The organism is Streptomyces caeruleatus, from assembly GCF_001514235.1.
Classification (GTDB): domain Bacteria; phylum Actinomycetota; class Actinomycetes; order Streptomycetales; family Streptomycetaceae; genus Streptomyces; species Streptomyces caeruleatus.
This window is the reverse complement of record NZ_KQ948932.1, coordinates 254201-301522: the sequence shown is the minus strand read 5'-3', so window position 1 is coordinate 301522 and position 47322 is coordinate 254201. Positions and strand designations below refer to the sequence as shown.

The 47322-nt window shown below is 70.3% G+C and carries 43 protein-coding genes, 7 pseudogenes and 1 riboswitch (1 of these 51 running past the window's edge); of the genes and pseudogenes, 26 read left to right on the top strand and 24 right to left on the bottom strand.

Annotated features, from left to right (window positions below; genetic code table 11):
* Positions 1–217 precede the first annotated feature (217 nt).
* Together AQJ67_RS27150 and AQJ67_RS27145 are read right to left on the bottom strand one after the other, a co-directional pair.
* Positions 218–1030: a hypothetical protein gene (locus tag AQJ67_RS27150; RefSeq protein ID WP_159058833.1), complete on the bottom strand. Its 813-nt coding sequence runs from the start codon at positions 1028–1030 to the stop codon at positions 218–220.
* Positions 1031–1280: 250 nt separating this feature from the next.
* Positions 1281–1898, bottom strand: a complete 618-nt coding sequence (locus AQJ67_RS27145; protein WP_079056198.1) for an RNA polymerase sigma factor — start codon at positions 1896–1898, stop codon at positions 1281–1283.
* A gap of 254 nt (positions 1899–2152) precedes the next feature.
* Between AQJ67_RS27145 and AQJ67_RS27140 the strand changes: the two genes are divergently transcribed.
* Positions 2153–3043, top strand: a complete 891-nt coding sequence (locus AQJ67_RS27140; RefSeq protein WP_062721906.1) for a septum formation family protein — start codon at positions 2153–2155, stop codon at positions 3041–3043.
* Positions 3044–3137: 94 nt separating this feature from the next.
* Here AQJ67_RS27140 and AQJ67_RS27135 read toward each other — a convergent pair whose 3' ends face one another.
* Positions 3138–3533, bottom strand: a complete 396-nt coding sequence (locus tag AQJ67_RS27135; RefSeq protein ID WP_079056197.1) for a hypothetical protein — start codon at positions 3531–3533, stop codon at positions 3138–3140.
* Between the two features lie 172 nt (positions 3534–3705).
* Between AQJ67_RS27135 and AQJ67_RS27130 the strand changes: the two genes are divergently transcribed.
* Positions 3706–4194, top strand: a complete 489-nt coding sequence (locus AQJ67_RS27130; protein ID WP_341846168.1) for a DUF1877 family protein — start codon at positions 3706–3708, stop codon at positions 4192–4194.
* A 25-nt stretch (positions 4195–4219) separates the two neighbouring features.
* On the opposite strand, the gene AQJ67_RS27125 is transcribed toward AQJ67_RS27130, so the two are convergent.
* From AQJ67_RS27125 to AQJ67_RS27115, 3 genes are all read right to left on the bottom strand, one after another.
* Positions 4220–4834, bottom strand: coding sequence for a hypothetical protein (locus AQJ67_RS27125; RefSeq protein ID WP_062721903.1), 615 nt, complete (start codon positions 4832–4834; stop codon positions 4220–4222).
* A gap of 117 nt (positions 4835–4951) precedes the next feature.
* Positions 4952–5455 (bottom strand): hypothetical protein, encoded by a 504-nt coding sequence (locus AQJ67_RS27120; RefSeq protein WP_062721902.1) that lies wholly within the window; start codon positions 5453–5455, stop codon positions 4952–4954.
* 89 nt (positions 5456–5544) lie between these two features.
* Positions 5545–7158: a beta-N-acetylhexosaminidase gene (locus tag AQJ67_RS27115; protein WP_062722070.1), complete on the bottom strand. Its 1614-nt coding sequence runs from the start codon at positions 7156–7158 to the stop codon at positions 5545–5547.
* A 215-nt stretch (positions 7159–7373) separates the two neighbouring features.
* On the opposite strand from AQJ67_RS27115, the gene AQJ67_RS27110 reads away from it, so the two are divergent.
* The 11 genes from AQJ67_RS27110 to AQJ67_RS27060 all read left to right on the top strand — a co-directional run bounded on the left by AQJ67_RS27110 (position 7374) and on the right by AQJ67_RS27060 (position 16319).
* Positions 7374–7913 (top strand): 2-oxo-4-hydroxy-4-carboxy-5-ureidoimidazoline decarboxylase, encoded by a 540-nt coding sequence (locus AQJ67_RS27110; protein WP_062721901.1) that lies wholly within the window; start codon positions 7374–7376, stop codon positions 7911–7913.
* A 250-nt stretch (positions 7914–8163) separates the two neighbouring features.
* Positions 8164–8544 carry a succinate dehydrogenase, cytochrome b556 subunit gene (sdhC, locus tag AQJ67_RS27105; protein ID WP_079056196.1) on the top strand — a complete coding sequence of 127 codons (381 nt, stop codon included), beginning with the start codon at positions 8164–8166 and terminating at the stop codon, positions 8542–8544.
* A gap of 5 nt (positions 8545–8549) precedes the next feature.
* Positions 8550–9032, top strand: coding sequence for a succinate dehydrogenase hydrophobic membrane anchor subunit (locus tag AQJ67_RS27100; RefSeq protein WP_062721899.1), 483 nt, complete (start codon positions 8550–8552; stop codon positions 9030–9032).
* A gap of 22 nt (positions 9033–9054) precedes the next feature.
* Positions 9055–10809, top strand: coding sequence for a succinate dehydrogenase flavoprotein subunit (sdhA, locus tag AQJ67_RS27095; protein WP_062721898.1), 1755 nt, complete (start codon positions 9055–9057; stop codon positions 10807–10809).
* The gene (locus tag AQJ67_RS27090) at positions 10809–11570 is read left to right on the top strand and encodes a succinate dehydrogenase iron-sulfur subunit (RefSeq protein ID WP_062721897.1); all 762 of its coding nucleotides are present in this window, start codon (positions 10809–10811) and stop codon (positions 11568–11570) included. The genes sdhA and AQJ67_RS27090 overlap by 1 nt, the downstream gene beginning before the upstream one ends.
* Positions 11571–11731: 161 nt before the next feature.
* A complete protein-coding gene (locus AQJ67_RS27085; protein WP_062721896.1) occupies positions 11732–12514 on the top strand; it encodes a LamG domain-containing protein in 783 nt (260 codons plus the stop codon).
* A 126-nt stretch (positions 12515–12640) separates the two neighbouring features.
* A complete protein-coding gene (locus AQJ67_RS27080) occupies positions 12641–13051 on the top strand; it encodes a VOC family protein (RefSeq protein WP_062721895.1) in 411 nt (136 codons plus the stop codon).
* Between the two features lie 119 nt (positions 13052–13170).
* A complete protein-coding gene (locus tag AQJ67_RS27075) occupies positions 13171–13578 on the top strand; it encodes a hypothetical protein (RefSeq protein WP_062721894.1) in 408 nt (135 codons plus the stop codon).
* A gap of 37 nt (positions 13579–13615) precedes the next feature.
* Complete coding sequence (locus tag AQJ67_RS27070) at positions 13616–14194, top strand: thiol-disulfide oxidoreductase DCC family protein (protein ID WP_062722069.1); 579 nt, start codon at positions 13616–13618, stop codon at positions 14192–14194.
* A 219-nt stretch (positions 14195–14413) separates the two neighbouring features.
* Positions 14414–15460, top strand: coding sequence for a trypsin-like serine peptidase (locus tag AQJ67_RS27065; RefSeq protein WP_062721893.1), 1047 nt, complete (start codon positions 14414–14416; stop codon positions 15458–15460).
* A 37-nt stretch (positions 15461–15497) separates the two neighbouring features.
* Entirely contained in the window at positions 15498–16319 is an 822-nt protein-coding gene (locus tag AQJ67_RS27060; protein WP_062721892.1) for a TetR/AcrR family transcriptional regulator, read from the top strand.
* A gap of 17 nt (positions 16320–16336) precedes the next feature.
* Here the strand turns inward: AQJ67_RS27060 and AQJ67_RS27055 are convergent.
* A pseudogene (locus AQJ67_RS27055) lies at positions 16337–18156 on the bottom strand (MMPL family transporter); the annotation flags it as partial.
* Positions 18157–18160: 4 nt separating this feature from the next.
* Here AQJ67_RS27055 and AQJ67_RS45650 point away from each other — a divergent pair.
* Positions 18161–19103, top strand: a pseudogene (locus tag AQJ67_RS45650) (sensor histidine kinase); the annotation flags it as partial.
* Here the strand turns inward: AQJ67_RS45650 and AQJ67_RS27045 are convergent.
* From AQJ67_RS27045 to AQJ67_RS49600, 4 genes and pseudogenes are all read right to left on the bottom strand, one after another.
* Complete coding sequence (locus AQJ67_RS27045) at positions 19090–20646, bottom strand: ABC transporter substrate-binding protein (RefSeq protein WP_062721890.1); 1557 nt, start codon at positions 20644–20646, stop codon at positions 19090–19092. The pseudogene AQJ67_RS45650 and the gene AQJ67_RS27045 sit on opposite strands and share 14 nt — an antisense overlap.
* A 267-nt stretch (positions 20647–20913) precedes the next feature.
* A complete protein-coding gene (locus AQJ67_RS27040) occupies positions 20914–22572 on the bottom strand; it encodes a metallophosphoesterase (protein ID WP_425264183.1) in 1659 nt (552 codons plus the stop codon).
* 123 nt (positions 22573–22695) lie between these two features.
* Positions 22696–22776: pseudogene (locus AQJ67_RS50780) on the bottom strand (SCO4848 family membrane protein); the annotation flags it as partial.
* A 190-nt stretch (positions 22777–22966) separates the two neighbouring features.
* Positions 22967–23172, bottom strand: a pseudogene (locus AQJ67_RS49600) (aldo/keto reductase); the annotation flags it as partial.
* On the opposite strand from AQJ67_RS49600, the pseudogene AQJ67_RS49595 reads away from it, so the two are divergent.
* The 5 genes and pseudogenes from AQJ67_RS49595 to AQJ67_RS27015 all read left to right on the top strand — a co-directional run.
* A pseudogene (locus tag AQJ67_RS49595) lies at positions 23137–23773 on the top strand (4-alpha-glucanotransferase); the annotation flags it as partial. The pseudogenes AQJ67_RS49600 and AQJ67_RS49595 overlap by 36 nt on opposite strands.
* Positions 23774–24053: 280 nt before the next feature.
* Entirely contained in the window at positions 24054–26480 is a 2427-nt protein-coding gene (locus AQJ67_RS27030; RefSeq protein ID WP_244190612.1) for an ATP-binding SpoIIE family protein phosphatase, read from the top strand.
* 601 nt (positions 26481–27081) lie between these two features.
* Positions 27082–27324, top strand: a complete 243-nt coding sequence (locus AQJ67_RS27025) for an SCO4848 family membrane protein (RefSeq protein ID WP_062721886.1) — start codon at positions 27082–27084, stop codon at positions 27322–27324.
* Between the two features lie 857 nt (positions 27325–28181).
* Positions 28182–29015, top strand: a complete 834-nt coding sequence (locus AQJ67_RS27020; RefSeq protein WP_062721885.1) for a helix-turn-helix domain-containing protein — start codon at positions 28182–28184, stop codon at positions 29013–29015.
* Complete coding sequence (locus tag AQJ67_RS27015; protein ID WP_244190611.1) at positions 29012–29203, top strand: DUF397 domain-containing protein; 192 nt, start codon at positions 29012–29014, stop codon at positions 29201–29203. The genes AQJ67_RS27020 and AQJ67_RS27015 overlap by 4 nt, the downstream gene beginning before the upstream one ends.
* A gap of 93 nt (positions 29204–29296) precedes the next feature.
* Here AQJ67_RS27015 and AQJ67_RS49590 read toward each other — a convergent pair whose 3' ends face one another.
* The 3 genes and pseudogenes from AQJ67_RS49590 to AQJ67_RS50775 form a co-directional block, all read right to left on the bottom strand.
* The gene (locus AQJ67_RS49590) at positions 29297–29977 is read right to left on the bottom strand and encodes a hypothetical protein (RefSeq protein ID WP_244190610.1); all 681 of its coding nucleotides are present in this window, start codon (positions 29975–29977) and stop codon (positions 29297–29299) included.
* A 340-nt stretch (positions 29978–30317) separates the two neighbouring features.
* On the bottom strand, positions 30318–30845 hold the full coding sequence (locus AQJ67_RS49585; RefSeq protein WP_244190609.1) for a recombinase family protein: 528 nt from the start codon (positions 30843–30845) through the stop codon (positions 30318–30320).
* Positions 30846–30990: 145 nt separating this feature from the next.
* Positions 30991–31077, bottom strand: a pseudogene (locus AQJ67_RS50775) (SCO4848 family membrane protein); the annotation flags it as partial.
* A gap of 91 nt (positions 31078–31168) precedes the next feature.
* Here AQJ67_RS50775 and AQJ67_RS27005 point away from each other — a divergent pair.
* Positions 31169–32455, top strand: coding sequence for a D-alanyl-D-alanine carboxypeptidase family protein (locus tag AQJ67_RS27005; RefSeq protein ID WP_062721884.1), 1287 nt, complete (start codon positions 31169–31171; stop codon positions 32453–32455).
* Here AQJ67_RS27005 and AQJ67_RS27000 read toward each other — a convergent pair.
* The 4 genes from AQJ67_RS27000 to AQJ67_RS26985 are packed head-to-tail and all read right to left on the bottom strand — an operon-like array spanning position 32403 to position 35374.
* The gene (locus AQJ67_RS27000) at positions 32403–33395 is read right to left on the bottom strand and encodes a YihY/virulence factor BrkB family protein (RefSeq protein ID WP_062721883.1); all 993 of its coding nucleotides are present in this window, start codon (positions 33393–33395) and stop codon (positions 32403–32405) included. The genes AQJ67_RS27005 and AQJ67_RS27000 overlap by 53 nt on opposite strands.
* Complete coding sequence (locus AQJ67_RS26995; RefSeq protein ID WP_062721882.1) at positions 33383–33859, bottom strand: GtrA family protein; 477 nt, start codon at positions 33857–33859, stop codon at positions 33383–33385. Before AQJ67_RS26995 ends, AQJ67_RS27000 begins: the two co-directional genes overlap by 13 nt.
* Positions 33853–34845 carry a decaprenyl-phosphate phosphoribosyltransferase gene (locus AQJ67_RS26990; protein ID WP_208615050.1) on the bottom strand — a complete coding sequence of 331 codons (993 nt, stop codon included), beginning with the start codon at positions 34843–34845 and terminating at the stop codon, positions 33853–33855. Before AQJ67_RS26990 ends, AQJ67_RS26995 begins: the two co-directional genes overlap by 7 nt.
* Positions 34838–35374, bottom strand: a complete 537-nt coding sequence (locus AQJ67_RS26985; protein ID WP_062721881.1) for a phosphatase PAP2 family protein — start codon at positions 35372–35374, stop codon at positions 34838–34840. Before AQJ67_RS26985 ends, AQJ67_RS26990 begins: the two co-directional genes overlap by 8 nt.
* A 133-nt stretch (positions 35375–35507) precedes the next feature.
* Here AQJ67_RS26985 and dprE1 point away from each other — a divergent pair, with 133 nt between their 5' ends.
* Together dprE1 and dprE2 are read left to right on the top strand one after the other, a co-directional pair.
* A complete protein-coding gene (dprE1, locus tag AQJ67_RS26980) occupies positions 35508–36863 on the top strand; it encodes a decaprenylphosphoryl-beta-D-ribose oxidase (RefSeq protein WP_062721880.1) in 1356 nt (451 codons plus the stop codon).
* A gap of 26 nt (positions 36864–36889) precedes the next feature.
* Entirely contained in the window at positions 36890–37645 is a 756-nt protein-coding gene (gene dprE2 / locus AQJ67_RS26975) for a decaprenylphospho-beta-D-erythro-pentofuranosid-2-ulose 2-reductase (protein WP_062721879.1), read from the top strand.
* Between the two features lie 363 nt (positions 37646–38008).
* On the opposite strand, the gene AQJ67_RS26970 is transcribed toward dprE2, so the two are convergent.
* Both AQJ67_RS26970 and trpS read right to left on the bottom strand, forming a co-directional pair.
* Positions 38009–38587: a 2'-5' RNA ligase family protein gene (locus AQJ67_RS26970; RefSeq protein ID WP_062721878.1), complete on the bottom strand. Its 579-nt coding sequence runs from the start codon at positions 38585–38587 to the stop codon at positions 38009–38011.
* A gap of 215 nt (positions 38588–38802) precedes the next feature.
* Positions 38803–39816: a tryptophan--tRNA ligase gene (gene trpS / locus AQJ67_RS26965; RefSeq protein ID WP_062722066.1), complete on the bottom strand. Its 1014-nt coding sequence runs from the start codon at positions 39814–39816 to the stop codon at positions 38803–38805.
* Between the two features lie 89 nt (positions 39817–39905).
* Between trpS and AQJ67_RS26960 the strand changes: the two genes are divergently transcribed.
* Complete coding sequence (locus AQJ67_RS26960; RefSeq protein WP_079056194.1) at positions 39906–40469, top strand: RNA polymerase sigma factor; 564 nt, start codon at positions 39906–39908, stop codon at positions 40467–40469.
* Positions 40406–40893: pseudogene (locus tag AQJ67_RS26955) on the top strand (hypothetical protein); the annotation flags it as partial. The gene AQJ67_RS26960 and the pseudogene AQJ67_RS26955, both read left to right, overlap by 64 nt.
* A gap of 25 nt (positions 40894–40918) precedes the next feature.
* Here AQJ67_RS26955 and AQJ67_RS26950 read toward each other — a convergent pair.
* The gene (locus tag AQJ67_RS26950; protein WP_062721876.1) at positions 40919–42367 is read right to left on the bottom strand and encodes a glycine hydroxymethyltransferase; all 1449 of its coding nucleotides are present in this window, start codon (positions 42365–42367) and stop codon (positions 40919–40921) included.
* A gap of 31 nt (positions 42368–42398) precedes the next feature.
* A riboswitch (ZMP/ZTP riboswitch) is annotated at positions 42399–42504 on the bottom strand.
* A gap of 162 nt (positions 42505–42666) precedes the next feature.
* Between AQJ67_RS26950 and rocD the strand changes: the two genes are divergently transcribed.
* The gene (rocD, locus tag AQJ67_RS26945; protein ID WP_062721875.1) at positions 42667–43881 is read left to right on the top strand and encodes an ornithine--oxo-acid transaminase; all 1215 of its coding nucleotides are present in this window, start codon (positions 42667–42669) and stop codon (positions 43879–43881) included.
* 53 nt (positions 43882–43934) lie between these two features.
* Here the strand turns inward: rocD and AQJ67_RS26940 are convergent, their stop codons facing one another.
* A complete protein-coding gene (locus AQJ67_RS26940) occupies positions 43935–45122 on the bottom strand; it encodes a glutathionylspermidine synthase family protein (RefSeq protein WP_062721874.1) in 1188 nt (395 codons plus the stop codon).
* A gap of 12 nt (positions 45123–45134) precedes the next feature.
* Positions 45135–45488: a hypothetical protein gene (locus AQJ67_RS26935; RefSeq protein ID WP_062722065.1), complete on the bottom strand. Its 354-nt coding sequence runs from the start codon at positions 45486–45488 to the stop codon at positions 45135–45137.
* Between the two features lie 202 nt (positions 45489–45690).
* On the opposite strand from AQJ67_RS26935, the gene AQJ67_RS26930 reads away from it, so the two are divergent.
* Entirely contained in the window at positions 45691–46521 is an 831-nt protein-coding gene (locus AQJ67_RS26930; protein WP_062722064.1) for a DMT family protein, read from the top strand.
* A gap of 173 nt (positions 46522–46694) precedes the next feature.
* Here AQJ67_RS26930 and pdxR read toward each other — a convergent pair whose 3' ends face one another.
* Positions 46695–47322, bottom strand: the end of a protein-coding gene (gene pdxR, locus AQJ67_RS26925; protein ID WP_062721873.1) for a MocR-like pyridoxine biosynthesis transcription factor PdxR. 770 nt of this gene lie beyond the right edge of the window; the window shows 628 of its 1398 coding nt (coding positions 771–1398); the start codon falls outside the window, past its right edge; the stop codon is at positions 46695–46697.

Here is a 47322-nt window from a genome sequence, read left to right as displayed (position 1 = left end):
CCGCGACGGCTCTGACGAGGCCTGGACTCACCGGTCAGCGGGGGACCCGAAGCCACGCGGTCGCGTCCTGGGAAGGACGGCCGGCTTCGAGGGGCGCGCTGCTGAGCAGGACCTCGCCCTCGGGAAGGACCACGGGCTCGGCTCACCGGCGAGGCGCCTGGTGGAGGGGGCGGGGTCTCCCACGGGAATCGGTGCGCTGAGCCGTCAATGGGCCAGCTCAGTCCTTCTTCTCGGCCTTCTCTGTCTTCTCGGCGCTCCCGCCGGACGTGTTCTTCCCGCTCGAACCCTGGCCGTTGCCGGTGGCACCGCCCCCGGCCGTCTTCGTGGGCCCCGTCTTCGTCGGCTCGGACTTGGTCGGATCGGACTTGCTCGGCTCGGTCTTCGTCGGCCCGTTCTTCGCCGCCCGCGCCAGTTGCTCGGCGCAGTACGCGGCCACCCGGTCCTCGCCGCCCGCCGCCGTGACGAGCCGTTGCCAGGCGGTGGAGTCCAGGGCCTTGCCGTTGCCCTCGACCTGGTCGTAGGCGCGGCACTTGGCCTCGGTGTCCTGGGCGGTGGCGGGGTGGCCGGGCCGTCCGCCGCGGGTGCCGGACACCGCGGCGGACGGCTCGGCGGACGGCCGGTCGGGGGCACCGGCCGTCGGGGTGGAGCCGACCTTGTCGTCGGCGGGGTCGTCGGACGAGCCGATCGCGGCGACCGCGACGCCGCCCAGAGCGAGGCTGGCGACGAAGAGGGAGAGCGTGGTCTTCACCGACAGGGCCAGTCGCCGTTGCGCGCGGGGCCGCCAGTCGTCCCGGCGCCGGCTGCGCGCCCGATGCGCCCCGGCGGCGCGGGCGGCCCGGTACGCGGCCACGGCACGCTGCTCGCCGTCGAGGTCCGCGCGGTGTCCGCGCAGTACGGCGGCGGAGAGCAGCGCCTCCAGCGCGGCGTCGTCGAGCGTCATGTGCGGGCCGGCCGCCCGGCCGGGGACGAGGCCGTCAGGGTGCGCACGCCGACGGCCGGTGGTTCCACCGCCGCTCTGCTGTTCACCCATGTCCGTTTCCTGTTCCTGTCCGACCTGGCCTGTAAGCGGTCCGCGTGACTCGCGCGTCGCACGTGATCCACGTAATCCACGTGGATCTACGTGATCTACGTGATCTACGCGTCCTTCATGACAGCTGTGACGCCCGAGCTTCGTAGAGCCTGTACGTCCCTCACGCCCCGTACGACTCACCGAGCACCCACCGCTTCGCCTCATCGAGGCGCCGGTGTGCCGCTCCGGTCGCCGCCGTCACAGTCACTGTTCATTTCGATTCCCCCAGCGTCCTGGGGCCGTCATCCGTCACACCTGGGGCGCCGAGCTGCTGGGCCAGACGCTTCAGACCCCGGTACGCGGCCGTCCGCACCGCGCCCGGGCGCTTGCCGAGGACGCGGGCGGCGGCGGGGCCGTCGAGACCGACGACGACCCGCAGCAGCACCGCCTCGGCCTGGTCCCGCGGCAGCCCGCCGACCAGCGCCAGGGCGCGTTCCGTGGAGATCGACTCCAGCGCCTGGTCGTACGTGCTGTGCGGGCCCGGCAGGTCCAGTACGTCGCTCTCCAGCGCCGACGCCCGGGGCCGTACCTTCTGCCGGCGCAGATGGTCCAGGGCCCGGTGCCTGGCTATGGTCGCGGTCCAGCCCCGGAACCCGGCGCCGTCGCCCTTGAACCGGCCGAGGTCGCGGGCGATCTCCAGCCAGGCGTCGGACGCCACGTCCTCCGCGTCGTCCCCGACCAGACCGCGCAGATACCCGAGCAGTCCCGGCTGCACCAGGCGGTACGCGACCGCGAAGGCGGCCTCGTCACCTTCCTGAGCCCGCGCGACGGCCGCGCTCAACTCCCCGTCGTGCGCGCGCACGCGGCGGGGTTCCCCTCCCTGGCCCAAGAACTGTCCTCGTCCGTACCGGTTCGCGGCGCATCCGCACCTCGCGATGCGGCCACCCTTTCGCACGCCCCTCCACGGTCAACAGCGCCCGGCCTCACAGAAGTGTCACAGCGCGGCCGGGATACAACCCTTGCGGTTCATCGGGAGTCACACAGACGCCGCGAGGAGCCAAGGGCCTTGGCACAGCGCCCGCCCCGGAATGGCATACGATGCGCGCGACCCTCATAAAGATCACATAAGAGGATGTACACGTCATGTCGATGCCTCGACCTTCCCGTCCCCTTCGCGGCATAACCGCCGCCGTCGCCCTGCTCGCGCTCGGCGCGGCCGGATGCTCGGACGTCTCGGACGCCGTGGACAGCGCCAAGGACGGCGCCAAGAAGGTGGCCCGCCAGCGCTCGGTGTTCTCGCTGGCCGTCGGGGACTGCTACAACCCCAACACCAAGGGCGAGGGCGAGGAGGTCCTCGTCGAGATCGTGCCGTGCACGGAGGCGCACGCGGGTCAGGTCGTCGCCGACTTCAAGATCGACGAGGGCAGCTCGTACCCCGGCGACGACGCGATCACGGCCATCGCCGACAAGCGGTGCCCGGTCGAGGCGGGGAAGTTCGCCCCGGACACCTGGGCGCTCCCCAAGGGTGTCTCGATCTTCTACTACACCCCGACCAAGGAGAGCTGGGCGACCGGCGACCGCGCCGTCACCTGCACCTACAACAAGGAGTCGGGCAATTTCACCGGCACCCTGAAGGCCGACGCCAACGCGCTGAAGCCGGCGCAGAGCACGTACCTGCAGGGTTCGAACGCCGTCTACGACGCGCTGTGGACGAACCAGTCCGAGAAGGACACCGTCGAGGAGGACCTGCCCGGCTACAAGGCGCAGGCCAAGGCCGTCGCGGCCGCCCTCGACGCGCACCTCAAGGGCCTGAAGGGCATCGAGGGCACGGAGGTCGGCAAGCTCCGTGAGCAGCTGACGAAGACGGCCGCGCACTGGAAGACGGCCGCGAACGCCGCCGACGCCGACGCGTTCTACATCGCCTACGACCCGGCCTTCACCGGCATCGACCCGAACAAGACGGTCGCCGCCCGCAAGGAGCTGGGCCTGGCCACCACCGTCCCGGCCGACGACGCCGAGGTCTGGGCGAGCTGACGCCGTAACCGCCGAGGCGTCCGCCCGGAGCGGCTGACCCGGCCGGGACCCCGCCCATTCACGGGGTCCCGGCCGGGTCATGTCCGACGGTCGCCTACCCCCGCGACCAGCCGCTCGTCGCGTCCCGGCACAGCAACCGCAGCGACCCGTCGCCCGCGAAACACCGCCGGGCCTCGTCGATCGGATCCCACAGCCGCCCGTCGGGGGTCCTGATCCAGTGGTCGCCGCCCGACGCCCACCACTCGGCGCCCGTCTGACGGGCGATCACCTCACCGGCGTACGCGCCGAGACCGCGCAGGGTGTTCTCCACGGCGGGGTACGGGGTCCGTTCGCGACGCAGTTCCTCGATCATCCGGTCGACCCGCCACAGGCTCTGCGCCGAGTAGTCGAGTCGCAGCCGCGCTCCCTCGCGCATCGTCGCCACCGCGTCCGCCGCCCACCGCACCGGCTTGCTCGCGGCTGAGGGCCTGGTCTCCGCTTGAGTCGTCACATCCTGGAGAGCGTGGTCCGACTGCGTTTCGTCACGCGGATCCGGGGGCTGCCCGGGACCGGTGCAGGACCGCCCCACGTCCGCCCCATGACAGTCACAGGACTCCCCCAGGCATCAGGTTTACGCGGGAGTGACGCTTCGCCGCTCCCGTGCGCTCCAGTCACTGATGAGCATGTACTTCCATCTCCGAGCGGTGCCGCCCTCGGCACTGCGCAACAGCGCGACCTGGTTCCAGCGTCTGTTCGAGGACGACTGGGACACCGTGCGGGAGCGGATCGGCCGGCATCGCGAGGAGGTGCTCGACCGGCGGTACGGCGACGTCGAGCTGCTCTACTCCGGCATCCCCCCGAACCACGCCCCGGACGGCCCCCGCACCCATGTGGTCCTAGGCGGCCGCCCGGTCTTCCACCCGGAGACGGCCCTGCCGCCGTTCCTGCTGCTCACCGCGGCCCAGGTGACCGGGGTCGCCGGATACCTCAAGGCGGCCGACTTCGACGACCTGTGGCGCCACGCACGCACGAAGCTGCTGCGGCCGTACGCCGCGACGGACGCGGAGACCGAGGTGCGCGGCCTCTTCGCGGCCACCCACCGGGACCTGACCGCGTTCTACGCCCAGACGGCCGAGTACGGCGACGCGGTGGTGAAGTGGCTGCTGATCTGAGGGCCCGGACCTCGGGGCCTGCCCGTCAGCCCCTGCCCCGGGCCCGGCGCGACACCACCGCCCGCAGCACCCGACGCCCCTCCGTCGACACTTCCAGCGCCCGGCGCAGTCCGCCCGCGCCATGCCCGGCGAGGATCTCCAGGACGCTGATCTGACGCCGCAGTTCGGCGGCGACGAGCGGGGACATGCCCGCCGTACGCCCCTCCACCGCGGGGGCCCCTTCCGCACGTGCCGAGCTGAGCTCCTCGGGCAGCGCGCCGGCCGAGGACGCGTCGTCCTCCGCGGGGTCGAGCAGCCGGTGTATCTGGAGCGAGGCGACGGAGCAGGCGTCGGCCCAGATCCGCGCCTCGGCGGCGGACCGCACGGCCGGGGCGGCGGCCAGCATCCGCCGGGCGAGCAGGGCGGCCTCGTCCTCGACGTCCTCGTCGTCCACGATCTCGGCGACGCCGAGCTTCCCGCGTACCTGCTCCAGCAGTTCGCCCCACGCGGCCGGCTCGCCGCCCGCCGCGAGGTTCGCCCAGAGCGGCCGCAGGACCTCGTCGTCACCGCCCAGCAGGGGCACACACCGATCCAAACAAGCCAACCCGCTGGCGGCCAGTCCGCGTTCGTCGGCCTGAGCGATCAGTTCCACCAGGCTCATCCACGCCTCCCTAAGCGGGTCAGTCATGAGGGTCGGGGTCCCCGCACAGGCCCCTGGCGGGCCCCTTCCTTAACGGAGCCCACACCTCCCCTTACTGCGTGCAACGGCCCCCGAGTGTCACAGGGGTACGACACCGAGCCGGTCGAGCAGCCGAAAGAAGAGGTTTTCGGCCAAAGGATCCGCTTCAGAGGTGAGTACGTCGATCACCGACTCGGCGTTCACCTCGTGCCCCGCCTCGGCGGCCCAGGAGACGGCCCGTTCGGCGGCGTCGGAAGGTTCGAGGAAGTAGTCCTCCAGCGTGAGCCCCTCGTCGGCGGCGCCCAGGTACCCGGCCATCGCACCCCGTGCCAGACAGGTCGTCCACGCCCCGCTCTCGGGCGCCGCCGCCTCCACCACCACCGAGGCGCTGTCCATGACGTATCCGAAGAGCGCGGGCGCCCCGGTCTCACCGGCCAGGGCGTTCATGCTCCCGACGTCGCCGTCCCCGCTCGGGTACTCCCACACCTGCCAGCCGCCCGGCGCCTCCTCGCGCAGGGTCATCCCCTCGGCGCCGGCCAGCGCGTCCAGCTCCGCCAGCGGCCGCTCCCCGCGGCCCACGACGAAGTACCCCCAGTAGCCCATGTGCCATTCCCCCTGGCTCTTCGGTACAGCTCGGGCCGAATACACCACAGTCGCACGGGAGTTCGCAGCCGTATCGGCCAATCCACGGCTCAGTCCAGCCGGTCCGCCAGCGCCTTGAACTCGGCCCAGGACAGCTTTGGCTCACCCGCGTCCCACAGCTTCTGCACGGTCGCCCGCAGCGGCATCCGGATGCCGTCCGCGACCTGGGCCTGCGTCTGTGAGTTCGCCAGGTCGCACCACACCGCGAACGACCCGCCCAGGATCTGGTCGTCGTACGTGGCCGGCACGGCCGTCGTCCCGCGCAGCACCCGCGGCGTCCACTGCTCGTAGATGCGCTCACCGGTCGGATAGACGAAGGTCTGCGGCTCGCCGAGCACGTAGTAGAGGAACTCGTCGTTGTAGTTGATGACCTTCCGCCCCTCCCGCAGGTACTCCAGCGGCACCCGCGCCCCGATCTCCTTGCCCGTCCAGTACGCCACCTGGATGTCCTTGTCGGGCTGGACCGAGGTGTTCCGGAAGAACCCGTCGTTCCAGGCCCGTGGCGTGCGGTCGTGGGCGCGGACGGTGGCGGCGCGGTCGTTGAGCCATCCGGTGGCGAGGTCGGCGACGGTGCCTTGGGAGCCGTAGGCCTCCCGTGCGGCGGTGGCGAGCTGCGGATAGGACGCCTCGGGATTCGAGACGACCAGCGCCTGGTACTCGTCGCCGCCGAGGTGCCACTGGTTCCCGGGGAAGAGTCCCGCGTACTCGTTCAGCAGGTCGTCGACGATCTCGGCGGACTCGGGCTTGGAGATGTCCACGGCACCTCGGGTCGCGACCCCGTTCACGTTGCGCAACTGCAGATCCGGGTGCGCGGCGATGACGGCGCCCAGATGCCCGGGCGAGTCGATCTCGGGCACCACGGTGATGTGCCGGCTCTCGGCCAGCTCGACGATCTTCTTGACCTGCGCCTTGGTGAGGTGCTGCTGGGAGACGATCTCCGGATGCGAGGTGGACTCGATCCGGAACCCCTGGTCGTCGGAGAAGTGCAGCCCCAGCTGGTTGAACTTCAGGTCCCCCAGCTCCCGCACCCGGTCCTCGATCCAGTCCGCGGTGAAGTACTTGCGCGCGATGTCGAGCATGAACCCGCGCACCGGCTTGGCCGGCGCGTCCCGCACGACGCCCTCCGGCGCCGTACCCCCGTCGTGGACCTCCTGCTTCAGCGTCCGGGTCCCGTAGAAGACCCCCGCCTCGCCGGGCCCGGAAATGGTCACCCGTCCACCGCTCACGGTCATCGAGTACGACTCCGGATCCGCGCCCTCGTCGCCCTTCAGCGTCAGCCGCACGTCGCCGGCCCGCACGTCGTCCTTCTCACCGGCGTACGTCAGCCCCAGCTCACCGGCGATGAGCCGCCCCTCGTCGGCGAGCCCCTTGTCGTTCACGACGACCCGCTCCCCCTTGACGGGACGCCAGCCCGGCCCGCGCGCGGCGGTGTGCGAGGTGACCGCCGGGATGGTCCGCGGGGCCGTCGAGAGCGGATACGACCGAGTGGGTGACGGTGTGGGAGTGGGCGCCTGTCTCGGTGCGGAGGGAGAGGCGGCCTCGGACAGGCCCGGCGCCGACCGCCGCTGCTCCGATCCGGCCGACGCCCCGTTGTCACCGGTGGCCAGGAGGCCGAGGCTCACCCCGGCCGCGACCGTCACGACGACCACGGCGACGATCAGCACCCACGTCTGCTTCAGCGCCCTCTTGGCCGGGGCCCGGCGCCTGTGCTTGTGCTGGCTCACATCGCCAACCTAGGCCCTGAGAGCCCGGCCCGCCGTCCAGGGAACGTTCCGAAACTCTCCCGTTCGACTGAAATTCGGGCATCCGTCGGACACGTCACGTCCACACTCGATAACGTGGCGCCACTCCTGCCCCAAGAATCCCCTGTCGAAACCACGTGACGCCCACACACCTTCCTGGCCGAGTCGCCATACCGCCGCTGCCCGAGCAGACCCGAACTCCACCGTCCCCCACAGCGCTGGAGTCCTTCAACACGGCCCCCGCCGACCAGGTCCGACAGACCCTCCTGACCTGCCTGCACAGCCCCCGCTGGGCCGACCGCCTCACCGACCACCGCCCTTACCCCGACCTCGACTCCCTGCTGGCCGCGTCCGACGAGGCGGCCTACGACCTGACGCCGGGTGACCTGACGCAGGCACTGGCAGGAGAAACGTTGCCGGTACTGCCGAAGGGCGCGTACGGGGCGGCGCATACGGCGATAAGCGCCGCGAACGCCGCATACGAGGCGAAGTTCGGCCACGCGTTCGTCATCTGCCTGGACGGCCTCGCACCGAACGAGGCCCTGGACCACTTCCTGGCAGGAATCCGGTCACGTTTGACGAACGATCCGGAGGAGGAACGAGTGGTGGCGGCAGAGGAACTCCGCCGCCTGGCAAGAGCACGGTTGGTGGAGAACCTCAGGGGCGCGGGGCTGTAATCGATTTGCGGCTACCGCCGCGTGGGCGCGACCAGCCCAAACGGCGCAGCACCCGGCAGATAACCCACCAGAGCACCCCCTTAGCCGCCAATCCCCCATCCGCGTGCCACTTTGATCACATACCCAGCCCCCCGCTAAGCGCCGCAGGCAACCGTGGATACGATGCTGAGGGCCGGTGGACCGTACCCGGCCGGGCCCGACCGACAGCACAAGCCGGCTGGCCCCAATCCCCGCTCCCGGAGGAACTTCCGTGCCGGCTGGAACGCTGTACCGCGGCCGGGAAGGAATGTGGTCCTGGGTGGCTCATCGAGTCACCGGCGTCCTCATTTTCTTCTTCCTGTTCGTTCACGTGCTGGACACCGCTCTCGTCCGTGTCTCTCCCGAGGACTACGACAAGGTCGTAGCCACGTACAAGACGCCGATCGTCGCGCTGCTGGAGTACGGCCTCGTCGCCGCCATTCTCTTCCACGCGCTCAACGGCCTGCGCGTCATCGCCGTCGACTTCTGGTCGAAGGGCCCGCGCTACCAGAAGCAGATGCTCTGGTCCGTCGTCGGCCTCTGGCTGGTGCTGATGCTCGGGGCGATCTACCCCGTTCTCGGCCACGCCGCTCAGGAACTGTTCGGGAGCTGACGCGTATGTCCACCACTGAGAAGACCGCCACCGGTATCGGCCCTGTCGAGGGCGAGTCCCTCTACAACGTCGACAACCCGGCCCCCTACATCGAGGCGCCGCGCAAGCGCACCAAGAAGACCCCGAAGTCCACGCGGGGCAACTTCGAGATGGCCGCCTGGCTGTTCATGCGCCTGTCCGGCGTCGTGCTGGTCGTCCTGGTCATCGGCCACCTGCTGATCCAGCTGGTGCTGGACGGCGGCGTGTCGAAGATCGGCTTCGCGTTCGTGGCCGGCCGCTGGGCCTCGCCGTTCTGGCAGGTCTGGGACCTGCTGATGCTGTGGCTCGCCATGCTGCACGGCGCCAACGGCCTGCGCACGGTCATCAACGACTACGCGGAGCGCGCGAACACCCGTCTGTGGCTGAAGGGCCTGCTCTACACCGCCACGGTGTTCACCATTCTGCTGGGCACGCTGGTGATCTTCACCTTCGACCCGAACATCCGCTAGGCACGGGGCTGAGGCAACCACCATGAAGATCCACAAGTACGACACCGTCATCGTCGGCGCCGGTGGCGCCGGTATGCGCGCGGCCATCGAGTCCACGAAGCGCAGCCGTACCGCCGTGCTGACGAAGCTGTACCCCACCCGCTCCCACACGGGCGCCGCGCAGGGCGGCATGGCCGCGGCGCTCGCCAACGTGGAGGAGGACAACTGGGAGTGGCACACCTTCGACACGGTCAAGGGCGGTGACTACCTGGTCGACCAGGACGCCGCCGAGATCCTGGCGAAGGAGGCCATCGACTCCGTCCTCGACCTGGAGAAGATGGGCCTGCCGTTCAACCGCACCCCGAACGGCACCATCGACCAGCGCCGCTTCGGCGGTCACAGCCGTAACCACGGCGAGGCCCCGGTGCGCCGGTCCTGCTACGCGGCGGACCGCACCGGCCACATGATCCTCCAGACGCTGTACCAGAACTGCGTCAAGCACGGCGTGGAGTTCTTCAACGAGTTCTACGTCCTGGACCAGCTGATCACCGAGGTCGACGGCGTCAAGAAGTCGGCGGGCGTGGTCGCGTACGAACTCGCCACCGGTGAGATCCACGTCTTCCAGGCGAAGGCCGTCATCTACGCCTCCGGCGGCACCGGCAAGTTCTTCAAGGTGACGTCCAACGCGCACACGCTGACGGGTGACGGCCAGGCGGCCGTGTACCGCCGGGGTCTGCCGCTGGAGGACATGGAGTTCTTCCAGTTCCACCCGACCGGCATCTGGCGCATGGGCATCCTGCTGACGGAGGGCGCCCGCGGTGAGGGCGGCATCCTCCGCAACAAGGACGGCGAGCGCTTCATGGAGAAGTACGCGCCGGTCATGAAGGACCTCGCGTCCCGTGACGTCGTCTCGCGCTCCATCTACACGGAGATCCGTGAGGGCCGCGGCTGCGGTCCCGAGGGCGACCACGTCTACCTCGACCTCACGCACCTTCCGCCGGAGCAGCTGGACGCCAAGCTGCCCGACATCACGGAGTTCGCGCGGACGTACCTCGGTATCGAGCCGTACACGGACCCGATCCCGATCCAGCCCACCGCGCACTACGCCATGGGCGGCATCCCGACGAACGTCGAAGGTGAGGTCCTCAGCGACAACACCACCGTCGTCCCGGGCCTGTACGCGGCCGGCGAGGTCGCCTGTGTGTCCGTGCACGGCGCCAACCGCCTCGGCACCAACTCGCTGCTGGACATCAACGTGTTCGGCAAGCGGGCCGGCATCGCGGCCGCGGAGTACAGCCAGAAGGCGGACTACGTGGAGCTGCCGGAGAACCCGGCGGAGCTGGTGATCGAGCAGGTCGAGCGGCTGCGCACCTCCACCGGCACCGAGCGGGTGGCGACCCTGCGCAAGGAGCTCCAGGAGACCATGGACGCCAACGTCATGGTGTTCCGCACGGAGCAGACCATCAAGACGGCGGTCGAGAAGATCGCGGAGCTGCGCGAGCGCTACCGGAACGTCTCGATCCAGGACAAGGGCAAGCGGTTCAACACGGACCTGCTGGAGGCCATCGAGCTGGGCAACCTGCTCGACCTGGCCGAGGTCATGGCCGTGTCCGCGCTGGCCCGCAAGGAGTCCCGCGGCGGTCACTACCGCGAGGACTACCCGAACCGCGACGACGTCAACTTCATGCGCCACACCATGGCGTACCGCGAGGTCGGCGACGACGGCACGGAGTCCATTCGTCTCGACTACAAGCCGGTCGTCCAGACCCGCTACCAGCCGATGGAGCGTAAGTACTGATGGCTACCCCCGTTATGGACAAGGTGGAGGCCGAGTCCGCCGCGTCTCCCTACATCACGGTCACCTTCCGGGTCCGCCGCTTCAACCCGGAGATCTCGGCCGAGGCCACCTGGGAAGACTTCCAGCTGGAGATCGACCCGAAGGAGCGCGTCCTCGACGGCCTCCACAAGATCAAGTGGGACCTGGACGGCACGCTGACCTTCCGTCGCTCGTGCGCCCACGGCATCTGCGGCTCGGACGCGATGCGGATCAACGGCAAGAACCGCCTCGCCTGCAAGACGCTGATCAAGGACATCAACCCCGAGAAGCCGATCACGGTCGAGCCCATCAAGGGCCTCACGGTCCTGAAGGACCTCGTGGTCGACATGGAGCCGTTCTTCCAGGCGTACCGCGACGTCATGCCCTTCCTCATCACGAAGGACACGAACGAGCCGACGCGTGAGCGTTTCCAGACGGCCGAGGACCGCGAGCGCTTCGACGACACGACGAAGTGCATCCTGTGCGCCGCCTGCACCTCCTCGTGCCCGGTGTTCTGGAACGACGGCCAGTACTTCGGCCCGGCGGCCATCGTCAACGCGCACCGCTTCATCTTCGACTCGCGTGACGAGGCCGGCGAGCAGCGGCTGGAGATCCTGAACGACAAGGACGGCGTCTGGCGCTGCCGCACGACCTTCAACTGCACGGACGCCTGCCCGCGCGGTATCGAGGTCACGAAGGCCATCGCCGAGGTGAAGAAGGCGCTGATCACGCGCCGCTTCTGAGGTCGCCTCAGGTACGGTCCGCCGTACTACGGCTCTGTGGGCCCCGTCTCCCGGTTCGGTACCGGGGGCGGGGCTCTCGCCTTTCCCGGCGTTCGGACATCCCAACGGCTGTGGCTGGAAGGGCTGTTGAGGTAGTTGAGAGTTCAATACAGACTGCCCTCATGGCACTCCTGAGAAAGGCGGCCGCCGCCCTGTCGGCCACGGCCGCCGTCCTGCTCGCGATACCCCCCACTGCCTCCGCGTCCCCCGTCCCGCGTCCGACCCTCGCCCACGAGAACTTCGACCGGCTCCCCCTGGGCCCGGTGTCGCAGGGGCGCGGCTGGACGACCGACGTCTCCGGCGGCACCCTGACCGTCGTCCCCAGCACCACGGGCCGCCCCGGCCGCGAACTGCGCATCCGCACCGAGGGCAACGGCCGGGCCTTCCTGGTCCTCCCCGACCTTTCCGCCCCCGGCAACAGCTACTGGGCCCGCCTGCGGCTGCGCGTCGACGCCTTTCCCACCGCTCCCGACTGGGCGCACTGGACCCTCGCCGAGGCGTCCGGCTCGGACTCCCCCTCCCTCGTGCGCCCCTTGGGCGGCCAGTACGCCCCGACCGACGACGGCAACTTCTGGGGCGTCGGCTCCGACCTCGGCCCCACGGGCGACTGGACGTCCTGGAAGACCTCCGCACCGGCCGAGGCCGGCACGTGGAGTTGCGTGGAATTCCACCTGGACGCCACCGACAACCGCGTCGCGGTCTACTTCGACGGCGTCGAGCAGCCCGACCTGACCGTCTCCACGCACCAGCACGGCGGCACATCGGATCCCTTCACCTTCCCTTCCTTCGACCAGCTGAAGCTGGGCTGGCAGCTGTACCAGGCCGACCCGACTCCCGCGGCGTACGACGTCCGGATGGACGACATCGCGGTGAGCACGCGGCGGGTCGGCGGCTGCGCGTCCTGACATCCCCCGGGGCCCGTTCTCCCCCACGGTCTCGGGGTGCGGGGCAGGAGGATCCCATGACGACGACAGTACGATCCGCCACTGACAATCACCGGATCCGGTCGATCATCGCCTTACTCTGACGGTATGTCAGATGACGAGTCGTACGAACTGCTCGGGTTCGACCACGTGCTGCTGCCGGTCGGCGACCTCGGCGAGGCCGTCCGTTTCTACGAGCGCGCCGGGTTCACGGTCGGGTTCCGGCTCGACGAGGCCGGGATCGCGCTGCTGAAGGTCGGGGGCGAGACGCCCGGCATCCTGCTGCGCGCCGAGGACGCGATGGGACACCGGTCGCCGCCCTGGCCCTCCCCTCGCGTATGGCTGGAGGTGCCGGACGCGCGGAGGGCGGCGCGGGCGCTGCGCGACGCGGGCATCGAGCCGCTCGACGAGCCCTTCTCCGGCGCCACCGGCTGGACCGTCGAGATCGCCGACCCCTGGGGCAACGTCACCGGGTTCACGGACTACTCCAAGCGGCCGGAGCTCGGGCGCAGACCCTGACGCCCCATCGGCGGGAGGCGTGACGGAGGCCTCACCGACGTTGAGTTGAACATGTTCAAAGACAGGGTCTACAGTCTCCCTTGTCAGCGTTTTGAACGCGTTCAAGAAGAGGGGGCGTCATGGACCGCACGGTCATCGCCTACGTCATCTACCTGGCCGTCAGCATCGCCCTGACCGTCTGGGTGGCCCGCACGCTCAGCCGCAACGGGCGGATCTTCCTCGCCGACGTGCTGCGCGGGAACGAGAAGCTCGCCGACGCCGTCAACCATCTGCTCGTGGTCGGCTTCTACCTCGTCAACCTCGGCTTCGTCGCGCTGTATCTGCGCGACGACGACACCGTCCTCGACACGCGCGGGATCTTCGAGACCCTGTCGACCAAGCTCGGCGTGGTGCTCCTCGTGCTCGGCGTGATGCACCTGGGCAACGTCTACGTGCTCAACAAGATCCGGCGGCGCGGCGTGATGGAGCGCGAGCAGGTACCGCCGGTCGCACCGCAGGGCTGGGTCACACCGTCGGCCGGGGCGTGAGCGGGTGTCCGGCACGACTGCGGGCGGGGCGGCCGGTGTGACGGCCGGGGCAGGGAGTGGCAAGGCGGCCGGCGTCGCGGTCCGCCGGCTCACCGTCCTCTACGACGCCCAGTGCTCCCTGTGCGCATTCCTGCGGGACTGGCTCGTACGGCAGCCGCAGTTGGTGCCGCTGGAGCTGGTCCCGGCCGGGTCCGACGAGGCCCGGCGGCGCCACCCCGAACTCGACCACGCTGCCACCCTCGACGAGATCACCGTCGTAGGTGACGCGGGGCAGGTCTACCGGGGCGGGGCCGCCTGGATCGTCACGCTGTGGGCGCTGCGCGAGCACCGGGGACTCGCGCATCGCCTCAGCACCCCGGCCGGGGCGCGGCTCGCCAAGGGAGCCGTGCTCGCCGCCGCCAAGTGGCGCGGGGCGCAGTGGAGCGGGGCGCGACAGGGCGGGGCGCGACTCGACGGGGCGCGACAGGGCGGGGCGCGACAGGGCAGGGCCCAGTGGAGCGGGGCGCAGTGGGGCGGGCGGGCCTATCGGCGCGGGGACGGGTGGTCGTACGACCCGAGTGGGGGCTGGACGTACAACGCGCCGGGCTGCGAGGGCGGTTCCTGCGCCGCGGGGTGAGGCCGTTGTCGAGCGGCCGTCAGGTCCCGGCCGAGGTGCCCAACTCGTCCTGAACGGCTCGCTTTCGCACCTCGTTTTGGCATGCGCCCTTCCAAAAAGGCGCTCGGGTTGGCACTCTGCCTCCCGGTTCTCCACTCCGCACTCGCATCGACCGTCTGTCGTCCGCCGGGCGGCGCCGACCCGGTGGCGCCCGGTCCCCCCATCGCAGAAGGAGTACGCGTGAGAGGCATACCCGGCGTCACCCGCATACCCCGCCCCCTCCTCGGCGCCCTGGTCGGCGTCACCGCGCTGCTCACCGCGGGCGCCCTCGCCACCCCGGCGAGCGCCGCGCCGAGGACCGACAGCTCGACCGGCGTCAGGTCGGTCTCGGCCGGCGCTCAGCAGCAGGCCCGTGAGTTCTGGACCCCTGAACGGATGCGCGCGGCGACCCCGCTCGACCTGGTCACCGTCGACGGCCACTACGACGGCGGATCGGCTCCCCTCAAGGGCGTCGCGACCGAGGTCGCGCCCAGCGCCCCGGCCGGCGGAGTGGCCGGAGCCGTGGGGGCGGTCGGCAAGGGCGTCTCCGACGTCGGCCTGATGGCCTTCCCGAACGGCGGCGGTCAGTGGAGCGGCGGCGGTGCGGTCGTCTCCACGGCCGGCCGCGTCTTCTTCACCTACCAGGGCCGTACGGCGTCCTGTTCCGGCAACGCCGTCACCAGTTCCAACAAGAGCACCGTCATCACGGCGGGCCACTGCGTGAAGCTGGAGGGCGCCTGGCACACCGACTGGGTCTTCGTGCCCGGCTACCACGACGGACAGGCCCCCTACGGTCGCTGGACCGCGTCGAAGACCCTGTCCACCCCGCAGTGGACGGCGAGCGAGGACATTAACTACGACGTCGGCGCGGCGGTCGTCGCCCCGCTGGACGGCAAACTGCTGACGGACGTGGTCGGCGGGCAGGGGCTGGCCTTCAACACCGGCTACAACCTGCGTATGTACTCCTTCGGCTTCCCGGCCGCCGCCCCGTACGACGGCGAGAAGTTCATCTACTGCTCCGGGACCACCAACCGGGACTTCCTGCTGTCCGACGACCACGGCATGAACTGCAACATGACGGGCGGCTCCAGCGGCGGCCCGTGGTTCACGCAGTTCGACGAGGCCACCGGCAAGGGCTTGCTGTCCTCGGTGAACAGCTTCAAGTACAACTTCCTGCCGAACCGGATGTACGGCCCGTACTTCGGCGCCGACGCCCAGAACCTGTACCAGACGGCACAGACCTCCTGACCGTCGGCCGAATCACCACTCGTTAGGCTCTCGTTCCGTGCCCTCGAAGAACGACAGCCCTGAGCAGGGCGACGCGCCCAGCAAGTCCGAGCAGACCCGCGCGCTGATCCTGGAGACCGCCATGCGGCTCTTCCAGGAGCGCGGCTACGACAAGACGACGATGCGGGCCATCGCCCAGGAGGCCGGGGTCTCCGTAGGAAACGCGTACTACTACTTCGAGGGCAAGGAACACCTGATCCAGGGCTTCTACGACCGGATCGCCGCCGAGCACCAGGCGGCGATCCGGGACGTCCTGGCCCGCGAGACCGACCTGGAGGCACGTCTCGCGGGCGTGCTGAAGGTGTGGCTGGACATCGCGACGCCGTACCACGAGTTCGCCGTGCAGTTCTTCAAGAACGCCGCCGACCCCGACAGCCCGCTCAGCCCCTTCTCCGCGGAGTCCGAGCACGCGCGCGTGGAGGCCATCAACGTCCATCGCCAGGTGCTGGCTGGGGCGACGAGGACGAAGGTGCCCGAGGAGCTCCGGGACGTGCTGCCGGAGTTGATGTGGCTCTCCCAGATGGGGCTCGTCCTGTACTGGATCTTCGACCGCACCGAGGGCCGCGAGCGCAGCTACCGGCTGGCCGAGCGGGGTGCCCGACTGACCGCGCGGGGTGTCGCCCTGGCGCGGTTCCGGGTGCTGCGGCCGCTGGTGCGCGAGGTGCACGAGCTGTTCACGGACTTCCTGCCTGGGATGACGAACGCGTTGCCGGATCCGGCGAAGGAGAAGGCGGGCAGGAAGGCGAGCAGGAAAGCAGACGGGAAGACGGGCGCTCAGGGGGACGAACAAGGGGCGCCCGCTCAGGACGAGCGCCCCTGAAATGCCTCCAGTGACCGTCAGTTGACGGCGTCCACCTCACCGTCGGCCAGCTCGACGTCGTACACGAGCGGACCGTCCGTCACGACCACCTGGGCCGCCCGGGACCCGTACGACTGCGCGGTCGCCGCCAGCAGATACGTACCCGGCGCCGGTACCGAGACGATGTACGAGCCGTCGGCCAGGGACGTCACCCCGTCGAGCCGGCGGCCGCCCTTCGTCAGCAGCGTCACCGCCGCGCCGTCGACCGGATCGCCGTCGGCGGTGCGGATGTACCCGTGGACGACCGACGCGCGGCCCGCCAGGACCGGCTCCTCGTCGGCCGCCGTCGCCTCCTGCCTTGGCTCGACCGCGAGATGCGGCAGCCGCTTCTCCAGCCAGTCCGGCAGCCACCAGTTCGACCGGCCCAGCATGTGCATCGCGGCCGGCACCAGCGCCGTACGCAGGATGAACGCGTCCAGGGCGACGGCCGCCGCGAGGCCGATGCCCGCCATCGCGCCCTCCATGTCGCCGCTCAGCACGAACGCGCTGAACACACAGATCATGATCAGAGCCGCCGAGTTGATGACCCGGCTGGTCTCCGCGAGGCCCACGCGCACCGCGCGCGCGTTGTCCTTCGTGTGGACCCACTCCTCGTGCATCCGGCTCACCAGGAACACCTGGTAGTCCATGGAGAGGCCGAGCAGCAGGGACAGCAGGGACAGCAGGGACAGCATGATGACCGGCAGGAACGACGTGATCGGCCCCTCCTTGCCGATCCCGAGCAGTTCGGTGCCCCAGCCCCACTGGAAGACCGCCACCAGGACGCCGAAGGACGCGGCGGCCGCGATGAGGTTCATCAGGGCCGCCGTCAGCGGCACCACGAGCGAGCGGAACGCCACCAGCAGAAGCAGGAAGCCGAGCGCGGTGATCGTCGCCACGAAGTACGGGAGCCGGTCGCCGGTCACCGACGCGAAGTCCTTGAAGACCGCCGTCACCCCGCCGACATGGGCCTCGGCGCCCGACTGCGGGATCACGTCGTCGCGCAGATGGTCGATCAGCCGGTCGGTCTCCTCGGACTGGGGCGACGTCGTCGGTACGACCTGGATGACCGTGACGCCGTTCGCCGACGGGACGGCGGGACGGCGGCCACCTGGGCGACGCCCTCGGTGGCGCGGATGCCGTCGACCAGACCCGCGGGGGCGTCGCCGTCGACGACGACCTGGAGCGGGCCGTTGACGCCGGGCCCGAAGCCCTCGGCGAGCAGGTCGTAGGCCTGCCGGGTGGTGGTCGACTCCTGGTGGTTGCCCTGGTCGGTGGCGCCGAGACGCAGCGACAGCACGGGGATCGCGAGAGCCGCCATGACGACGAGGGCCAGCGCCGCGATCGGCCGCGGGCGCCTCTGGACGTACGCCGACCAGCGCGCCGCCGGTCCGCTCACCTCCGCCGGCTCCGGTTCGGCCGCCGCGAGCCGGCGCCGCTGCCGGCGGCTGAGCACCCGCATGCCGAGCAGGCCGAGGAGCGCGGGCAGCAGGGTGATCGCGGCCAGCACGCTCAGGACGACGGTGAGCGAGGTCGCGACGACGACGCCGTCCAGGAACCGCATGTTCATCACCAGCATTCCGGCGAGCGCGATGCAGACCGTGCCGCCCGCGAACAGCACCGCGCGCCCCGAGGTGTTGAGGGCCGTCACGGCCGCCTCCTCGGGCCGCATCCCGCGCAGGATGCCGCGCCGGTGCCGGGTCACGATGAACAGGGCGTAGTCGAAGCCGACGCCGAGGCCGAGGCCGATCAACGAGCCGAGCAGCGGGGCCACTTCGGGCACGTCCGTGACATGGCTCATCAGCATGGTCGCGATCAAGGGCCTGCACGAGGGCATGGGCAAGGCGCTGCGGATGGACCTGGCCGTCGGGACGCTGCTGCTGGCGCTGCTCGGCTGTCTGACGATGTTCAGCGTGCGCCGCCGGATGCGGCCGCTGGAGGACATGGTGGAGACCTCGTCGGCCATCGCCGAGGGCGATCTGACCCGGCGCGTCCCCTCCAGCCGCGACCCGACCCTGGAGGTCGAACAGCTCCGGGTCGCCCTCAACTCCATGCTCCACCAGGTGGAATCGGCGTACCGCACGCGCGAGCGCAGCACCGCCCAGCTGCGCCGCTACGTCGGTGACGCCTCGCACGAGCTGCGCACACCGCTGTCCGCGATACGCGGGTACCTCCAGCTGTACGACAAGGGGATGCTGACGGAACCCGCCGAGCGCAAGCGCGCCTGGGACCGGATGAACGGCGAGGTGGACCGCATGGGACGCCTCGTCGACGAGCTGCTCACCCTCGCCCGGCTCGACCAGCGGCCCGAAGTGCGGTTCCGCGACGTCGACCTGAGCCGTCTGGTGCGCGAGGCGGCCGAGGATCTGCGGGTCCAGCAGCCCGAGCGGCCGATCACGGTCGGCGCCGACGGCGCGCTGCTCGTGCACGCGACGAGTCGGGGCTGCGTCAGGTGCTGGGCAATCTGCTCAGCAACGTCCGCACGCACACGCCCGCCGACGTGCCGGTGCGGCTGGGCGTGGAGCGGGCGGACGGTGTCGTCCGGCGGTGTGTCGAGGACGAGGGTCCGGGGCTGTGCGAGGAGGACGCGGCGCGCGTCTTCGACCGGTTCTTCCGGGCCGGCGGGGGGCGCGGGCAGCGGGCTGGGCATGGCGATCGTGCAGGGGGTGGTGGAGGCCCATGGCGGGGAGGTGGCGGTGGACTCTGCGCCGGGTGAGGGTCTGAGGGTGACGGGTGACCCTGCCGACCGACGTCAGATCCAGGTGAGGCGCCAGAGCCGGAAGACCCCGGTGCCGTCCGAGAGGTACTGTCCGCCGCCGACCTCCTCGCTGGCGACCACGTACTCCTTGGCCTGCCACAGCGGGACGGCCGGGACGTCGCGGGCGACGGCCTCCTGAAGCAGACGGAAGTCCTTCGTGGCCTCACTGCGGTCGGCGTACTGCTGGCTGTCCGTGATCAGCCGGTCCACGGTCTTGTCGCTGTACCCGGTGTTCATGGTGCCGTCGGTGCCGACGAGCGGGCCGCCGTAGGTGTCCGGGTCGGGGAAGTCGGCGACCCAGCCGACGGCGTACGCGTCGAGCTTGCCGCTCGCCCAGCGCTTCTGGAAGTCGGTCCACTCGTAGCCCTTGACCGTCACCTTGAACAGGCCGGTCGCCTCCAGTTGCCGCTTGATCTCCGCGGCCTCCTCGGCTCCGGCGCCGCGGCCGGCGCCATAGCCGTAGGTGAAGCGGACGGGCAGGCTCACGCCCGCCTCGCTGAGCAGGACGCGCGCCTTGGCGGGGTTCAGCTTGGGGTAGGTGTCGAAGAACGACGTGGTGTGACCGGTGATGCCCGTCGGGATCAGCGAGAACAGCGGGTCCACGGTCCCCTTGTACACCGTGGCCGCCAGCCGTTCGCGGTCGATCAGCCAGGCCAAGGCCTGCCGGACCCGGACGTCGTGCAGCGGCGAACCCTTGCGGGTGTTGAAGTAGAGGTTGCGGATCTCGGAGCTGTCGGCCTCGGAGACGCGCTGGCCCGGGTCGGCGGCGTTCAGTCCGGCGAGTACCTCGGGCGGCAGCGTGCGCGTGGCGACGTCGATCCGCTTCGCCTTCCAGGCGCTGTCGAGGGCGTCCCCGTCGGCGAAGTAGCGCAGTTCGACGGGGCGGCCGGTGCCTTTGAGGGCGCCCTTGTACCGCGTGTTCGGGGCGAGGACGGCCTCCTTCTCCTTCGTGTACGCGGTCAGGGTGTACGGGCCGGTGCCGTCGACAGCGTTGTCGGTACGCAGCGCGTCGGCCGGATACTTCTCGCGGTCCACGATGGCGCCCGCCCCGGTGGCCACCTTGAGCGGGAACGTGGCGTCGGGCGACGACAGCCGGAAGGTGACCGTGCGGCCGCTCGCGCTCATCGAGGCGAGGGTGCTCAGCAGGGAGGACGGGCCGACGTCCGACTTGATCCGCTTGACGCGGTCGAAGGAGTACTTGACGTCCTGCGCGGTCATGGCCCGCCCGCTCGGGAAGGTGAGGTCCTCGCGCAGCTCACAGCGGTACGTCTTCAGGTCGGTGCCGTCGAAACCGCAGCTCTGCGCCGCGTCCGGCTCGGGTGCGACGCCACCTGGCTCGAAGGTCAGCAGTGACTGGTAGACGTTGTTGAACAGCGCCCAGGAGCCGGCGTCATAGGCGCCGGCCGGATCGAGCGACGTGACGGCGTCCGTGGTGCCGACCGTGATGGTCCTGTTCTCGTCCTGCTGCGACGGCAGCAACTGCCAGCCGCCCACGCCCACGGCCGCCAGCACGAGCAGCGTCGCGAGAATCCGCATGCGAATCGAACGCATGGGTGTGCCCTCTCCCCGGCCCTTCACGGGCCCCCACATGAGCAGTGAATAGGTGAATATCCGCCACTCCCCTAAGTGGCGGGCACACCTAATCACACCCGTTTCACCAGGGGGAAGGGCTTTCTGGCGACATGGGAAAGAACTTACCTACGGGCGTTTCCGGCAGGTTTCACAGGCCGTTCACAGTCACGGAACGGTCGGGCCGGCGGGGCCGGCGGGGCCGGTGGGGCCGTCGAGCGGGTGAGGCCGTCGAGCGGGTGAGGCCGGTCAGGCCTGACGGGACGCCAGCTCGATGACCGTGATGTCCGACGGGGCGCCCACGCGCGTGGGCGGGCCCCAGGCGCCGGCGCCCCGGCTGACGTACAGCTGGGTGTCGCCGTAGCGGTCCAGTCCGGCCAGGGTCGGGTTGGCCATGCCCGCGACGAGGTTGCCCGGCCAGAGCTGGCCGCCGTGGGTGTGGCCGGAGAGCTGGAGGTCGACGCCGTGGTCGACGGCGTCATGGATCTGCACCGGCTGGTGGGCGAGGAGCACACACACGCGTGCCTTGTCCCGGTCGCCGAGGGCCTTGGCGAAGTCGGGGCCCTGGCCCTCGCTTTCGCCCGCGATGTCGTTGACACCGGCCAGGTCGAAGTGGGCCAGTTCGGTCCGGGCGTTCTCCAACGGGCGCAGGCCCAGGCGGCGTACCTCGTCGACCCACTGCTCGGCGCCGGAGAAGTACTCGTGGTTGCCGGTGACGAAGAACGCGCCGTGTCTCGCCCGGAGCTGGGCGAGCGGGGCCGCCGCCGGGCCGAGGTCCTTCACGCTGCCGTCCACCAGGTCGCCGACGACCGCGATCAGGTCGGGCTGGGTGCCGTTGATGGTGTCGACGACCTTCTGCGCGAAGCCGCGGCCCAGGACCGGGCCCAGGTGGATGTCGCTGACGACCGCGATCCGGTAACCGTGCGCCGCGCGCGGGAGCTTGGCCAGCGGGACGGTGACCCGCTTGACCTTGGGGCCTCTGACGACGCCGTAGGTGCCGTAGCCGACGGTGCCCACGGCTGCCGCGGCGGCAGCCCCGGCGACGAACCGGGAGACGAAGAGGCGACGGGTGGGGGTGGCCAGGGGGCGGGGCGGGTCGGCGGGGCCGGATGCCGGGGTGGGGTCGGGCGGGGATGCCGGGGACGGGTCGGTTGTGGGGGCCGGGGACGGGGCGGTCCCGGGGGCCGGGGACGGGTCGGTCCCGGGGGCCGGGGGCGGGTCGGCGGTGAGGGCCGAGGCCGAGCCGGTCGGGGATGTCGGCGCTGTGCCGGTCGCGGTCGCGGAGGCCGCTGTCGAGGCGGTCGCGGAGGCCGACGTGGAGCCGGTGGCGGTCGCGGAGGCCGACGTGGAGCCGGTGGCGGTGGCGGTCGCGGGCGCGGAGGCCGACGTAGAGCCGGTGGCGGTCGCGGGCGCGGGCGCGGGCGCGGAGGCCGACGTAGAGCCGGTGGCGGTCGCGGTCGCGGGCGCGGAGGCCGACGTAGAGCCGGTGCCGGTCGCGGAAACCGCTGTCGAGCCCGTGGCAGGCGCGGAAACCGCTGTCGAGCCGGTGGCGGGCGACGAGATCGGGCCGGCCGCTGAGGCCGACGCCGGAAGGGGCGTGGATGGCGTGCCGTCCGCCGGTGCCGGGTCCGGCGCGGTCTCCCCCGCACGCGCCCGCCGCTCGAGCCACCGCCGCAGCAGCGGCCGTACGACCTCACCCGCGAGCACGCCCAGCATGAGGTACATCGACAGGGCCAGCCACAGGAAGCCCGGCCAGGCCAGAACCTGCTGGAGCCAGAAGGGCGCGCCCGAGCGCTCGGCGACGAGGGCACCGACCGTCAGGGCCCAGCCGCCGGCGATCACCACCACGCCCGCGCGGCGCACGAACCCGGGGCCGCGGGTCGTGTCGCGGAACAGGCGGCGCCACATCCACCAGTTGCCCGCCACCAGGACGGAGACCACGAGCAGTGCGACAAGCGCGAAGACGATGACCACGCCGACGTTCCCTTTCCCTTGCGTGCCGAGTGAACGTCCCAGGTCCTGGCCGAGTTCCTATGACGTCCGGCGCAGTGCGCGCACTCCACGCAACCCGATGACCCCGACGACCGTCCCCAATACGAAGGAGACGACGGCGGGCGCCCGCGGCCCGCACCGCGATCGGGGGATTCGCCAGGGAGCGAGTCAAGCGAGGGAAGGCGTACGTCAACGTCATCGCGCGCGATGAGGCCGGCTCGCCGCTGACGCCTCATAGGGGTGTCACTGACGGGGCCAAGTGGCTTGAGTTGCAGGAGCGCCGGAACAAGCGCAACAAGACGAACAGGCAGCGGGTGGGCAGCCAGGCCAGGGCGGCCTCGCCGGGCTTCAGGCCGTGCTTGGCGAGCAGGTCCTCGTAGGCCTGGATCTTCGCGTGCACCTCGGGGCCGGACATGGCGCCCGCGGCCCGCCCCTCGCTGCGCCGGCCGCCTTTGATCTCTCGCTGACCAGGCCGATGGTGCCGCCGCGGCGGGCCGCGACCTCGTTGGCCTGGGCACCATGGAACCGGGCGTGCGCGAGGCGCCGCGCAAGCGCGGGGTGCTGGCACATCCGTCCTGTGGTTCGAACGGGACTGGGACGGCGACGCACGCCCCCTGCCCCGACCGCTGGCGCGCCGACTGCCTCGCCACCGCCACCACCACGACCTGCCGTCCACCGCGGCCCGCCCGACCGGTGAACGCGTCGAACTCCGCGACCGGCTCGGCCCGCCGGCCCGCCCCCTGGAGGAGGAACGGGCCGAGGCCGCCGCCGACACGGTGGAGTGGCTGGACCTGCCTCCCCACGGCTCGGGCTGCTCGCGGGCTCGGCCGGGGGAGGCGACCGCACCCTCGTAGGAGGCGGAGGTACAGGTCGTCCACCGCTTCCTGCGGCGCACCCCCGCTCGCATGATCGGCGTCTGCTCCCGGACGGCGGCGGCGACCGCCGCCCGCAGAACCTCCCCGGCACCTGGGACCAGTACCCGAACTGGCGCCTGCCGATCGCAGACGGCGCGGGCCAGCCCGTGACCCTGGAGGGACTCGCGCCCTCGTCGCGCCTGCACGGCCTGATCGACGTATGGAAGGAGGCACCCAGAGCTCCTAGGTGTAGTGCCCTGTGAGACACCTCAGGCCGTCCCGCCTTCGGACTGCTCACCCGTCCAGCCGCTTCCTGGTGACCGAGGGCGACTCCGCCGTCCGGCGCGGTGCGCAGGCACCTTCCAGGACACCGGTGGTGTCGTGACTGGCGCACGGCGCACTCCAGGCAGCATCCGCTATGCCTGACCCAAAAAGACGGGATAATACAGAAATGCTCTCGTCTATCCGTGTATGAGTCTTGGCGCCTGCTGAGGAGCTGCGGAGATCTCCTCAGGAGCGAGATGAACAACCATGGAGGGATACATGGCCGCCGACCAGCTGCCAGGGGGATCCGAGGGCGTTCTCGACGAGGCGCTGAGTGCGAATGCCACCATCGACGAGCACGGCGTGGTGACAGCGTGGAATGCGGGGGCCGAGGAATTGCTCGGGTACCCGTCCTCACAGGCCGTGGGGCAAGCGGCGGCTGGTCTGCTGGCCGAGGAGATCGACGAGCGGGAGCTGCGGTCCCTCACGCAGATGCCCAGGTGGAACGGGCGGATTGCCCTGCGGCACCGCGACGGTCACCGCGTGGAAGCCAGGATCCTGGCCCACAGAAGGGCGTCGGACGGGGGGCGGCTCGAATGGTTCCTGGTCTCCGCACTGACGGGGCAGGACCCCCGTCCCGATGACGACGTTCTCGTGAGCCGGCACCACGAGCAGGCCGCGGGCTCGTCCCTGGGGGTATACGACACCAGGCTGCGCCTGCGCCGGTACAACGAGGTCGGAAGGCGCGATCTGGCCCTCGGCGATGACTACGCGCGCGGGCTGTTGCCTTCTGAGTTCGTGGACCACCCAGGGATGAAACGGGTGGAGCAGTCCATGCGGCTGGCGCTGCAGAGCGGTGAGCCGCAGGTCCTTGCGCTCTACTCGAGCGTCCTCGGTGAGCCCCGTGAGCATGCCTGGTCGGTCGTCGTCACTCCGCTGAAGGACGAAGACGGTCGTGTTCTGGGTGTAGGTCTCGCCATTCAGGACACGACCGAGCAGTACTGGGCCCGCAAGCGACTGATGCTGCTCGCGGACGCCAGTACGCGGATCGGCAGCACCCTCGACGTGACGCGGACGGCTCAAGAGCTGACGGATGTGGTCGTCCCGGAATTCGCCGACTTCGTCAGCGTCGATCTGCTCCCCTCTCTCGATGACGCCCAGGAGCCGCCCCCGGTCATCCCGCGTGGCCCCGTCTCGTTGCGGCGTGTTGCCAACGGATCGGTCAACCCGGGAATCCCCGAGGCGGTCGTCGCTCCGGGCCAGGTGGACACGTATCCGGAAGGCTCCCCACCGGCGGAGAGCCTCAGGTCGGGACAGGCCCGACTGCACCTCGCGACCGACCCCGCGATCACCGAGTGGACGGCCCGCGATCGGGGCCGGGCCTCCGCGATCCGTGATTTCGGTATGCACTCGGTGATCACCGTGCCCCTGACCGCGCGTGGCGCCACCCTGGGCGTCGTCGTCTTCGTCCGCCACCAGCATCCCGAGGTGTTCCGTGCGGACGACCTGGTGCTGGCCGAGGAGTTGGCCGCCAGAGCGGCGGTCTGTATCGACAACGCCCGGCGCTTCACCCGCGAACGCGCCACCGCGGTGACCCTGCAGCGCCGCCTGCTGCCCCAGGCACTGCCGGCGCAGGCCGCGGTGGAGGTCGCGTCCCGCTACCTGCCGGCCGGCGCCCGAGCCGGCGTGGGCGGGGACTGGTTCGATGTCATCCCGCTCTCCGGCGCCAGGGTCGCGCTCGTCGTCGGCGATGTCGTCGGCCACGGCATCCACGCCTCAGCCACCATGGGGCAGCTGCGCACCGCTGTGCTCACCCTCGCCGACATCGACCTGCCCCCCGATGAACTGCTCACCCACCTGGACGACCTCGTCGCCCGCCTGTCCACCGAAGCGAAGGACTCCCCGCAGCGGGGCATCGGGGCGGGGACACCGGGAGACGTCGGCGCGACCTGCCTGTATGCCGTATACGATCCGGTCTCCCGTCACTGCACGATCGCCCTCGCCGGGCACCCGGCACCCGTCCTGGTCACCCCCGACGGCAGGGCGAAGCTGCTCGACGTGCCTGTTGGGCCCCCACTCGGACTGGGCGGACTCCCCTTCGAGGCGGTCGACATCGAACTGCCCGAGGGCAGCCTCCTCGCTCTCTACACCGACGGTCTGATCGAAGCCCGCGAGCGGGACATCGACGTTGGCCTGTCCCTGTTCTGCCAGGCCCTCACCCAACCCTCTGCCCCTCTGGACAACCTGTGCGACGCGGTTCTGGCCACCATGCTGCGCGGCCGCCCCTCCGACGACGTCGCCCTGCTCATCGCCCGCACCAAGGCGTTGGACTCCGACCGCGTCGCCACCTGGGACCTACCCGCGGAACCCGTCGCCGTCGCCCAGGCCCGAAAGGACGCCACCGCCCAACTCGCGGCCTGGGGACTCGACGACGCCGGCTTCGTCACGGAACTGGTCGTCAGCGAACTCGTCACCAACGCCATCCGATACGCCGAACCACCCATACAGCTGCGTCTGATCCACGACCGAAACCTCATCTGCGAGGTCTCCGACGCCAGCGGCACCGCCCCCCACATGCGCCGCGCCCGCACCTTCGACGAAGGCGGCCGTGGCCTGCTTCTGGTCGCCCAGCTCACAGCGGCTTGGGGCACCCGCCAAACCGCCGAGGGCAAAACCATCTGGGCGGAACAGACCCTCCTTCCGTGATCCCGTCGGGCAGCCGGCCGCGGCGCTGCTCGACGCGGTCACCGCGCGCTTTTCCCCCCGGCCCCCCGGCCCTCGCCGACGACAGGTTTCAGGGCCTGTTTCATCTGCCGTCATCGGCGATCCTTGCACCGATGGACACGCGTCCGGAGCCATAAACTTCCGAAGATCCCGTAGAGGAGATAATCGCAGCCTGCCAGGTGAAAGCCCTGATTGCCTTCGACAGCTTCCATTGGTGAAGCCCGAAGACCTCGACCCCTCTCAGCGGGGAAGCGCGAAGGGTATTGAAGATAGGCCTCGAGAATTCATTGCAGGCTGTGAGGATGCCGCTAATGGAAGGCCCAATCGTGTAGAGAGCCAGGCGTAGGGCGATGGATTCAGGGATCCAGAGAGTGCTCTACTACCCATGCTCCTAGGTCTCGGCGCGGCGGGATGCGCGAATGCTTCGGAAGCCGATGATGCCGATGGCGGTTCCCGGTTCCCGGTTCCCAGCAGGAACGAGACGACGGCCAGGAGCAAGTACCCAGTCCCCCCCGGCCGCGGACCGAGCTGACGCAGGTCAGATACTGACAGGGCACGAGCCACCCCGCCCGAAGGACGTTCCATGAAGCTCACCCGCCCTGTCTCCTGGTTCCTCGCCGCGTTCGGCATCTGGTCGTGGGTGATCTGGGCAACTTTCGTCAACAACCTGTTCAAGGATGCCAGCGGACTTGCCTTCGATGACGGCGAGCCTACGGCTTACCTGTGGGTGCACCTCACCCTTGCCGTCGTGTCCTTCCTTCTGGGCACCGCCATCGGAGTCATTGGCTTCCGGGGTGTTCGAGCGTCCCGCCGCTCTGACAAGTAGGGGCACAAAGACACCCCGCCCGGAGGGAGCCCGGACGGGGCTGGGTACCGATCTAGCCGAAGTCGGCCGGCGCATTCCTACTATCTGCCGCGTGCCGCCCCCGCCGAAGAAGGGCGACACTCAGCGGGAGTGGCCAGGTCAGCTGCCACTGCTCCGATGGAAGGCGCAACGCCAGCCACAACCAGGCCATCGCGCATCTTGAACTCGACCGGCTCCAGCGAAAGCTCACAGCAGGTTTCTGCATTTTCAACGGAAATAGCAGTCTTGACCGCGTCGACGGACTCCATGAAATCCCAAGAGCTACCGGCAGCTGGCCGAAGCCGGACTCACCCTTGCGTTCACCGAGCATGTCACCGCCCGCACCCCCTACCCGGACGAGCGCACAGCCCTCGGGCTCAGCGACGCAAGCCCCCTGCTGGTCACCTATCGCGTGACCGCCGATGCGGACCAGGAGCGCCCGCTGTTGTGTGAGGAGCTGAAGGCCCCCGCCGCTACCTGTCAGCTCACCTTTCCCGTGACGCCGACGAAGGCAGCCGCCCAGCGCAGCACCCGGCGCCGATCCTGATCGGAGTGACTTCTCTTTACTTGTTTCAAGGGCGCGCCTGCGGCGCGCCGGGCGGCCTTGGCCGCCTCGGCCGGGCATGCGGCCTTCGGCCGGCCCCGTCCGGACGGCCAACCGCCCGACACCCCAGCCCGACCCCGACCAAGCAGAGAAACACCGGCGTGATCGTCGCGAGTGTGACTAGCCGTCTGTCCTGTCAGTCACCGGGAAGGCGAGCAACACGACCGACGAGACCCACAGTCCTCAGACGCGCTGGTCACCGTGACAACAGGCCCTGTCACGTGGAGGGTTGAGGATGGCGGTCGAGGAGCAGGACCTGAACGACAAGGACTCGATGCTGACGTTCTTCGGGTCCGAGGTGCAGCGGCTACGCGCCAAGAAGGGCGTCCCTCAAGAAGCGTTGGCCAAAGCCACTCACTGCACGAGAACCCTGGTCAACAAGATCGAGAACGCCGTCCGGGTGCCGTCGAAGGACTTCGCCAAGGGCGCCGACAAGTTCCTGGACGCCGACGAGCACTTGAGTCGGCTGTGGCCGCTCGTCATCCTCTACGCGTATCCGAGCTGGTTCCGGCCGTTCGTCGAGCTGGAGAAGCAGGCCGCCGTCATCCGTACTCTTGAGCCGACAGTCGTTCCTGGACTGCTACAGACCAGGGACTACGCCAGGGCAACCCTGGCCGTGGGCCGGGCCAACGGCATCGACACCCTGCTAGACGCACGCATGGAACGACAGGCCATCCTCGAACGAGGCACCCCTCCGGAACTGTGGGCGCTCATGGACGAAGCCGTGTTGCGACGGAAGGTCGGTGACGGTCGGGTGATGCGGGAACAGCTAAGGCACCTGCTGAATCTGTCGGAACGGCCGTCGATCGTGATCCAGGTCGTGCCATTCAGCAGCGGCGCCCGCGCAGCTGCGGCCGGTGCCTTCCACACGCTCACCTTCGAGGCAGGCGTCAAGGGCGCTCCGGCCCTGCCTGTTGTCCACGTGGACGGCTTCCCTCGGGGCCAGCTTTTGGCGGATCCAGCCGATTTCAAGGCAGCCGAACGGGCCTATGATCTGCTCATGGGCGACGCCCTGTCCGTGCAAGCGTCGATCGACCTGATCGCCGACGTCATGAAGGAAACAACGTGATCCGCGCAAACAGTCTGCCCGAGGCGGCATGGCGCAAGAGCACCTACAGCTCCGACAACGGCGGAGCCTGCGTCGAGGTCGTTGACGGACTGTCGGCCGTGCCTGTCCGGGACTCGAAGAACAAGGAAGGCGCGGCCCTGGTCGTCAGCCCCTCGGCTTGGGCTTCGTTCGTCAACTCCGTGAAGTAGATCCGCAAGGCGCAGCAAAGCCCCCTTGCCCCGGTTCAGGTCGGGGCAAGGGGGCTTCCGCTTGCAGCCACAGCGGCACGGGCCGCATGCGCGCTACAGCGTCAGGAGTGCTTCCTCCTGCTCGTCCTCCTCCTCGCTGTCCTGTTTGCTCGGAAGTGGCCGCCAGTCCAACATCACGCGATCCTCGATCGCAATGTACTTCCGGCTTTCCGGATCTCGCCCCGGACCAACCGATACACCAGTGAGGAACAACTCAAGGAAAGCGCGTCGCTCATACACATCCCACGATGCCCACAGCGATTCCTGCCCCAACGGATCCTCCCCCGGCATGAACCACTCGGCTGGAATATGAACCGCGCTGGCAGTCTTCTCATCCAACTCCGCAAGACGGGCTACGCATTGATTCTCGTACGCCCTGTACTGCCGCATTGTCGCGCGCCAGGTGGCCAGCTCATCACGACCCCGGTACAACCCGGCCTTACGATCCGCCTGAAGCTCCGCGATGGACTGCTTCACGTGCTCAAGGTGAGCGGCAGTCTCGCGCCGTTCTTCTTCTACCCCCGCCGAGTCGGTTTGCTGCGCGAACCGGAGAGCGGCGGCAGCCACCCATTCCTGGTCTTCCTCGTTGTTCATATCGGCATTCACGAGTCGGGCCCACACCCGCCGCACAACGTAATCGTCGGCGCACTCACGCTTCACCGTAAGCCCGCCATGCCCCTTGGGGTTGGCGCAACTGTAATAGTCCTGCCCACCGTTGTTCTTCGTCTGCCCCATGGATCCAGCGCAGATGTCGCAACGCATGAAACGCCACCCGCTCAAGAGGCGAGCTTCAGCCGTGCCGCCCGGCTGCCTGTTCGTCTTGTTGCGCTTGTTCCGACGGTCCTGCAACTCAAGCCACTTGGCCCCCTCAGTGACGCCCCTATGAGGAGTCAGCGGCGAGCCGACCTCATCGTGCGCAATGACGTTGACGTACGCCTTCCCTCGCTTGACTCGCTCGCTGGCGAATCCCCCGATCGCCGGATGGTTGAGAATCCATCGAACGGTCTGAGCACGCCACTGAATCGGGCTTTGCTCACCGGATACGCGACGCTTCTTGATGGACGCGAGACGCTTCTCAGTGGCGTGAGGTTCCGCAGTCCCGGGGGCGGGAACCCGGAACCCCCTCCCCCTCAAGCGTGGCTGCAACCTTGTTGTCCGAAATCCCTTCCCAGCTCATCTCAATCATGCGCTCTACGGTTGCAACGTGATCCGGGTTTTCCTCGTCCGGCTCAAGCACCGACACAACGAGATTTCCAATTCGCTCACGGACAGCCCGCATTCCGTACGGGGCCGAGCTGGAATGCCGACCACCGACAGCCTTGATTTCTTCCTTCGCGCCCCGCAGTCGCTCCGCCTTGATATCGCTGTCCTGCTTGGCGAGAGCGGCGATCAACGCGAAGATCGCGACGCCGATCGGGTTGGACGTGTCCAGAAAGGGTTCAAGCACGGACACGAACCGCACGCCGTACTTCTTGAACTCCTTGTCGATCTCCAGGGCATCGTGCGCGCCCTTGCGCGTCAGACGCGACAGCTCGTTGACGACCACCACGTCGACCTCACCGGCGCGGACTGCCTTCATGAGCTCTTCGAAGCCGGGACGCACGGCCTTTGGATCCCAACCGGACCTTCCGACGTCTTTGAACCTGTGCACCACCCGCCAACCTGTCCAAGTGCTCGTTACCGGGGAGCGTGGCGATGCCTGCCATAGCGCCTCACCTGCTGTTTTGTAGTGATCAACTCCTAGTCGTTAGTTCCTCATGGAAGGTGACCCAGATGACCCAGCTCCACACCCCGAAGGCGAGCAGGAACCGGGAGACGGGGCGGCTGAGCTTCATGCGCTCGGTGTCACCGTCCCGGGTCCGGCCCTCCGAGCGGGGTGGGGGCAGAAGCGGGACTTCCATGGGTGGGGCATGTACGTTCTCCGTCGTGCCCGCACCCAAGAAGACCGCCAGGCGCGCCCTGCTGGTCACTTCCGCCGTCGTGTCCTCCCTCGCGCTGACCGCGCCCGTCTCCTACGCGGCCCCCAAGCCGTCACCGAGTACGAGCCCGTCGGCCACGCCCCCGGCGAACATGTCGACCGTGGGCGGCGAGCGGCTGGGACAGGCCGGCACCCAGGTGAACCTCGCGGCCGGTGTCCCCGTGCTGCCCAAGGACCTGACCGCCCGCTCCTGGGTCGTCGCCGACGCCGAGTCCGGCGATGTGCTCGCCGCGCACAACGCGCACTGGCGGCTGCCGCCCGCGAGCACCATGAAGATGCTGTTCGCCGACACGGTGCTGCCGAGGTTCCCCAAGACCATGAAGCACGAGGTCGTCCCCTCCGACCTGGCGGACATCGGGTCCGGCTCCAGCCTCGTCGGGATAAAGGAGGGCGAGACCTACTCCGTCCACGACCTGTGGCTCGGGGTGTTCCTGCGCTCCGGCAACGACGCCGTGCACGTGCTGTCGAAGATGAACCACGGCATCGACAACACGGTCAAGGAGATGAACGAGCACGCCGAGGAGCTCCAGGCCCTCGACACGAACGTGGTGTCGCCCGACGGCTACGACGCTCCCCGCCAGGTGTCGTCGGCGTACGACCTGACGTTGATCGCGCGTTCCGGGCTGCAGAAGAAGGACTTCCGCGAGTACTGCTCGACGGTCACCGCCAAGTTCCCGGGCGCCACGACGAAGAACAAGAAGGGCAAGTCGGTCCGCGAGTCCTTCGAGATCCAGAACACCAACCGGCTGCTGTCCGGCGACAGCGACGTGCCCGTCTACCAGGGCATCGCGGGCGTCAAGAACGGCAACACCACCAACGCCGGCGCCACCTTCACGGGTGTCGCCGAGCGGAACGGCAAGGTGCTGCTCGTCACGGTCATGAACCCGGAGAAGAGCGAGCACAACGAGGTCTACAAGGAGACCGCGCGGCTCTTCGACTGGGGCTTCCAGGCGGCCGGCAAGGTGCAGCCGGTGGGTGAGCTGGTCGCCCCGAGGGGCACCGCGCAGGCGAGCGCCCAGCCGGGTGCGAACGACGCCGGGGAGGCCGGTGGCGCCGGGGAGGCCGAGAAGTCCTCGAAGTCGGCGGTGGGTGCGTCGGCCGCCGGCGGTTCGAGCGGCATGGGCATCGCGATCGGGATCGCCGGCGGGCTGCTGGTGCTGCTCGCGGGCGGCGCGTTCCTGATCAACCGCCGGTGGCCGCTGCCCGACCTGGTGCGCCGTCGGGGCCGTTCCTGAGCCCGGGTTCCTCGGGCCGGCCTTCGGCCTCCGGGGCGTCGGGCGCGTCCCCGGACTCCCCGGACTCCTCGGGGGCGTCGGCGAGTTCGGTCTCCTTGCCCTGCGTCGCCGTCCAGGCGGCGCAGAACACGACCAGCTTCGAGGTGAAGTTGATCCACAGCAGCAGGGCGACCGGGACGCCGAACGCGCCGTACATGCTCTTTGTGGCGACGCCCTGCATATAGCCGCTGAGCAGCAGCTTCAGCAGTTCGAACCCGACCGCGCCGATCAGTGCGGCCACCATCAGCCGGCGGCGCGGCGGTTCGACCCCGGGCAGCAGGGTCAGGACGTACAGCAGGAGCAGGAAGTCGGCGAGTACGGCGATCAGGAAGGCGGCGATCCGCAGCAGGATCCCGCCCCAGCCGTCCTCGTCGATGCCCATCTGCCGGGTGATCCAGCCGACCATGGCGGAGGCGACGGTGGAGGCGGCGAGCGTGACGAGTACGGCGCCGCCGAAACCGACCAGGACGCCCGCGTCCTTGGCCTTGCGCAGGACGGGGTTCTCCTCCTCGTCGTCCAGCTCCCACACCGCGCGCAGGCACTCGCGCATGGAGCCGACCCAGCCGATGCCGGTGAACAGCAGGAGGGCACCGGCGATGAGGCCGACGGTGCCGGCGTTCTCCACCAGCGCGCCGATGTCGAGTTGATCGGAGATGCCGGGCACCTGGTCGGTGAGCTTGTCCTCCAGCTTGTTCTGCTGGTCCTTGCCGAGGGTCGCCGCTGCGATTGCCGCGGCCACGGTGAGCAGCGGGAACAGCGCGACGAAGCTGGTGAACGTCATCGCGGCGGCCAGCCGTGTCCACTTCACCCGGTCCATGCGCTCGTACGACCGCCACGCGTGCGTGGTCATCAGCCGGGTCACCGTGGACCCGACGACGGGGAGTTTCTTCAGCCAGTCCATGATCCGACTCTGCCCTCCGCGCGGAAGACCAATGTCCGAGTGCCCCAAAACCGCAGCACGGTAGCCAGCGCCATGCCGATTCCGGCGCCGGAGACGGTGTCCGCCCGCTGGGACGTGAGGCCGAGGCCGTAGTGGCTCACGGTGAGGCAGAGCAGTTGTACGGCGGCTCCGGCGACGTTGACCGCGCAGAAGACGGCGTAGGGGCGCAGGCCCCTGGGCCGGGTGTGGCGGTAGGGGCCGAGGGCGTTCCCGGCGTAGGCGACCGTGCAGCCGGCGACGAAGGAGAGGGCCTTGGCCGTGAGGGGGGCGAGGGCGGCCGGGCCGCGGAGCCAGGTGAACAGGGCGAGGTCGACGGCGTAGGCGAGGAGGCCGACCGCGGCGAAGCCGAGGAGCTCACGTCGGTCGCCCCACGCGCGTGTGCCGACGGCTTCCCGTGGGCCGCGCCACGCGCGCGTGGCTACCAATTGGCCACCGCCAGCCCGTACATGGCCAGCCACACCAGGCCGATGACGGCGAGGGCGCGGTCGTGCAGGACGACGTCCTCGGGTTCACCGGCGGTGCCGCGGTCGGCGAAGACGGCGTACCGCAGGATCGCGAGGGTGAAGGCGACCATGGACAGCTGGCGCCAGGGCAGCACGCCAGTGTGCGGGTCGCCGCCCTCCTCCAGGGCCCACAGGCAGTACCCGAGGACGGCGACGCCGGCCGCCAGCTGCCAGACGAAGCGCAGGTAGCCGGTGGTGTACTCGGTGAGCAACGCGCGCGTGGCGCCCGCTTTCCCGGCCATCTGCACGGCCTCGGAGTAGCGCTTGGCCGACACCATGAACAGCGCCCCGAACCCGGTGGTGATCAGGAACCAGCGCGACAGCGGGATGCCGAGCGCGAGCCCGCCGACCATCGCCCGCATCAGGAACCCGGTCGTGACGACGGCGAGATCGACGACGAGGACGTGCTTGAGGCTGACGCAGTACGCGAGTTGCATGCCGACGTACGCCATGAGCAGGGCCGCGACGGCGGGTGAGGTCAGCCGGGCCGCGGCGGCGGGCCCGAGGACGGCGAGGGCGCCTCCGACGGCGTACGCGACCGGTACGGGGACCTGTCCGGCGGCGACCGGGCGGCGGCGTTTGACGGGGTGCGCGCGGTCCGCTTCGGCGTCACGGGCGTCGTTGATCAGGTAGACGGCTGCGGCGCAGGCGGTGAAGAGGGCGAAGACGAGGGCGAGTTGGGCCAGGGCGTGGACCGAGAAGAGCCGGCCCGCGGCGGCCGGGGCCGCGATGACCAGGATGTTCTTGACCCACTGCTTGGGACGCGCGGTCCTGATGAGACCTTTCAGCAGCGCGCCGGGGCCGCCTTTGACAGGTGGCGGTACGGGCCGTCGCGGGGGCGTGCGCTGTGCGTGCAGCGCCACTTCCCTGATCCGCGCGGCACTCGCCAGGGGCGCGGTCTCAGCCATGGGCGCCCCCCTTCCTCATCCAGCGCGCCCCGATCCGCGCGGTGAGCGCCCCGAGCGCCGCGCCCGCCGCCACGTCGGAGGGGTAGTGCACGCCGACGACCAGGCGCGAGACGCACATCGCGGCCGCGAGCGGGGGGATCGCGTGGGCGCCGAGCGCGCCGAAGGCGACGGCCGCCGCGGTCGCGGAGGCCGCGTGGGAGCTGGGGAAGGAGTGCCGGCCGAGGGTGGGGACCAAGGGCTGGACGTGCGCCGGGCGCGGGCGGCGCACCACCCGTTTCACCCCCATGCTGACGAGGTGCGCACCGGCGGTGAGCGCCGTCCCGCGCAACCAGGCGCCGCGTCGGCCGGCGTCGACGGCGGCCCCGGTGAGCCCCGCCGCCAGCCACAGCGTGCCGTGCTCGCCCGCCCGGGAGAGGGCACGCGCGAGGACGGCGACGCGTGGGTCCGCGCCACGGGCATGGAACGCGGAGAGGATTCGGCGGTCCGCACCCCGGAGGCTTCGGTGATCGATGTCGTCGAGGTGGTCCATGTGGACTCACTGTTCACGTCGACACAGCCAGAATTACGGCAATATTGAGCGACATCCCATTAATCACCCATTTCGGGGAGAGCAGGGATGTTTCACAACTGATCGCTCACAAACGGGCGCTACGGTCGCCGACATGCCTGCCGACACCGTCTCCGTCACGGGATGGGGCCGCACCGCCCCCACCGTCGCCCGTCTGATCCGTCCCAGGACGTACGAGGAGGCCGCGGCCGCCGTCCGGGACTGCGGGGCCCGCGGAGGCATCCCCAGGGGCCTGGGGCGGGCGTACGGGGACGCGGCGCAGAACGCCGGGGGCGCGGTGTTCGACATGACCGGTCTGGACCGTGTCCACGCGATCGACGCCGACGGCGGCACCGTCTCGTGCGACGCGGGCGTCTCGCTGCACCGGCTGATGCGGGTGCTGCTTCCGCTCGGCTGGTTCGTGCCGGTGACGCCCGGCACCCGCCAGGTGACGGTCGGCGGTGCGATCGGCGCCGACATCCACGGCAAGAACCACCATGTCTCGGGCGCCTTCTCCCGCCATGTCCTGTCGCTGGAACTCCTCACCGCCGACGGCGGGATCCGCACGGTCCGCCGCGGCACGCCCCTGTTCGACGCGACCACCGGCGGCATGGGCCTGACCGGCGTGATCCTCACCGCCACGGTCCAACTCCAGCCGGTGGAGACCTCGCTGATGTCGGTCGACACCGAACGCGCGCGGGACCTCGACGACCTCATGGCCCGCCTGGCCGCCACCGACGACCACTACCGCTACTCGGTGGCCTGGATCGACCTGCTGGCGCGCGGCGCGGCGACGGGACGCGCGGTGCTCACCCGCGGCGACCACGCCCCCCTGGACGCCCTGCGCGAAGGCACACGCGCGCGTAGGGACCCGCTCGCCTTCCGCCCCTCCCGTCTGCCGGGCCCGCCCGCCTTCCTGCCGGAAGGGCTGCTGAACCGCCGTACCGTGGCCTGCTTCAACGAGCTCTGGTACCGCAGGGCGCCACGCGCGCGTACCGGTGAACTGCAGAAGCTCACCACCTTCTTCCACCCCCTGGACGGCGTGCCGCACTGGAACCGGATCTACGGCCGGGGCGGCTTCGTGCAGTACCAGTTCGTCGTCGGACACGGCCAGGAGGAGAGCCTGCACCGGGTGGTGCGGCGCATCTCCGAGCACCGCTGCCCGTCCTTCCTGGCCGTCCTCAAGCGCTTCGGGGACGCCGACCCCGGCTGGCTCTCCTTTCCCGTCCCCGGCTGGACGCTGGCCCTGGACATCCCGGCCGCGCTGCCCGGGCTCGGCGCGCTCCTCGACGCGCTGGACGAGGAGGTGGCCACGGCCGGCGGGCGCGTCTACCTCGCCAAGGACTCCCGGCTGCGGCCCGAGTTGCTCGCCGCGATGTACCCCCGCCTGGACGCCTTCCGCTCGCTGCGCGCGGAACTGGACCCGCGCGGGGTCTTCGTGTCGGACCTGGCCCGCCGCCTCGCCCTGTAGAACCCATCAGATCTCTAGGAGCTGTCGTGAAGGACGCCTTCGGCCTCCCCCAGTCCCTGCTCGTCCTCGGCGGTACGTCCGAGATCGCGCTGGCCACCACCCGCCGCATGATCGCGCGCCGCACCCGCACCGTGTGGCTCGCCGGCCGCCCGTCGCCCGCCCTGGAGCAGTCCGCCGCCGACCTGCGCGCGCTCGGCGCCGACGTGCACACGGTCGCCTTCGACGCCCTCGACCCCGAGTCCCACGAGACGGTGCTCGGCAAGGTCTTCGCCGAGGGCGACATCGACATGGTGCTGCTCGCCTTCGGCATCCTCGGCGACCAGGCGCACGACGAGCGTGAGCCGATGAGCGCGGTACGGGTCGCCCAGACCAACTACACGGGCGCCGTCTCGGCGACCCTGATCAGCGCGAGCGCCCTCCAGGCCCAGGGCCACGGCTCCCTCGTCGTCCTCTCCTCGGTCGCCGCCGAACGCGCCCGCCGCGCCAACTTCATCTACGGCTCCAGCAAAGCCGGCCTCGACACCTTCACCCAGGGCCTCGGCGACGCCCTGCACGGCACCGGCGTCCACGTCATGCTCGTACGCCCCGGCTTCGTCCACACCAAGATGACCGCCGGCCTGGAGGCGACCCCCCTGGCAACCACCCCGGAAGCGGTCGCGACAGCCATCGAGACGGGCCTGCGCCGCCGCTCGGAAACGGTGTGGGTCCCGGGCGCACTCAGTGTGGTGATGTCGGCACTGCGGCATCTGCCGCGGGGACTCTTCCGACGGCTGCCGATCTAGAGCGCCGTACCAAAGCCGCGGTCCGGCAGCCCCCTAGGGACGCGGGGAACTACGCGACCGGCCCCCACGGCGCCGCACTCCCAGGGGCGCGAGGAACCACGCGACCAACCCCCACGGCGCCGCACTCCCAGGGGCGCGAGGAACCACGCGACCAACCCCCACGGCGCCGCACTCCCAGGGGCGCGAGGAACTGCGCGCCCAGCCCCCACGGCGCCGCACCTCCAGGGCCGCGAGGAACCACGCGACCAACCCCCACGGCGCCGCACTCCTAGGGGCGCGGGGAACCACGCGACCAACCCCCACGGCGCCGCAGACAACAACCAAACCGAACCCGGCACCCACCCCACGACCCAACCGGCGGAGCTAATTCGCTGGGATGGACCCGCGTTCCACAGCCCCCGCCTGCGAAGGCACCACCGGCCCCCCGAAGTCGAAGTCCCGCAGCTTGCGCCACACTCCGTCGGGGCCCTGCTCGTAGAGCGCGAAGCCGGTGCAGGGCCACTCGGCGCCGTAGTCGGCGAGTTCCTCGAAGGCGCGGTCCATCGACTCCTCGTCGATGCCATGGGCGACGGTGACATGCGGGTGGTACGGGAACTGAAGCTCGCGGGCGACCGGTCCGGAGGCGTCACGGACCTGCTTCTGGAGCCAGGTGCAGGCCTCGGCGCCCTCGACGACCTGGACGAAGACGACCGGCGAGAGGGGCCGGAAGGTGCCGGTGCCGGACAGCCGCATCGGGAAGGGGCGCCCAGCGGCCGCGACCTCGAGGAGATGTGCCTCGATCGCCGGCAGCAGCTCGGCGTCGACCTCGGTCGGCGGCAGCAGTGTGACGTGCGTGGGGATGCCGTGAGCCGCGGCGTCGCCGAAGCCCGCGCGCCGCTCCTGGAGCAGGCTGCCGTGAGGCTCCGGGACCGCGATCGACACGCCGATCGTTACGGTCCCCACGTCGTCTCCTGTCGTCTGTCGGTGAGCTCGCCCGTCGCGAACGGCTCGTCCTGTTGTGAGCTCATGCCCGGTTGGTGAGCGTGAATGGCCGCTGATACGGCCATTCGGCTATCGACTGTACGGCTACGGAGGTGCTGCGGGCAGGCGCAACCGTAGTGATGTGCAGCGCTGTGCGGTGGTACGCCCGTGTTCCGACCGTGTGCCGTGGTGCGGACTCAGTGCTTGGCGGGCAGGAAGCCCACCCTGTCGTACGCCTGGGCGAGCGTCTCCGCGGCGACGGCACGCGCCTTCTCCGCGCCCTTGGCCAGGACCGAGTCCAGCGTCTCCGGGTCGTCCAGATACTGCTGGGTGCGCTCCCGGAAGGGCGTCACGAACTCGACCATGACCTCGGCGAGGTCCGTCTTGAGCGCACCGTAGCCCTTGCCCTCGTACTTCTGCTCCAGTTCCGCGATTCCCGTACCCGTCAGGGTCGAGTAGATCGTGAGCAGGTTGCTGACGCCCGGCTTGTTCTCGGCGTCGTAGCGGATGACGGTGTCGGTGTCGGTGACGGCGCTCTTGACCTTCTTGGCGGTGGCCTTGGGCTCGTCGAGCAGGTTGATGAGGCCCTTCGGCGTGGACGCCGACTTGCTCATCTTGATCGCCGGGTCCTGGAGGTCGTAGATCTTCGCCGTCTCCTTGAGGATGTACGGCTTCGGGACGGTGAAGGTCGGGCCGAAGCGGCCGTTGAAGCGCTCGGCGAGGTCCCGGGTGAGCTCGATGTGCTGGCGCTGGTCCTCGCCGACCGGGACCTCGTGGGCCTGGTAGAGCAGGATGTCGGCGACCTGCAGGATCGGGTACGTGAACAGGCCGACGGAGGCCCGGTCCGCGCCCTGCTTGGCGGACTTGTCCTTGAACTGGGTCATGCGGGAGGCCTCGCCGAAGCCGGTGAGGCAGTTCATGACCCAGGCGAGCTGGGCGTGCTCGGGGACATGGCTCTGGACGAAGAGCGTGCAGCGCTCCGGGTCGAGGCCGGCCGCGAGGAGCTGGGCGGCGGCGAGCCGGGTGTTGGCGCGCAGGTCGGCGGGGTCCTGCGGGAGCGTGATCGCGTGCAGGTCGACGACCATGTAGAACGCGTCGTGGGACTCCTGCAGGGCAACCCACTGGCGGACGGCGCCGAGGTAGTTGCCGAGGTGGAACGAGCCTGCGGTGGGCTGGATTCCGGAGAGCACGCGGGGTCGATCAGAGGCCATGCTCACCATTCTCTCAGGTCTCGGGGGCCGGTCCGGAACTGGTGGGAAACAGATGGGAACCGATCCGTCCTCCGCGGTGTAACAAAGGTGTGAGGACGCGGGAGGGGGGCCGCATCGTCGATGAGGCCGCGGTGATCGCACGTGTACGCGCCGGAGAGCCGGAGGCGTACGCGCAGCTGGTGCGGGCCCATACGGGCATCGCGCTCAGGGCGGCCGCCGCGCTCGGGGCGGGTGCGGACGCGGAGGACGTGGTGCAGCAGGCCTTCGTCAAGGCGTACTGCTCGCTGGGCCGGTTCAAGGACGGCTCGGCGTTCAAGCCCTGGCTGCTGGCGATCGTGGCCAATGAGACGAGGAACACAGTGCGTACGGCGGCCCGTCAGCGCACGCTCGCCGGCCGTGAGGCGGCCTTGGTGGAGGCGGAGCCGCTGATACCGGACTCGGCGGACCCGGCCCTGGCCGCGCTGGAGATAGAGCGCCGCGCCGCTCTCCAGGCCGCCCTGGAGAAGCTGAGCGAGGAGCATCGCCTGGTCGTCACCTACCGCTATCTCCTGGAGAGACCCAGCCGGGTCGGGCGGTGTACCAGAACGTCGGCACGGAGCGGGTGCCGGAGGAGTGGGTCGAGGGGCGGCATCCGCCAATACGGATCACGGTGATCTGGGGGCTGACCGGGATAGGTGGCTGGCCGCAGACGAACCGGCCGCTTGGAGGGGACGTCGCCGTTCAGCGGCAGACCAGCTGTTCGTGGCCGAGGACGGCACACCCTGGGTGCGGTCGGATCTCGCGCCGGAACTGGAGGACGACGACATCCGCTGGCATCGGGCGCCGCGGTCGGTCTTCGAGCGGCTGGGCCTGGAGGAGCTGGTCGGCGTGGCGGAGGACGAGCTCGCCGGGGCCACGGCGGTCGGGGGTCGGCCCGGGTCGGTGATCGGGGACGCGGGGTGGGCGGTGGGGGGGCTGGCCGTCGGGTTCGCGACCGGAGTCGGCGGGACGCTGCTGATACGCCGCGCGGCGGCCCGGCCGGGAGCCGGACCGCCGCGGGAGGGACCACGTCAGGAGTTGATCGACCTGGACCTGTGAGGCCCTCGGTGGATCGCCGCGGGCGTCAGCCCAGGTCGATCTCCGGGTACAGCGGGAAGCCGGCCACGAGGTCGGTGGCGCGGCGGGAGATCTCGTCGGCGATCTTCGGGTCGAGGACGTGAGCGGCCTTGGACGGGGCGCCCGACTTGGTGGTGCCCGGCTCGGTGGTGGTGAGGACGCGGTCGATCAGGGCGGCGACCTCGTCCATCTCGGCGGTGCCCAGGCCACGGGTGGTCAGGGCGGGGGTGCCGATGCGGATGCCGGAGGTGTACCAGGCGCCGTTGGGGTCGGCCGGGATGGCGTTGCGGTTGGTGACGATGCCGGAGTCGAGAAGCGCGGCCTCGGCCTGGCGGCCGGTGAGGCCGTAGGAGGAGGCGACGTCGATCAGGTTCAGGTGGTTGTCGGTGCCGCCGGTCACCAGGGTCGCGCCCCGGCGCATCAGGCCCTCGGCCAGCGCGCGGGAGTTGTCGACGATGCGCTGGGCGTAGTCCTGGAAAGCGGGCTGGCGGGCCTCGGCCAGGGCGACGGCCTTGGCGGCCATGACGTGCGGGAGCGGGCCGCCGAGGACCATCGGGCAGCCGCGGTCGACCTGGTCCTTGAGGGAGTCGTCGCACAGGACCATGCCGCCGCGCGGGCCGCGCAGCGACTTGTGGGTGGTGGTGGTGACGATCTGGGCGTGCGGGACCGGGTCGAAGTCGCCGGTGAGGACCTTGCCGGCGACGAGACCCGCGAAGTGGGCCATGTCGACCATGAGCGTGGCGCCGACCTCGTCGGCGATCTCGCGCATGATCCGGAAGTTCACGAGACGGGGGTAGGCGGAGTAGCCGGCGACGATGATCAGCGGCTTGAACTCGCGGGCGGAGACGCGCAGGGCCTCGTAGTCGATGAGGCCGGTGGCGGAGTCGGTGCCGTAGGAGCGCTGGTCGAACATCTTGCCGGAGATGTTCGGGCGGAAGCCGTGGGTGAGGTGGCCGCCGGCGTCCAGGGACATGCCGAGCATGCGCTGGTTGCCGAAGGCCTGGCGGAGCTCGGCCCAGTCGGCCTCGGTGAGGTCGTTGACCTGGCGGACGCCGGCCTTCTCCAGGGCGGGGGCCTCGACACGGGCGGCGAGGACGGACCAGAAGGCGACGAGGTTGGCGTCGATGCCGGAGTGGGGCTGGACGTAGGCGTGCCGGGCGCCGAAGAGTTCCTTGGCGTGCTCGGCGGCGAGGGACTCGACGGTGTCGACGTTGCGACAGCCGGCGTAGAAGCGGCGGCCGACGGTGCCCTCGGCGTACTTGTCGCTGAACCAGTTGCCCATCGCCAGGAGGGTGGCCGGGGAGGCGTAGTTCTCGGAGGCGATCAGCTTGAGCATCTCGCGCTGGTCGGTGACCTCCTGGCCGATGGCGTCGGCCACGCGCGGCTCGACGGCGCGGATCACGTCGAGGGCGGCACGGAAGGCGGTGGACTCGGTGGAGAGGGGCTCGGCTGACATGGGGACCTCCGGACGTCGTGTGCAGCGTTCACGGTACGGCCCAGGCGCACGGCACTCGGTCTGGACGCGGTCTCACCCGCCCAGGGGCCGCTCCCCGATGGTTGGTCCATCCCAGCGCGCCAGTCACGGCCCGCTGGTCAGCCTACCGGGCGCGCCGACGGCGCATGGTCCCGCGTCCACCATGCGAGCAACGATAGGAAGGGGCCGCAAAGCACTCGTAAGGCCAGAAATGGACAGTGGCCGCGAGGCTCGTGACGGCCGGGACACGAGCCCTCGTGGTGGCGGAAACGGAGAGCCCCGTGAGCACGTCGAGCACCAACGCATCCCTGATCGCCGCGGTCGAGGCGCACAGCGCCCGCAACTACCACCCGTTGCCGGTCGTGGTGGCGACGGCGGACGGGGCGTGGATGACGGATGTGGAGGGGCGGCGGTATCTGGATCTGCTGGCCGGGTATTCGGCGCTGAACTTCGGGCACGGCAACCGGCGGATCCTGGACGCGGCGAAGGCCCAGTTGGAGCGGGTGACGCTGACGTCGCGGGCGTTCCATCACGACCGGTTCGCGGCGTTCTGCGAGCAGCTCGCCGAGCTGTGCGGGATGGAGATGGTGCTGCCCATGAACACGGGGGCGGAGGCGGTGGAGACGGCCGTGAAGACCGCCCGGAAGTGGGGTTACCGGGTCAAGGGGGTGCCGGCGGAGATGGCGAAGATCGTCGTCGCGGGCAACAACTTCCACGGCCGTACGACGACGATCGTCAGCTTCTCCACGGACCCGGAGGCGCGGGCGGACTTCGGGCCGTACACGCCGGGCTTCGAGATCGTGCCGTACGGGGATCTGACGGCGATGCGGGAGGCGTTGACGGAGAACACGGTGGCCGTGCTGCTGGAGCCGATCCAGGGCGAGGCGGGGGTGCTGGTGCCGCCGGCCGGTTATCTGCCGACGGTGCGGGAGCTGACGCGGGAGCGGAACGTGCTGTTCGTCGCGGACGAGATCCAGTCGGGGCTGGGGCGCACGGGTCGTACGTTCGCGTGCGAGCACGAGGGTGTGGTGCCGGATGTGTATGTGCTCGGGAAGGCGCTCGGGGGCGGGGTGCTGCCGGTGTCGGCGGTGGTGTCGTCGGCGGAGGTGCTCGGGGTGTTCCGGCCCGGGGAGCACGGGTCGACGTTCGGCGGGAATCCGCTGGCGTGTGCGGTGGCGCTGGAGGTGATCGCGATGCTGCGGACGGGCGAGTTCCAGCAGCGGTCGGCGGAGCTCGGCGCGCATCTGCACCGGGAGCTGGGCCTGCTGGCCGGCACGGGGCGGGTGACGGCGATCCGGGGGCGGGGGCTGTGGGCGGGGGTCGACATCGCCCGTGCGGTGGGGACCGGGCGGGAGGTGTCCGAGCGGCTGGTGGACCGGGGCGTGCTGGTGAAGGACACCCATGGTCCGACGATTCGTATCGCGCCGCCGCTGGTGATCGGGAAGGAGGATCTGGACTGGGGACTCGCCCAGTTGCGGGGTGTGCTCGGGGTGTGAGCCGGTGGGGCGGGGGTCGGCCGTCGCGGGCGGGCGGGGCTGGGGACGGCCCTCTACAGGATCACGTGGGGCAGGAAGCGGGCGTACTCGTCGGTGATCAGGCCGGACGACTCGCGGATGCCGAGGCCCGCGGACTCGTCCTCGACGACCCACGCGCCGAGGACGACGTGGTTGCCGTCGAAGGCGGGGAGGGGGGCCAACTGCTGGTAGCAGCAGGGCTCTTCGCGCAGGGGTGCCGGCTGGGTGCCGGGTTCGTGGATCGTGACGCCCGCGCCCTCGCGGCCGAGCAGGGGCTTGGCGACGTAGCCCGTGGTGCTCGCCAGTTCTCTCGGGCCGTCGAGGTAGGCGGGGAGCAGGTTCGGGTGGTCCGGGTAGAGCTCCCAGAGGATGGCGAGGAGGGCCTTGTTGCTGAGGAGCATCTTCCAGGCCGGTTCGATCCAGAGGGTCGAGCCGGTGCCGCCGCCGTTGTCCAGGGTCTCCAGGACGTGGCCGGCGAAGCGGTCGGTGGTGAGCCACTCCCAGGGGTAGAGCTTGAAGCAGCTGCGGATGAAGCGGAGCCGGGTGTCGACGAAGCGGCCGGAGAGAGGGTCCCAGCCGATCTCCTCCATGGAGATCCAGCCGGTTTCCAGGCCCGCCTGCTCCGCGGTTTCCTTGAGGTAGGCGACCGTCATCATGTCCTCGCCGAGTTCGTCGGCCGAGGAGTAGGCGAAGTACAGGGGCCCGCCGGGCGGGAGCAGGGCGGACTGCTTCTTCCAGGCGGCGACGAGGCGTTCGTGGAGGGAGTTCCACTGGTCGGCGCCGGGGAAGCGCTCCTCCATCCAGAACCACTGGGGGGACGCCGCCTCGACGAGGGACGTGGGGGTGTCGGCGTTGTACTCCAGGAGCTTCGCCGGGCCGGTGCCGTCGTAGTGGAGGTCGAAACGGCCGTAGACGGAGGGGAGTTCGGCGCGTCGGCGCCAGGCCTCGGCGACCGCGTTCGCGACGCGCGGGTCGGTGATGCCGAGGTCGGCGAAGCGGTCGGCGGAGACGATGTGGTCCGCGGCGGCGAGGCACATGCCGTGCAGTTCCTCGACGACCTCCTCCAGCGCCTCGACCTCGGCCAGGGAGAAGACGTAGTGGGCGCTCTCGTCCCAGTAGGGGCGCAGTGAGTTGTCGGGGTGGCGGGTGAGGGGGTAGATGAGGCCCTGTTCCTCGACGGTCTGCTGCCAGCCGGGGCGGGGTTCGATCGTGCGGCGCTCCATCGGTCTGCCCGCTCAGCCGCCGCTGCTGCCCGAGCCCGAGCAGCCGAAGCCGCCCCGGTCGACAGCATCGCTGCGGTTGAAGGTGCCGTAGTCGGCGCGGCCGTCGTCGATGTCGGCGTCGTAGTACCAGGCGGCGTCGGAGCCGCCGGTCTTCTTCCTGGCGCTCTTGCCGTACGAGGAGCTGGAGCTGGAGCCGGACGTGCAGTTCTTGTCCGCGATGACCTTGTAGCCCTCGTAGGTGTAGCTGTCGCGGTCGACGCAGCGGCGGTCCGGTTCCGAGCCGCACGAGGTCAGGGCCGCGGCGATGACGCCCATGCCGCCGAGGACGACCGTGCTCGAGCGCAGTCGGCGTCGTGTTTCCGCCATGTGTGTCTCTCCCCCGATGGTGCGTTCGGTCCCGATGAACCGTTGGGTCCCCATGAACCGTTGGGTCCCCATGATCCGTTGGGTCCCGATGATCCGTTGGTCCGTTCGGTGTTCAGCGGACAGCCTAAAGATCGCCGTGTGCCGCCGCGCGAGGCCCCCCTGGCTGTGCCCTGCCGCCTACAGTCGCTTTGTGCTCTTCGGAATGATCTGCGCCCTTGGCGCGGCGGTCTGTTTCGGTGCGGCCACCGTCCTGCAGGCCGTGGCCGCGCGGGCGGCGAGTGCGCAAGGGGGACGGGGTGGCGAGGCGGGGGTGCTGCTGCGGGCTCTTCGGCAGTGGCGGTATCTGGCCGGGCTGGCCCTGGACGGGCTGGGGTTCGTGTTCCAGGTCATCGCTCTGCGGTCGCTTCCCATCTACGCCGTGTCGGCGGCGCTGGCGTCCAGTCTCGCGGTGACCGCGGTGGTCGCGGCGCGGTTGCTGGGGGTGCGGTTGCGGCGGAGCGAGTGGGCGGCGGTGGGGGTGGTGTGTGCGGGGCTGGCGATGCTGGGGCTTGCCTCGGGGACGGAGGGGGACCGGGGCGGGTCGGATGCGCTCAGGTTCGCGATGCTCGGGGTGGCTCTCGGGGTGCTGGGGGTGGGACTCGCGGGTGGGCGGTTGCCGGAGCGGGGGCGGGGGCTGGTGCTGGGGCTGGCCGCGGGGTTCGGGTTCGGGGTGGTGGAGGTGGCGGTGCGGCTGATCGACTCGGTGTCGGTGTCGGAGTTGGCGAATCCGGCGACGTATGCGCTGCTGTTGGGGGGTGGGGCGGCGTTCTTGGCGTTGACGTCGGCGTTGCAGCGGGGGTCGGTGACGGTGGCTACCGCGGCGATGGTGATCGGGGAGACGGTCGGGCCGGCGGTGGTGGGGGTGGTGTGGCTGGGGGATCGTACGCGGGAGGGGTTGGCGTGGCTGGCGGTGTTGGGGTTTGTGGTGTCGGTGGCGGGGGCGTTGGCGTTGGCGCGGTTCGGGGAGGCGCCGGGGGTGTCCGACGGGCGGTGAGCGCCCCCGCCGCCCCTACCCGTCCCATCCCTTGAAGGGGCTCCGCCCCTTCGACCCCGCTGGGGCTGCCGCCCCAGACCCCGCTGTCGGCCCGAAGGGCCTCGTCCTCAAACGCCGGACGGGCTGAAAGGGCGGCTCGTCCTCGGACGCTGGGCGAACATCTCCATTCGTTCTCACGGCAGCACCCTGCACAACGCCTCCAACGCCCCCGCCCACGCATGGTCCGGAGGCGTCCCGTAGCCCACGACCAGGGCGTCCAGGCGTTCCGTCGTGGACGACTCGTGGCGGTAGGCGCTCAGGCCGTGGAGGGCCAGGCGCTGCCAGGTGGCGGCTTGGAGGACGGACTGTTCGGTGCCGGGTGGGAGGCGTAGGACGGCGTGGAGGCCGGCGGCGATGCCGGTGACCTGGAGGTGGGGGGCGTGGGTGGCGAGGGCCTGGACCAGGGCGTCTCTGCGGCGGCGGTAGCGCAGGCGGGCGGCGCGGACGTGGCGGTCGTAGGCGCCGGAGGTGAGGAACTCGGCCAGCGTCAGCTGGTCCACCGCGCCGCAGGTGTCCGAGCCGCCCTTGGCCTCCGTGACCGCGTCCACCAGCGTCGGCGGCAGCACCATCCAGGCCAGTCGCAGGCCGGGGGCGAGGGATTTGCTGGCGGTGCCGAGGTAGACGACGCGGTCGGGGTCGAGGCCCTGGAGCGCGCCGACGGGCTGGCGGTCGTAGCGGAACTCGCCGTCGTAGTCGTCCTCCAGGACCACTCCGTCGGTGCGGCGCGCCCAGTCCACCACCGTGGCCCGGCGGTCGCGGTGC

Excerpts from the sequence above, each read along its gene's own strand:
- AQJ67_RS27150 (WP_159058833.1), bottom strand. The coding sequence starts at position 1,030 with ATGGGTGAACAGCAGAGCGGCGGTGGAACCACCGGCCGTCGGCGTGCG.
- AQJ67_RS27140 (WP_062721906.1), top strand. The coding sequence starts at position 2,153 with ATGTCGATGCCTCGACCTTCCCGTCCCCTTCGCGGCATAACCGCCGCC.
- AQJ67_RS27130 (WP_341846168.1), top strand. The coding sequence starts at position 3,706 with ATGTACTTCCATCTCCGAGCGGTGCCGCCCTCGGCACTGCGCAACAGC.
- AQJ67_RS27125 (WP_062721903.1), bottom strand. The coding sequence starts at position 4,834 with ATGAGCCTGGTGGAACTGATCGCTCAGGCCGACGAACGCGGACTGGCC.
- AQJ67_RS27120 (WP_062721902.1), bottom strand. The coding sequence starts at position 5,455 with ATGGGCTACTGGGGGTACTTCGTCGTGGGCCGCGGGGAGCGGCCGCTG.
- AQJ67_RS27100 (WP_062721899.1), top strand. The coding sequence starts at position 8,550 with ATGTCCACCACTGAGAAGACCGCCACCGGTATCGGCCCTGTCGAGGGC.
- sdhA (WP_062721898.1), top strand. The coding sequence starts at position 9,055 with ATGAAGATCCACAAGTACGACACCGTCATCGTCGGCGCCGGTGGCGCC.
- AQJ67_RS27090 (WP_062721897.1), top strand. The coding sequence starts at position 10,809 with ATGGCTACCCCCGTTATGGACAAGGTGGAGGCCGAGTCCGCCGCGTCT.
- AQJ67_RS27085 (WP_062721896.1), top strand. The coding sequence starts at position 11,732 with ATGGCACTCCTGAGAAAGGCGGCCGCCGCCCTGTCGGCCACGGCCGCC.
- AQJ67_RS27080 (WP_062721895.1), top strand. The coding sequence starts at position 12,641 with ATGTCAGATGACGAGTCGTACGAACTGCTCGGGTTCGACCACGTGCTG.
- AQJ67_RS27075 (WP_062721894.1), top strand. The coding sequence starts at position 13,171 with ATGGACCGCACGGTCATCGCCTACGTCATCTACCTGGCCGTCAGCATC.
- AQJ67_RS27045 (WP_062721890.1), bottom strand. The coding sequence starts at position 20,646 with ATGCGTTCGATTCGCATGCGGATTCTCGCGACGCTGCTCGTGCTGGCG.
- AQJ67_RS27040 (WP_425264183.1), bottom strand. The coding sequence starts at position 22,572 with ATGTGGCGCCGCCTGTTCCGCGACACGACCCGCGGCCCCGGGTTCGTG.
- AQJ67_RS27030 (WP_244190612.1), top strand. The coding sequence starts at position 24,054 with ATGGCCGCCGACCAGCTGCCAGGGGGATCCGAGGGCGTTCTCGACGAG.
- AQJ67_RS27025 (WP_062721886.1), top strand. The coding sequence starts at position 27,082 with ATGAAGCTCACCCGCCCTGTCTCCTGGTTCCTCGCCGCGTTCGGCATC.
- AQJ67_RS27020 (WP_062721885.1), top strand. The coding sequence starts at position 28,182 with ATGGCGGTCGAGGAGCAGGACCTGAACGACAAGGACTCGATGCTGACG.
- AQJ67_RS49590 (WP_244190610.1), bottom strand. The coding sequence starts at position 29,977 with ATGGGGCAGACGAAGAACAACGGTGGGCAGGACTATTACAGTTGCGCC.
- AQJ67_RS27000 (WP_062721883.1), bottom strand. The coding sequence starts at position 33,395 with ATGGACTGGCTGAAGAAACTCCCCGTCGTCGGGTCCACGGTGACCCGG.
- AQJ67_RS26990 (WP_208615050.1), bottom strand. The coding sequence starts at position 34,845 with ATGGCTGAGACCGCGCCCCTGGCGAGTGCCGCGCGGATCAGGGAAGTG.
- AQJ67_RS26985 (WP_062721881.1), bottom strand. The coding sequence starts at position 35,374 with ATGGACCACCTCGACGACATCGATCACCGAAGCCTCCGGGGTGCGGAC.
- dprE1 (WP_062721880.1), top strand. The coding sequence starts at position 35,508 with ATGCCTGCCGACACCGTCTCCGTCACGGGATGGGGCCGCACCGCCCCC.
- trpS (WP_062722066.1), bottom strand. The coding sequence starts at position 39,816 with ATGGCCTCTGATCGACCCCGCGTGCTCTCCGGAATCCAGCCCACCGCA.
- AQJ67_RS26950 (WP_062721876.1), bottom strand. The coding sequence starts at position 42,367 with ATGTCAGCCGAGCCCCTCTCCACCGAGTCCACCGCCTTCCGTGCCGCC.
- AQJ67_RS26940 (WP_062721874.1), bottom strand. The coding sequence starts at position 45,122 with ATGGAGCGCCGCACGATCGAACCCCGCCCCGGCTGGCAGCAGACCGTC.
- AQJ67_RS26935 (WP_062722065.1), bottom strand. The coding sequence starts at position 45,488 with ATGGCGGAAACACGACGCCGACTGCGCTCGAGCACGGTCGTCCTCGGC.
- AQJ67_RS26930 (WP_062722064.1), top strand. The coding sequence starts at position 45,691 with ATGATCTGCGCCCTTGGCGCGGCGGTCTGTTTCGGTGCGGCCACCGTC.